This window comes from Lysinibacillus sp. OF-1, assembly GCF_028356935.1.
In the GTDB taxonomy this organism is placed as follows: Bacteria; Bacillota; Bacilli; order Bacillales_A; family Planococcaceae; genus Lysinibacillus; species Lysinibacillus fusiformis_D.
Genome location: NZ_CP102798.1, coordinates 1672270 through 1729940, shown reverse-complemented (window position 1 = coordinate 1729940; position 57671 = coordinate 1672270). Strand labels below are relative to the sequence as shown.

55 protein-coding genes, 1 pseudogene and 1 riboswitch (2 of these 57 only partly in view) are annotated in these 57671 nt (G+C 38.2%); of the genes and pseudogenes, 21 read left to right on the top strand and 35 right to left on the bottom strand.

Annotation, left to right across the window (positions count from 1 at the left end; translation table 11 throughout):
- From NV349_RS08180 to NV349_RS08155, 6 genes are all read right to left on the bottom strand, one after another.
- Positions 1–513: the 5' portion of an S-methyl thiohydantoin desulfurase domain-containing protein gene (locus tag NV349_RS08180; RefSeq protein ID WP_058844692.1), read on the bottom strand. 531 nt of this gene lie to the left of the window's left edge; only the first 513 of its 1044 coding nucleotides appear in the window; the start codon lies at positions 511–513; its stop codon lies off the left edge, out of view.
- Positions 514–529: 16 nt separating this feature from the next.
- Entirely contained in the window at positions 530–2104 is a 1575-nt protein-coding gene (locus NV349_RS08175; RefSeq protein WP_036123027.1) for an OPT/YSL family transporter, read from the bottom strand.
- Between the two features lie 22 nt (positions 2105–2126).
- Positions 2127–2879, bottom strand: coding sequence for an IclR family transcriptional regulator (locus NV349_RS08170; protein WP_036123024.1), 753 nt, complete (start codon positions 2877–2879; stop codon positions 2127–2129).
- 11 nt (positions 2880–2890) lie between these two features.
- A complete protein-coding gene (locus NV349_RS08165; protein ID WP_271912916.1) occupies positions 2891–4567 on the bottom strand; it encodes a hydantoinase B/oxoprolinase family protein in 1677 nt (558 codons plus the stop codon).
- A 3-nt stretch (positions 4568–4570) separates the two neighbouring features.
- Positions 4571–6607: a hydantoinase/oxoprolinase family protein gene (locus tag NV349_RS08160; protein WP_089932528.1), complete on the bottom strand. Its 2037-nt coding sequence runs from the start codon at positions 6605–6607 to the stop codon at positions 4571–4573.
- Between the two features lie 490 nt (positions 6608–7097).
- Positions 7098–8777, bottom strand: a complete 1680-nt coding sequence (locus NV349_RS08155; protein WP_089932530.1) for a formate--tetrahydrofolate ligase — start codon at positions 8775–8777, stop codon at positions 7098–7100.
- A 212-nt stretch (positions 8778–8989) separates the two neighbouring features.
- On the opposite strand from NV349_RS08155, the gene NV349_RS08150 reads away from it, so the two are divergent.
- The gene (locus NV349_RS08150) at positions 8990–9190 is read left to right on the top strand and encodes a cold-shock protein (protein ID WP_004269397.1); all 201 of its coding nucleotides are present in this window, start codon (positions 8990–8992) and stop codon (positions 9188–9190) included.
- Positions 9191–9294: 104 nt separating this feature from the next.
- Here NV349_RS08150 and NV349_RS08145 read toward each other — a convergent pair whose 3' ends face one another.
- Complete coding sequence (locus tag NV349_RS08145; RefSeq protein ID WP_101966835.1) at positions 9295–10080, bottom strand: VOC family protein; 786 nt, start codon at positions 10078–10080, stop codon at positions 9295–9297.
- A 158-nt stretch (positions 10081–10238) separates the two neighbouring features.
- Between NV349_RS08145 and NV349_RS08140 the strand changes: the two genes are divergently transcribed.
- Positions 10239–10724, top strand: coding sequence for a flavin reductase family protein (locus NV349_RS08140; RefSeq protein WP_036123007.1), 486 nt, complete (start codon positions 10239–10241; stop codon positions 10722–10724).
- Positions 10725–10806: 82 nt separating this feature from the next.
- Here the strand turns inward: NV349_RS08140 and NV349_RS08135 are convergent, their stop codons facing one another.
- The 3 genes from NV349_RS08135 to NV349_RS08125 form a co-directional block, all read right to left on the bottom strand.
- Positions 10807–10962, bottom strand: coding sequence for a YezD family protein (locus NV349_RS08135; protein ID WP_080717081.1), 156 nt, complete (start codon positions 10960–10962; stop codon positions 10807–10809).
- A gap of 69 nt (positions 10963–11031) precedes the next feature.
- A riboswitch (SAM riboswitch) is annotated at positions 11032–11128 on the bottom strand.
- A gap of 210 nt (positions 11129–11338) precedes the next feature.
- On the bottom strand, positions 11339–12013 hold the full coding sequence (locus NV349_RS08130) for a phosphopantothenoylcysteine decarboxylase domain-containing protein (RefSeq protein ID WP_271912911.1): 675 nt from the start codon (positions 12011–12013) through the stop codon (positions 11339–11341).
- Positions 12014–12087: 74 nt separating this feature from the next.
- Complete coding sequence (locus NV349_RS08125) at positions 12088–12966, bottom strand: LysR family transcriptional regulator (RefSeq protein WP_036123002.1); 879 nt, start codon at positions 12964–12966, stop codon at positions 12088–12090.
- 134 nt (positions 12967–13100) lie between these two features.
- Between NV349_RS08125 and NV349_RS08120 the strand changes: the two genes are divergently transcribed.
- Both NV349_RS08120 and NV349_RS08115 read left to right on the top strand, forming a co-directional pair.
- A complete protein-coding gene (locus tag NV349_RS08120) occupies positions 13101–14000 on the top strand; it encodes a DMT family transporter (protein WP_036122999.1) in 900 nt (299 codons plus the stop codon).
- A gap of 162 nt (positions 14001–14162) precedes the next feature.
- Positions 14163–14531, top strand: a complete 369-nt coding sequence (locus NV349_RS08115) for a hypothetical protein (RefSeq protein WP_058844686.1) — start codon at positions 14163–14165, stop codon at positions 14529–14531.
- A gap of 100 nt (positions 14532–14631) precedes the next feature.
- Here the strand turns inward: NV349_RS08115 and NV349_RS08110 are convergent, their stop codons facing one another.
- Positions 14632–15069, bottom strand: a complete 438-nt coding sequence (locus NV349_RS08110) for a general stress protein (protein ID WP_101966836.1) — start codon at positions 15067–15069, stop codon at positions 14632–14634.
- 191 nt (positions 15070–15260) lie between these two features.
- Positions 15261–15701 (bottom strand): Dps family protein, encoded by a 441-nt coding sequence (locus NV349_RS08105; RefSeq protein WP_036122990.1) that lies wholly within the window; start codon positions 15699–15701, stop codon positions 15261–15263.
- A 216-nt stretch (positions 15702–15917) separates the two neighbouring features.
- Between NV349_RS08105 and pepF the strand changes: the two genes are divergently transcribed.
- Complete coding sequence (gene pepF / locus NV349_RS08100; protein ID WP_271912910.1) at positions 15918–17732, top strand: oligoendopeptidase F; 1815 nt, start codon at positions 15918–15920, stop codon at positions 17730–17732.
- 227 nt (positions 17733–17959) lie between these two features.
- Positions 17960–18943: an SEC-C domain-containing protein gene (locus NV349_RS08095; protein ID WP_058844684.1), complete on the top strand. Its 984-nt coding sequence runs from the start codon at positions 17960–17962 to the stop codon at positions 18941–18943.
- A 74-nt stretch (positions 18944–19017) separates the two neighbouring features.
- Here the strand turns inward: NV349_RS08095 and NV349_RS08090 are convergent, their stop codons facing one another.
- A complete protein-coding gene (locus NV349_RS08090) occupies positions 19018–19209 on the bottom strand; it encodes a zinc-finger domain-containing protein (RefSeq protein ID WP_036127782.1) in 192 nt (63 codons plus the stop codon).
- Positions 19210–19369: 160 nt separating this feature from the next.
- Here NV349_RS08090 and NV349_RS08085 point away from each other — a divergent pair, with 160 nt between their 5' ends.
- From NV349_RS08085 to NV349_RS08070, 4 genes are all read left to right on the top strand, one after another.
- Complete coding sequence (locus NV349_RS08085; protein ID WP_271912905.1) at positions 19370–19762, top strand: ribonuclease HI family protein; 393 nt, start codon at positions 19370–19372, stop codon at positions 19760–19762.
- A 242-nt stretch (positions 19763–20004) separates the two neighbouring features.
- Positions 20005–20802, top strand: coding sequence for an amino acid ABC transporter substrate-binding protein (locus tag NV349_RS08080; RefSeq protein ID WP_271912904.1), 798 nt, complete (start codon positions 20005–20007; stop codon positions 20800–20802).
- 67 nt (positions 20803–20869) lie between these two features.
- A complete protein-coding gene (locus NV349_RS08075) occupies positions 20870–21526 on the top strand; it encodes an amino acid ABC transporter permease (RefSeq protein ID WP_036127793.1) in 657 nt (218 codons plus the stop codon).
- 11 nt (positions 21527–21537) lie between these two features.
- Positions 21538–22281: an amino acid ABC transporter ATP-binding protein gene (locus tag NV349_RS08070; RefSeq protein WP_036127795.1), complete on the top strand. Its 744-nt coding sequence runs from the start codon at positions 21538–21540 to the stop codon at positions 22279–22281.
- A gap of 184 nt (positions 22282–22465) precedes the next feature.
- Here NV349_RS08070 and NV349_RS08065 read toward each other — a convergent pair whose 3' ends face one another.
- From NV349_RS08065 to NV349_RS08035, 7 genes and pseudogenes are all read right to left on the bottom strand, one after another.
- Positions 22466–23722 carry an S-layer homology domain-containing protein gene (locus NV349_RS08065; RefSeq protein WP_271912903.1) on the bottom strand — a complete coding sequence of 419 codons (1257 nt, stop codon included), beginning with the start codon at positions 23720–23722 and terminating at the stop codon, positions 22466–22468.
- 771 nt (positions 23723–24493) lie between these two features.
- Positions 24494–25258, bottom strand: a complete 765-nt coding sequence (locus NV349_RS08060; RefSeq protein WP_271912902.1) for an SDR family oxidoreductase — start codon at positions 25256–25258, stop codon at positions 24494–24496.
- A 99-nt stretch (positions 25259–25357) separates the two neighbouring features.
- Positions 25358–25662 (bottom strand): annotated as a pseudogene (locus NV349_RS08055) (IS5/IS1182 family transposase); the annotation flags it as partial.
- Positions 25663–25834: 172 nt separating this feature from the next.
- A complete protein-coding gene (locus NV349_RS08050) occupies positions 25835–27895 on the bottom strand; it encodes a sensor histidine kinase (protein WP_089932544.1) in 2061 nt (686 codons plus the stop codon).
- Positions 27873–28568 (bottom strand): response regulator transcription factor, encoded by a 696-nt coding sequence (locus NV349_RS08045; protein ID WP_036118196.1) that lies wholly within the window; start codon positions 28566–28568, stop codon positions 27873–27875. The genes NV349_RS08050 and NV349_RS08045 overlap by 23 nt, the downstream gene beginning before the upstream one ends.
- A gap of 530 nt (positions 28569–29098) precedes the next feature.
- On the bottom strand, positions 29099–30289 hold the full coding sequence (locus NV349_RS08040; RefSeq protein ID WP_374110932.1) for an MFS transporter: 1191 nt from the start codon (positions 30287–30289) through the stop codon (positions 29099–29101).
- 5 nt (positions 30290–30294) lie between these two features.
- Entirely contained in the window at positions 30295–30693 is a 399-nt protein-coding gene (locus tag NV349_RS08035) for a MarR family winged helix-turn-helix transcriptional regulator (RefSeq protein WP_036118202.1), read from the bottom strand.
- A gap of 168 nt (positions 30694–30861) precedes the next feature.
- Here NV349_RS08035 and NV349_RS08030 point away from each other — a divergent pair, with 168 nt between their 5' ends.
- The gene (locus NV349_RS08030) at positions 30862–31416 is read left to right on the top strand and encodes a DJ-1/PfpI family protein (RefSeq protein ID WP_036118205.1); all 555 of its coding nucleotides are present in this window, start codon (positions 30862–30864) and stop codon (positions 31414–31416) included.
- 34 nt (positions 31417–31450) lie between these two features.
- Here NV349_RS08030 and NV349_RS08025 read toward each other — a convergent pair whose 3' ends face one another.
- From NV349_RS08025 to NV349_RS08015, 3 genes are all read right to left on the bottom strand, one after another.
- On the bottom strand, positions 31451–31777 hold the full coding sequence (locus tag NV349_RS08025; RefSeq protein WP_036118210.1) for a DUF3889 domain-containing protein: 327 nt from the start codon (positions 31775–31777) through the stop codon (positions 31451–31453).
- Between the two features lie 83 nt (positions 31778–31860).
- Positions 31861–31992, bottom strand: coding sequence for a hypothetical protein (locus tag NV349_RS08020; RefSeq protein ID WP_255358822.1), 132 nt, complete (start codon positions 31990–31992; stop codon positions 31861–31863).
- A 14-nt stretch (positions 31993–32006) separates the two neighbouring features.
- Positions 32007–32231 (bottom strand): hypothetical protein, encoded by a 225-nt coding sequence (locus NV349_RS08015; RefSeq protein WP_004269369.1) that lies wholly within the window; start codon positions 32229–32231, stop codon positions 32007–32009.
- Positions 32232–32844: 613 nt separating this feature from the next.
- Here NV349_RS08015 and NV349_RS08010 point away from each other — a divergent pair.
- Entirely contained in the window at positions 32845–33486 is a 642-nt protein-coding gene (locus NV349_RS08010; RefSeq protein ID WP_058844673.1) for a DUF3885 domain-containing protein, read from the top strand.
- A gap of 68 nt (positions 33487–33554) precedes the next feature.
- Here the strand turns inward: NV349_RS08010 and coaW are convergent, their stop codons facing one another.
- Together coaW and NV349_RS08000 are read right to left on the bottom strand one after the other, a co-directional pair.
- The gene (gene coaW, locus NV349_RS08005) at positions 33555–34391 is read right to left on the bottom strand and encodes a type II pantothenate kinase (protein ID WP_036118221.1); all 837 of its coding nucleotides are present in this window, start codon (positions 34389–34391) and stop codon (positions 33555–33557) included.
- A gap of 415 nt (positions 34392–34806) precedes the next feature.
- A complete protein-coding gene (locus tag NV349_RS08000) occupies positions 34807–35541 on the bottom strand; it encodes an SDR family NAD(P)-dependent oxidoreductase (RefSeq protein WP_271912894.1) in 735 nt (244 codons plus the stop codon).
- Between the two features lie 229 nt (positions 35542–35770).
- Here NV349_RS08000 and NV349_RS07995 point away from each other — a divergent pair, with 229 nt between their 5' ends.
- Positions 35771–36592, top strand: a complete 822-nt coding sequence (locus tag NV349_RS07995; protein ID WP_089932545.1) for a squalene/phytoene synthase family protein — start codon at positions 35771–35773, stop codon at positions 36590–36592.
- A 42-nt stretch (positions 36593–36634) separates the two neighbouring features.
- On the opposite strand, the gene NV349_RS07990 is transcribed toward NV349_RS07995, so the two are convergent.
- Positions 36635–37123 carry a metal-dependent hydrolase gene (locus NV349_RS07990; RefSeq protein WP_101966840.1) on the bottom strand — a complete coding sequence of 163 codons (489 nt, stop codon included), beginning with the start codon at positions 37121–37123 and terminating at the stop codon, positions 36635–36637.
- A gap of 294 nt (positions 37124–37417) precedes the next feature.
- Between NV349_RS07990 and NV349_RS07985 the strand changes: the two genes are divergently transcribed.
- Positions 37418–38518, top strand: a complete 1101-nt coding sequence (locus NV349_RS07985; RefSeq protein ID WP_271912891.1) for a ferredoxin reductase family protein — start codon at positions 37418–37420, stop codon at positions 38516–38518.
- A 37-nt stretch (positions 38519–38555) separates the two neighbouring features.
- Here NV349_RS07985 and NV349_RS07980 read toward each other — a convergent pair whose 3' ends face one another.
- Positions 38556–40586: a methyl-accepting chemotaxis protein gene (locus tag NV349_RS07980; protein ID WP_271912889.1), complete on the bottom strand. Its 2031-nt coding sequence runs from the start codon at positions 40584–40586 to the stop codon at positions 38556–38558.
- A gap of 215 nt (positions 40587–40801) precedes the next feature.
- Between NV349_RS07980 and NV349_RS07975 the strand changes: the two genes are divergently transcribed.
- Positions 40802–41428, top strand: a complete 627-nt coding sequence (locus NV349_RS07975) for a nitroreductase family protein (protein WP_036118238.1) — start codon at positions 40802–40804, stop codon at positions 41426–41428.
- A gap of 342 nt (positions 41429–41770) precedes the next feature.
- Positions 41771–42268: a hypothetical protein gene (locus tag NV349_RS07970; RefSeq protein WP_230593752.1), complete on the top strand. Its 498-nt coding sequence runs from the start codon at positions 41771–41773 to the stop codon at positions 42266–42268.
- Between the two features lie 27 nt (positions 42269–42295).
- Here NV349_RS07970 and NV349_RS07965 read toward each other — a convergent pair whose 3' ends face one another.
- A complete protein-coding gene (locus NV349_RS07965; protein ID WP_089932554.1) occupies positions 42296–43351 on the bottom strand; it encodes a DUF1835 domain-containing protein in 1056 nt (351 codons plus the stop codon).
- A gap of 137 nt (positions 43352–43488) precedes the next feature.
- Between NV349_RS07965 and NV349_RS07960 the strand changes: the two genes are divergently transcribed.
- Positions 43489–44658, top strand: a complete 1170-nt coding sequence (locus NV349_RS07960; RefSeq protein ID WP_271912885.1) for a pyridoxal-phosphate-dependent aminotransferase family protein — start codon at positions 43489–43491, stop codon at positions 44656–44658.
- Between the two features lie 286 nt (positions 44659–44944).
- Here NV349_RS07960 and NV349_RS07955 read toward each other — a convergent pair whose 3' ends face one another.
- Both NV349_RS07955 and NV349_RS07950 read right to left on the bottom strand, forming a co-directional pair.
- The gene (locus tag NV349_RS07955; protein ID WP_271912884.1) at positions 44945–46273 is read right to left on the bottom strand and encodes a D-serine ammonia-lyase; all 1329 of its coding nucleotides are present in this window, start codon (positions 46271–46273) and stop codon (positions 44945–44947) included.
- Complete coding sequence (locus tag NV349_RS07950) at positions 46263–46736, bottom strand: YaiI/YqxD family protein (RefSeq protein WP_036118254.1); 474 nt, start codon at positions 46734–46736, stop codon at positions 46263–46265. The genes NV349_RS07955 and NV349_RS07950 overlap by 11 nt, the downstream gene beginning before the upstream one ends.
- Before the next feature lie 175 nt (positions 46737–46911).
- Between NV349_RS07950 and gdhA the strand changes: the two genes are divergently transcribed.
- The 3 genes from gdhA (at position 46912) to NV349_RS07935 (ending at position 49966) form a co-directional block, all read left to right on the top strand.
- Positions 46912–48285: an NADP-specific glutamate dehydrogenase gene (gdhA, locus tag NV349_RS07945; protein WP_271912882.1), complete on the top strand. Its 1374-nt coding sequence runs from the start codon at positions 46912–46914 to the stop codon at positions 48283–48285.
- A 215-nt stretch (positions 48286–48500) separates the two neighbouring features.
- Positions 48501–49187, top strand: a complete 687-nt coding sequence (locus NV349_RS07940) for a phosphoribosylaminoimidazolesuccinocarboxamide synthase (RefSeq protein WP_271912881.1) — start codon at positions 48501–48503, stop codon at positions 49185–49187.
- A 125-nt stretch (positions 49188–49312) separates the two neighbouring features.
- The gene (locus NV349_RS07935; protein WP_036118261.1) at positions 49313–49966 is read left to right on the top strand and encodes a Yip1 family protein; all 654 of its coding nucleotides are present in this window, start codon (positions 49313–49315) and stop codon (positions 49964–49966) included.
- A gap of 39 nt (positions 49967–50005) precedes the next feature.
- Here the strand turns inward: NV349_RS07935 and NV349_RS07930 are convergent, their stop codons facing one another.
- The 3 genes from NV349_RS07930 to NV349_RS07920 form a co-directional block, all read right to left on the bottom strand.
- The gene (locus NV349_RS07930) at positions 50006–51754 is read right to left on the bottom strand and encodes a methyl-accepting chemotaxis protein (protein ID WP_036118264.1); all 1749 of its coding nucleotides are present in this window, start codon (positions 51752–51754) and stop codon (positions 50006–50008) included.
- A 242-nt stretch (positions 51755–51996) separates the two neighbouring features.
- On the bottom strand, positions 51997–53199 hold the full coding sequence (locus tag NV349_RS07925; protein WP_036118266.1) for an NAD(P)-dependent malic enzyme: 1203 nt from the start codon (positions 53197–53199) through the stop codon (positions 51997–51999).
- A gap of 410 nt (positions 53200–53609) precedes the next feature.
- On the bottom strand, positions 53610–54443 hold the full coding sequence (locus tag NV349_RS07920) for an MBL fold metallo-hydrolase (protein ID WP_271912878.1): 834 nt from the start codon (positions 54441–54443) through the stop codon (positions 53610–53612).
- A 390-nt stretch (positions 54444–54833) separates the two neighbouring features.
- Here NV349_RS07920 and NV349_RS07915 point away from each other — a divergent pair, with 390 nt between their 5' ends.
- Positions 54834–55445 carry a TetR/AcrR family transcriptional regulator gene (locus tag NV349_RS07915; protein WP_058844658.1) on the top strand — a complete coding sequence of 204 codons (612 nt, stop codon included), beginning with the start codon at positions 54834–54836 and terminating at the stop codon, positions 55443–55445.
- Between the two features lie 18 nt (positions 55446–55463).
- On the opposite strand, the gene menE is transcribed toward NV349_RS07915, so the two are convergent.
- Together menE and NV349_RS07905 are read right to left on the bottom strand one after the other, a co-directional pair.
- Positions 55464–56966 carry an o-succinylbenzoate--CoA ligase gene (menE, locus tag NV349_RS07910; RefSeq protein WP_271912877.1) on the bottom strand — a complete coding sequence of 501 codons (1503 nt, stop codon included), beginning with the start codon at positions 56964–56966 and terminating at the stop codon, positions 55464–55466.
- Positions 56967–56999: 33 nt separating this feature from the next.
- Positions 57000–57671: the 3' portion of an acyl-CoA dehydrogenase family protein gene (locus NV349_RS07905; protein WP_271912876.1), read on the bottom strand. It continues 903 nt past the right edge of the window; only the last 672 of its 1575 coding nucleotides appear in the window; the start codon falls outside the window, past its right edge — the gene reads right to left on this strand; it ends in the stop codon at positions 57000–57002.

Here is a 57671-nt window from a genome sequence, read left to right as displayed (position 1 = left end):
GTGTAAAGTTCCTTCCACAAAACCTTGAACTGCAAAATGAGCTTTTCCTCCTGCGTAAAATTGTACGGATTGATAATTTGGTTGTTCATGTAGATTTAAAGAACCCATAATACCTGTCGGATGTGCTCGTCCATTACAAGGAGCGTCAACGACTGGGACATTTAATAGGACCGACTGTAACCAGCCATTAATCGTCGTATTGGCACCATTTTCATTCGTAATGATGCCCTTCAGACGTTGATCGCAATAGTGATTCATACTATGGTAGCTCCAACAAAGCTGCTCGCTAGAAATGTATTGATCGGCTGCTGATGGTGCGCCGACCATTGCTACACATGCCACTAAGTCCTCATGATTTAATTCAGAGATATCCATTAATTGAGGTGTCCCAGCAGCAAAGATTTCCTCCACTAGCTTGAGCCCTTCCTCTAGGAGACCACCTCCGCCACCACCAAGGATTGCTCCTCCATAAACTGCAGCAATCCCATCCTCATATGATAATACTTTTACCATTCAACCTTACTCCTTTCTATTTCCCTATTTTTAGAATAGAGGAGAAGAAGCTATACAACGCATCTCCAGCAATGACACCCGCTGCAAAGACCGTCATTTCAGATTCTCTCTTACCTTTCGTCATATACGTGAAAATAACACGAAGCAAGATACCCACTAATACAGCCCAACCAGCAATCGGGTTAATCAGTAATAAACCAGTAGCAAACAGGATACCCATTTGTCGTTTTGAACCACCTATTAATTGAATCAATGCACCAGGAATCGCCCAAATCATTAATTGTTTCGCTACATCGCCTGTAACACCTGATTGAATTGTCGCTGCATAGACATGATTCACTGGTGCTACTAAACCTTGTGCAAAATAAGATTTATAGGAAAGTAGAACAACTACTGCTGAAATCGAGAAGGCTAACATACCCGCAATCATTTGCTGCTTGCGTCCTTCTTTTTCTAAAGCTGGGTCACTACCATTTCCACGTAAAATGAAACCTGTTTTCAAATCATAGCCCATATCGGCAAATGCTACCCCCGTAGCGGCACTATAGCCTGCTAATAAAGCAAGTGCTGGTGCTGGGAAACCTATTAAAATACCAACAATTAGTGTAATAAATGCCACTGCAAATGCTGGGAACCAACCTGCATGCATCGCTGCAATACCAACGATTAGCTCATGGACAAATGCTGCAATTGTTGCGAAAATGATGAAGCCTATTAACATACCGAATGACATATGTGTAATTATTCCGCCTAAAAGGGCGATTAATAATGCAATGACTAAATAAGCAATAAAACCTACACCAAAACCTTGGCGAATTTCTTTAGCATCTTTTGAATAGCTTAACTCTTCTGACTTTTTAGCAGAGCGTTTATTCATTAATGTAAATGCTACTTGGAAAAGAGCCACAATTCCGGCACCAATCATAATACCATGTGGAATATAATAGGCATTTAAATCAACATTAAATAATTGAACAGAATAGCCTCTTAGTAAAAGACCAATTCCAAACATCGTCAGCGCCCAAATATTGCCGATGAACGCCACCCCAAAAGCTGACATTGGAATTTTAAGAACAGCTCCCACGATACCGATTAATACACCACCAACTAATACCTTTGCATTTTTACCGCCTTTATCGCCAGCTTTAATAGCTTCAGCAGTTGCAATCCCTGGTGGCCAAGTACCTGCTGCCGGGAAAATCTTTGTATCAAAAAATTTATATAATAATAAAGCATCAACAAACATCGCTAAAATAACACCGATAAACAATGGTAAAACTAAATTTTCATAACCTAAAACGTATGGAATACCGATTGGCAGCATTAAGCTACTTGCTGCACTAAATGTAGCCGATGAAATCGCCGTTTGAATAATATTTTGTCTGTGCACGGATTTGAATGCAATGAGCTTTCCTATTGGTATTCTTCCGAGAATCATCGCAAATATTGCCCCAACGATCGATGTATTAGCAGAAATCCCTAAAGTTGTAATCAGTTGAATCCCAATAATAGCCCCAACGACAGATGTTAAGACGATCATTAGTAACGTTACAGGCTCTAAAGCCCTAGGATGTAATACTTTATTATTCATAGTGACAGCTCCCCTATTGTTGTTATAGTTTTGAAATGTGTGATTGTATTTGCTGAGCTACTTTCACTAACTGTTCAAGCATATATTTCTCCCTTTGATCATTTAAATCATATACCAAACCAGAAATTGTAAGAGATGCGATGATTTCTTTTTTATAGTTAAATAATGGTACACTGATGCCAAATGCATGTTCATTATACTCCCCAACCGTTCCACACCAGTTGTTGCGACGGATTTGCTGCAGCTCTCCCTTTAATGATTCAAGGTAGGACTTATGTTCTTCTTTCGATTGTTCCTCTTGAAAGAAGGCTATTAATTCGAGCTGTCTGTTCTCCTCTAAATAGGCAAACATCACCTTACAGGAGGCACCGATGTAAAGGGGTGTCTTCGTTCCTAAAGACACCGCATACTTTACATTTTTATTGCTTTCGGCTATTTTTGTTGTGACACCATATTCATTGTCCATATAAGTAAGAAATACTGATTCATTCATTTCACTAGCAAGATTTTGCATTAATTCATAAATGGTCGAGTGTGGGTCTTTTGAATTCGATAGCACATCATAAAAAAGGTACATTTTGTAACCTAATTTATATTTTTTAGTGTATTCATCCTGTATTAAATAACCCGCTTCTGTAAATGTATTAATGGTTCTTTGCACAACACTTGTCGGCAACTTCATCATGCGTGAAATTTCACGAACACCTAATGCGTTTTCTGTCGTAGCAAAGCATTCTAGTATATCCAATGAGTTTTTTAATGTCTTGACAGTCATTTGTTTCTCCCTTAAGCGTTTTGATAAGCGTATTGCTTTCTCGCCACTTCTTCAGAAATATATTCATTTAATAAATCACGTTCAATGGCTTCCGTGCTTCTTTCTAATGGATTGCCGTAACCACCGCCAGTTGCTGTAACAAGCTCAATACGGTCTCCTTTTTGCAATTCATAATTGGCAAGTACACCTACTGGTCCAACCTTCGTTCCATCCTTTTTATGAACGATTAAATAATTGTGAGAGCCTTCCCCACCACCATTTAAACCGAATGGCGCAAATTGATGTCTGCCTAGGTTCACAGAAACCTTTTGACCATCATGATTGACTGTATAGACACGACGTACACCTAAGCCACCCCTAAATTGACCGACACCAGCACCATCGCAGTTTAAACTATATTCGTCAATTTGAATACCGTATTTTGTTTCTGCAATTTCCACAGGAAGGTTATAGGTTTCACCATCTCCCATGCAGTATTGCCCACTTTGACCATCCTCATCATTTGCTGCTCCCCAACCACCAACAGATGGTTCAACAATTAGGAACGACTCATCATTTTCAGGGTTTTTACCTGTTAAGATAAATGTACAAACGGACTGTAAATGCCCTGCCGATAATCTTTCTGGCAAATGCGGTGCAAGAGCTTTCCAAATTAAATCCGCAGCCCCAATACGCGCCTCAAAGTTCATGGATACAGGATGTGGACGTTTAGCGGAAACAATCGAATTTTCATCTGTGATAATCGTTAAGCGTTTAAAGACACCCTCGTTAATTACATCAATATCGCCAAGTAAAGCTAAGAACATAACGCGCACACTTGCCATTAAACCAAATTGTGAACAGTTCACTGGCACATTGACCGCAGGATGCGAGCCTCTAAAATCACAAATAAATTCTTCATCACTAATCGTTACTTTCACTTTAATTGGATAGGGTCCGCCCTTTAATGGATCCCCTTCAATAAAGTCTTCCGCATAAAATTCACCTTTTGGTAAATGTTGAAGCTCAAGCTCTACAATTTTCTCCCCCTTGTCCAATAATCTTTGAATGGACAATTTCACCGATTCAGCACCAAACTTCTGACAAAGCTCTGCAATGCGTTTTTCACCTGTTTTTAAGGCTGCCACTTGTGCAAACATATCGCCAATTGAAAGCTCTGGTAAACGAACGTTCGTTGCTATAATTTCATAGACCGCCTCGTTCAACTCCCCTTTATGATAAAGTTTGACACCTGGTAGCTGTAAACCTTCCTGATAGATTTCATTAGAATTACTTGTAAACGAACCTGGGTCCATCCCTCCTACCTCTGTCCAGTGTGCTTTATTGGCAGAGTAAGCAATAATTTCACCTTTATAAAAAATCGGTAATACTAAGCCCACATCCGATAAATGCGATCCACCCCCAACATATGGGTCGTTAATAATAATGACATCGCCTTCATGCAACTTTCCATTATCGAATTTTTCAATAACACGTTGCACCATTGGACTTAGCATCCCAATAAAGCTTGTGACACCATTCCCTTGGCTAATTAAATTACCTTTGGCATCCGTTAAACCACAAGCGTAGTCTAATACTTCATAAATAACTGGGCTCATGGATGAACGTGCTAGAGCCACAAACATTTCGTCCCCTATGGCTAGCAATGAATCTTGAATAATTTCTACTGCAAAAACGTCTTTTTTCATGTTTTATTTCCCCTCCATCTCTACAATCAAATTGCCATATTTATCAATTTCAATGGATTGCTTGTCATTGATTACGACCGTAGATGTTGGATTTTCCACAATAGCAGGACCTGCAATGACATAACCTGGTACGAGCTTTTGTTGATCGTAGACATTGACCTCTACCCAACCTGTTCCCTTCACATATAAATTACGCTGTGCTTTGATACATGTGGAAGCGTCGACCTGTGAGAAGTCTAGTTCCTTAAACTGAACTGCCTCATCTTTTCCGTAGATTGTAAGATGTAAATTGACTAACTCAATGGGCGTAGCTGGTAAATCAAATGAAAACTCTTGTTTATGTTTAACATGGAAAGCCTCCGCTAATTCGCGTAGCCCCTCTTCTGTAATCGTGCTAGTCGATGCGTTCAATTTCACTGCATGCTCTTGTCCTTTGTATCGTAAATCATAATTAATCTCAAAATAATAATGATCCTTTGATAAAGGGGCATCCGCATAGGCATTGGCAATCGCCTGATCAATATTTTCTTGAATTGCCGCAAGATGGTTGGCATCAAAGCCCATTAAACTTGTTTGAATATAATCTTGTCGGTATTCTGTCATCATCATACCTAATGCTGAAAAGACGGAAGAACCATATGGAATAATCACTTTTTTCATACCTAATTCTTCTGCTAGGTTAATCGCATGTAGTGGGCCACCACCACCGAATGCTACCATTGTGAAGTCTTCTGGATCATAGCCTTTACGAATCGAAATCAACTTCAGTGCATTTAACATATTAGAGTTCGCAATATCTAAAATACCTTGAGCCGCTTCTTCTGCCGTTACATTAAACGGTTTCGCAATGGCTTCCACTAGAGCCTCCTCTACTTTGTCAATGGATACTGGATTATCAAAGTTTTCTAATGATAATCTTCCTAAATACACATTTGCATCGGTAATTGTCGGCTGTGTATTGCCTAAGCCATATGCCACTGGCCCTGGGTTTGCACCAGCAGAATCTGGACCAACCTTTAACGAGCCAAATGGATCTACACGTGCGATGGAGCCACCGCCATTACCGATTTCAACAATATCCACTACAGGCGTTTTAATTGGATAACCCGCAAATTTTTCATTTCTTTCGATATAGTAATCTGTTGTCACATTTACTTTGCCATCTGTAATAAGGGAGCATTTTGCCGTCGTCCCACCAACATCGAACGCAATAATATTCGATTCATTGAGTAGCTGCCCTAATTTGGCTGCCCCAAACATCCCCGCAACAGGACCAGATTCCACTAAATTGATCGGTAGCTCCATTGCTTTATCAAAGCTTGTCGTCCCACCATTTGATTGCATAATTTTTAAATGGTCTGTAATACCGATCGTACTTAATTTTTCTTTTAAGCTTTTTAAATAGGCATGGGCAATCGGCTTTACATAAGAATTCAACACCGTTGTATTCGTTCTTTCATACTCACGATATTCTTTAATGGTTTCACTTGAAAGTGTGATATACACCTCAGGCCAAATTTTTAAAATTTCCTCTTTTAGCTGTTGTTCATGAATAGGGTTTTTATAGCCGTGAATGAATGAAATGGCAATCGCCTCAACACCCAATTTTTTAAATTTACGAACGATTTCATCGACTTCTTCGGTGTTAAGCGCTTTCATAATATTTCCTTTAAAATCGATGCGTTCATCCATTTCCTGTCGTAAGTAACGTTCTACAAATGGTTGTGGCTTTTTATATTTAAAGTTATATAAGTCCGGTCGATTCCCACGTGCAATTTCTATGACGTCACGGAAGCCTTTAGTTGTAATTAACCCAACTACGCCCCCTTTTCTTTCCGTTAATGTATTGATAATAACCGTTGAACCATGAATAAATGATTCAATCAGAGATTCTTCTGTAACATGTCGTCCTAATACATTTAATATGCCATCCTCAAAGTGACCAGGTGTTGTATGTCCCTTATCAAAATGAAGATTTCCTTTTTCATCTGTGAAAACTAAGTCGGTAAAAGTACCGCCAATATCTGTTGCGATTTTCAAGACTGCATCCCTCCATGTTCCTATTATCGGAACAGTGTTCCGAATTAGAATTAAGTAAATTATATTTAAAAGAAAAAGAAAATTCAATGTATTTTTTAAATAAAAATTCATTTGACAATTAATCTGCGTTGTAAAAATCCGCTCTATCTTTCCAAAATCAGAGAACTATTAATAAAAAATACCAAAAACATTTATATAAGGAAAGTTCTCATGATTTTTTTGCAACATAAAAAAGATCCTAATTTTCACTAGAATCTTAAAATTTTTTAAAAAAATTAACTTTTATGAACTTTCACTCATGTAGTAGATGAAGAAATCAACTAAAATTTCACATTTATGCCATCCTTGAATTGTAAATAGACGATGAGTCGTGCGGAAAATAAATAGTAGCTCTCTTCCAAATTATGCAGAGAGCATCTAGGAACCAAGTTTTCCCCTTTATCCATTAAAAAAAGCTGCCCATTTAAGTTGGGCAGCTTTAAAGAAGATATTAGAATAATCCTACCGCATGGCCTTCATTATCAACATTCATGCGAAGGGCAGCTGGAGTTTTAGGTAGTCCTGGCATGGTCATAATATCGCCTGTCAGACAAACTAGGAAGCCTGCACCAAGCTTTGGAATAACTTCACGAATTGTGATCGTAAAGCCTTCTGGTCGGCCGAGTAAACTTGGTTGGTCGGATAAAGAATACTGTGTTTTCGCCATACAAACTGGCAGAGAGTCCCAGCCGAATTTTTCGATTTGAGCAATTTGTTTTTTGGCTTGATCTGTAAATTGTACATCTTTTCCGCCATATACCTTTTGCACAATCGTACGCACTTTTTCTTCAATGGACTCCGTTACATCATATAAAGGAGAGAAGTTGTTTTCTTCTTCAAGCACAGCTAATACTTGTTCAGCTAGTGCTAATCCGCCTTTCCCGCCCTCTTCCCAGACATTTGTACGGGCAATACGAACTTGATTTTCCTGACACCAGTTCAGAACAGCCTCTAGCTCCGCCTCTGAGTCTGTAATAAAACGATTTAACGCAATAATCGGTTCAACACCAAATGTACGTACCGTATCAACATGCTTAGCTAAGTTTTCAATTCCTTGTAGCAGGGCATTCACATTTTCGTCAACAAGTGCCGTTTTCGGTACACCACCATGCATTTTTAAGGCACGAATCGTTGCTACGATAACGACTGCACTTGGTTTAAAGCCCGCTTTACGTGCTTTAATATTCATAAATTTTTCAGCACCTAAATCGGAGCCAAAGCCCGCTTCTGTTACGACAATGTCCGCTAGCTTGCGAGCAGTTTGTGTCGCCATAATGGAATTACAGCCGTGGGCAATATTAGCAAATGGACCACCATGTATAATAGCTGGAGTGCCTTCTAATGTTTGAACTAAGTTTGGCTTGAAGGCATCTTTCAATAATAATGTTAAGGCACCTTCTACTTGTAAATCACGTACAAAGACAGGCTCACGCTCAAATGTATAGCCAACCACAATGCTAGCTATGCGTTCACGTAAATCCTCAATACTTGTCGCTAAACAGAACACCGCCATAATTTCGGAGGCCACTGTAATATCAAAGCCGTCCTCGCGCGGCATGCCCTGAACAGGGCCACCTAATCCCACAACCACTTTACGAAGGGCACGATCATTTAAGTCCATCACACGCTTCCAAATAATGCGTCGTGGATCAATGTTTAATGCATTTCCTTGATGGATATGATTATCAATGAATGCGGATAAAGCATTGTTGGCTGTTGTAATCGCATGAAGGTCACCAGTGAAATGTAAATTAATATCCTCCATTGGTACAACCTGTGCGTAGCCGCCGCCAGTTGCCCCGCCTTTTACGCCCATAACTGGACCCAATGACGGTTCACGTAAAGCGACCATTACTTTCTTATTTAATTGATGAAGAGCATCTGCTAGTCCTACAGTAACCGTCGACTTCCCTTCACCTGCTGGTGTCGGACTAATAGCTGAAACTAGCACAACCTTTGCGTCCTCACCCTGAGCTGTAATTTTTAAAGGATCAATTTTTGCTTTGTAGCGTCCATACTGCTCAAGAGCATCCTCTGGAATACCCGCAGCATTGGCAATTTCCGTAATCGGTTTGATTACTGCTTGACTAGCGATTTCTAAATCTGATAATGGTTGATTTTTCGTTGTCATTTGGCATCCTACTTTCTATGTTGTTCATTTCCATTATAGTCTTAATTGTGAAAAAAAAGAAAGCCAGATACACAAGCATTTCGACAATCAATTGACATCTTTGTTCAATTCATGTATGTTCTAAGAGAAAATGCAATTTTTCACATTTTCTCAATGATAGCACAACTTAGTTAACTTTATTTTACATTCAAGCGCATTGGAGGCGAATGCTTATGCAACAGGGGATCGTAAAGTGGTTCAATAATGAAAAGGGTTATGGCTTTATTGAATGTGATGATGGAGAAGATGTATTTGTACATTTTACGGGCATCCAGGAGGAAGGCTTCCGTACACTTGAAGAAGGTCAGAAGGTGTCATTTGATGTTGTGGAAGGCAATCGAGGACCCCAGGCATCAAATGTTGTAAAATTATAAGCTCCAAAATTGAAAGTGGATGAGGTAGATGAATAGTGCTCAATCCGCTTTTTGACATGTTTGCACATAAAAATCCACTTCAACAATTGAAGTGGATTTTTAATTTATCTATTAATCCAATAAAAAGCACCTGGACAAACTAATGTTTCCTTTGTTCGGTGTGGATCTTTCAATGTTACACCGATGGGTCCTTCTTTTAAATGCCCTAACGTCATGGCAGATGCTGCCGTCTCCTCATAAAAATCCAAGCGCATATTTGGTAGCTGTAGTGACACAAATTGCTCATGCTGCTCGGAATCGGGTAGCTGTAATACCTTTTGCCAAAGCTGAACCGTCTCCTCCACATCCTTGACAAAAAACTGAATAGATTCCATTGTGATGGCTTGGTTTTCATCGATTGCACCACTAGCTTTTAATTGTGCCAAACGTTCCTCATCTTCATCTGCCCATTCAATTAAGAATGGAAAATCCAATGAAAGGTTGGGCATGCCAAAATGCAATAGCTTCCATTCTAGTGTCGTGCCATCTGGTCTTGTTCGGCTACAAGCATCGGGACCATATACTTCAAAGCCCAATGCACGCAATCGTTGACCCTCGTCTTCAATATTTTTGGTGCGCAAGGCAATTCGTGAAAATCCTTGGCGCTCACGATCACGTTTAAACGTATAATGTAGGGAATAAGGGTACAGAGCCGCTTGCTCAAATAAATCACGATCATAAATAGCGATTTGTTCAATATAGCTTAAGCCAAAATAGCTTAGCGTATTATAAGTCCCCCACATCGTGTGTTGACCACCGTTCACTGTACGGACATTTCGTTTATTGAAGAAAACCTTTATATTTTCTGGTGATTCTACTTGATGTACCAGATGATCAAAATATAAAGTCATGGCAATTCCCCTTTCTTTCCCCCATTAGCTTTACCTGGATGTTTAATTGATTTAAAATTTACTTAAGAAAAGGAGTTACTATATGGTATGAAAAAAAGTGCAATTTACCTACTAACTCCGTTAACTAATTTATGACTAACTATAAAGAGGTGATTTGAATGACAGATCAAGTAGCTGCTTTTAAATTGGCATTAGGTAACTATCCTACAGGTGTAACGGTTGTGACAGCATGTCATGAAACGAATCCAATTGGCTTAACAGTCAATTCTTTTGCATCTGTTTCCATTGACCCACTACTTATTTTATGGTCACTTGATAAAAAATCTCAGCTCCATTCTTACTTTATGGGTGCGGAAAAATTCGCTGTCAATATTTTAGCGAGTAATCAAGAGCATTTATGTACATTATTTGCAAGTAAAGTCCCGGATCGCTTTGCTCAAGCTAAATGGTCTACTTCTACTTTTGGGCTACCGATTTTACATGATACAGCAGCTATTTTACAATGTAAATCATTTCAGCAAATAGATGCAGGCGATCATACTATTTTTATTGGGCAAGTGCTAGACATTACAAATTCTCAAAAAGAACCCCTTCTCTATCATCGTCGTCATATCGGTCCAATTCCAAAAAGCTTTTATAGCTAATTTCCATAAAAAAGAGCCACTTGTAAGCAATGGAAACCATGCTTATTAGTGGCCTTTTCACATCGTTCAACTGAAATGAGCATTATTTCTTCTGTGGAAATCTCTGCTTTTCAAGCCTATTAATTTGCACAATCACACCATCTTGAATCGTAATATTCACTTCACCAAATTCAAGATTTTGAATTGCCTTAGCAATTGCCTCTAATTTTTTATCATCTACCTTTGCCGATTGAGCCATACGATACACCCCCTCTTTATTCTCCTAGTTGTACAAAAGAGGCCAACGCATCAAACCGATTGATAGCCCCTCCTATCTCTCAGACACCATCTGTTGGATTTGGCACCTATCTTCTCGGTTGCCGAGGCTTCATGGGGCCAAGTCCCTCCACCTCTCTTGATAAGAGTACTGCGTTTCTTGAAAATAATTCTATAATTCTGTTATCCGAATGTCAATATAAAATATTAGAAAACCTAGCTGAATACTTTGTAATAGCATCCTCTCTGTTACAATTCACTCATAATCCTATCGTATTGTATGCTATGTCAGTCTATCTAACCACAATGGCAAAGAAAAAAACTGTGTAGAAGTATGACCTTCTCCACAGTTCATCACGTTATTCCCTATGCAAACATTCCATTAAAGTTTGTGCTGTCTGTTGCTTGCCCATCACCTTAATTGATTGTCCCTCAGCAGGCACGATCCAATGAGGCTCATCCCCGCCATATAAAGACTGCGAGCTATTTGCAACCATAAATTGAGCATGCGCGGCTTCCATACGCAGTCTTGCACGAGCGAGTAAAAAATCCTCATCATTTGTAGCTTCTAGCTTAAAGCCCACTAGCGTTACATTCGGTTGCCAGCCCTTGATTTGCCCTAATACTTTTGGTGCCTTTTTAAAATGGATAATAGGTGGTTCGTCAGAAGGCATTTTCCCCGCTTCCTCCATTAAATTACCGGATTGATCATAAACCTTGTCAATAACCCAATCGGAGCCAGCAGCAGCCATAATAACAATATCGACTTGTTGTAGCTGAACCGCATGACGTACCTTTTCTCCTAAATCCTCAATACCTTCAAATTTTACCAATGTCATTTTGTCGTGATTTGCTGGAAGCTGTGCAAAGTAGCCATGCATATATATTACATTCGCACCCTTAGCCAATGCGGCCTCTGCTAAATAACAGCCCATTGTCCCTTTTGATAAATTCGTGTGCCCTCGTACACGATCCCATTTTTCAAGTGTTCCCCCACTTGTAATGAGTACGGTTTTGCCTTGTAATGTCCCCATACACTCACCTATTTTCTACAATATATACAAATACTATTTTAACGTAATGTAAGGATGTGCTTCAATAGCCACAATCATAGCGTACTATTTTGCTCTTTTAACCAAGCACTTAATATTTCCGCAAATTTCTTAGTAACAGGGGAAGCATGGTGCTTCATCGCAATTCCAATGGTACGGTAGCCTCCTTGCTTTAGCGGGATTGCTTTTAACGTTGATGGTAAATGTTGAATGACCAATTGAGGCAAAATACTAATGCCTAAATGATGGGAAATCATTGAAAGAATCCCTACCTCCTCAGAAAGCTCAAAGCGAATATGGGGCTTTACATGATATTGCTCCAACAGTACCTTTACATCATTTGTCCCTTTATAGGAAGTCATGATAAAAGGCATATCTTCTAGGTCAACAATATCAATTTCTGTCTTATGAAATAAAGGGCTTTTATCCGAAACAATACATAATAAAGGGTCTTGTTGTAATTCCATAAATTGATATTGCTCTGATTTTTGACCATTCAAGAATCCTACCTCGACTTCCCCACTTAGCAGCCATTGTTCAATTTCGTAATAATCTCCCTCTCGTAACTCTACTTGTATCCCTGGAAATTGATGATCCATAATACGAACAATTTCTGGCATCCAATTCGAGGAAATACTTGAAATAACGCCAATTCGAACTTTCCCGCGTGTTACACCCAGTATATGGGCCGCTTCCTGCTGCAATAATTCCTGGGCATCCAGAACCTGACGCATCGCCCTTAGCATGGTCTGCCCCTCACTCGTCAGTGTTACACCTGCACGACTTCGATGAATGAGAGCAAAGCCAAATTCTTTTTCTAAACTAGACACGGCATGGCTCACAGCAGACTGCGTTAGTCCTAGTGCATCCGCTGCTTTTGTAAAGCTTGCTACCTCTGCCACCTTTGTTAAAATCTCATATTTAACTAAGCTCATCCGTCATCCCTCTATATACATGAATTTTTTTAATCCTATTCATTATAAACATTCGTTTTACTAATCACAATACAAGATATATAGTAAATTTTAGTATAAAAACTGTTTTAGTACACAGATGGTAGGTGAACATAATGAGTATCCAAGGAAAAGCAAATGTATTGATGGTTATTGTCACAATGTTTTGGGGACTATCTTATACCTTTATGGTCATGGGGCTTGAAACATTGGCAGTTTATAATGTGGTGGCATTGCGTTGTATCATTGCATTTTTCGTAGCAGGACTTATTTTTTATAAACGGATGATCAAAGTAAATGGTAAAACATTAAAATATGCGGCTATTCAAGGATTTTTATTATTCATTGTGTTCGCGTTAAGTTTATTTGGTTTACAGTCTACTTCTGCCTCAAATGCAGGCTTTATTTTAAGCCTAACCGTAGTATTAGTGCCGATTTTCAGCAGTTTCATTGAAAAAAAATTACCATCGAGAGCCGTTAGCTTTGCGGTCATTTGCACGATGATTGGTATTACAGTCTTAACAGCACATGGCTCATTCACCTTCCATAAAGGGGATTTATTAGTAGCCATTGCAGCACTATGCTATTCCATTTATTTACTACTAAATAGCTCATTTACACGAAATGTTGAATCCATTTCATACGGAATTTATCAGCTCGGCTTTGCTGGTATCTATGCCCTTGTCTTAACATTTATATTTGAAACACCGACATTGCCAAATTCAATGTCATCCTGGCTGGCTATTTTAGGGCTCGGTATCATTTGTAGTGCATTTTGCTTTGTTGGCCAAACTGTTGCACAACAGTATACTTCTGCTACACATACAGGACTTATTTTTTCATTAGAACCAATTTTTGCAGCCATGTTTGCCATGATGTTTATTGGTGAAAGTTTAACAGTGAAATTAGTGATTGGCGGTAGCTTTATCCTTATCGGTAATTTAGTGGCTCAATTAGAGCACTTCCATGCGTTACGTTTTATTAAAAAAGAAGCACAGGAAAAAGTCATACAATAAAATAGTGTGTCATGTCACTTCATTTACGAATGAAAAAGGAAGCTGAGAGTTATATCTCAAGCTTCCTTTTCTACTATGTATTGAATTTATAGCATCACTACATGTAAAATAGTTTACTATACAGTCTATTTTTTACAGAAACTAATTGGAGGAGAGTCATCTATGCAAATTCAACCCCGAAATACATCATACTATTTACCAGCTAAGGTCAATCAACCTATTAAAACAGAAAACCTATTGGATTTACTTAAATATGTGGATGGCAGTGAAGAGGAAGACGCCAAAAAGAACAAATCGAAAATTGAAGTCAGACACGAAAATGGCTATGTGCGTCAATATCTTGTTAAACCAAATGGACAAAGAGTACTCCTGATGGAAACTAAACAAAGCCATGACAATAAAGAAGCTAGCCATTTACATACTATGCCTCATAACCTGTTTAAGCAGCCATTTGAAAAGCCTACAAGTGACCCGATACTTTCGATTTTAAATGCGAAGGATAACATTGCTAAATATAGATATGGGATTTAAAGGACAACAATATTAAATAAAATAATAGACAAAGTCGAATAAAACGACTTTGTCTATATTTTAACCAGCAAGCCAGAGCCATATCTCACTGGTTTGATCATTATAAAAACCTTCTATATTGCTCTGCCTCTATCATACGCTCTTGCTGTTTTAAACGTGCCTCTTGCTCGGCAACTGTCTCAGAATGTGCTTGTAGCGGATCTACATCATCCTCACGTTCCGCATATAAGACGATACTACCTTGCTCCACAAGATGTGCATAATAAGCGATTTGTCCCTCTGATAGATTAAATCGTTTTAAGCCCTCTGTCACAGCCGAGTCACCTGTAAACCAAGACTTAAATTGGTCCACCCAATTACCAGCCTCATGTGTTTGGACATCAGCATCCCATTTTACATCCTCAAACTGTTCGGAATCTTTCGCAATAATATGAATATCATCTTGTTGATAACCTTCTAACCGCATACTTTCTAAAATGTGAAGCATTTCATCCCTCGTATGGGCCACCTCAATTTGTGGGTTTTGTTCATTCATCATGTTCAATTCCTCCTAATTTATATGGCTTACTAGATAATTACCCTTGCTGTACACAAGCAAACGCTTTTTACCAAACTGTCATAATTGTTATGAACCCTTAATACATGTTATGGCTTTGACATCAAGCATTAATTGCAGAAAAAAAGCATGCCAGAGTACTTAATATCTCCAACATGCTGTAACTGTCGTTTTTACTTGTCAAGAAAGGCTTTTAACATCCATGTATGCTTTTCAAGAGATTGGTACATGGCGTTAAGTAGATCCTCTGTACGATCGTCCCCTTCTTCTGCTGCTAGCTCCATTGTGGCATTTAATGCTTTCATGAGCTTTTGGAAATCCGAAATTATCGTAGCGACCATTTCCTCTGTCGTCTCATTTCCTGCCGCCTCCTCTACATAGGAAAGCTCTAGATGTTCTTTTAATGTTGCGACTGGCTTGCCATCCTTTGAAAGAATACGCTCCGCAATTTCATCTAAATTCAAGGTTGTTTCATTATACAACTCTTCAAATTTTGCATGCAGTGTAAAGAATGAGTGTCCTGTCACATACCAATGATAATTGTGCAGCTTTGTATAAAGTACAGACCATGTAGCCACTAGCTTATTTAATTGTTTGTTTAAGTTTTGTGTCATAATCACTTTCTCCTCCAATATGTCTTGTTCTAGCCTTTAATATGTGTAACAAATGATGTCGGCTATACATCTATTGTTCCCGCCCGACAATATTTCAAACATGTCTTCGACAAACGATCTACATTAAGAATATTGCAACTATTCTATGAAATTATTTCACTTTCCGAAATAGTTTCGTTATAATGAAATCACTTACATGTAAAGGGGTGTCTATGAATGGAAGTTTTACCATTACGAAAAGATGTAGCAGTAGAAGAAACTTGGGATTTAACAGATTTATTGAGCCATGATGCTGATTTTGAACCTACTTTAGCACAATTGGTGGAAGACGCACTTAGCTTCGAGCAGCAATACCAAGGAACGATTACAGATGCACAAAAAGTTATTGACGTGCTATCTGCCTTTGAAGAGCTACAAAAAAGGTTTGTTCCGATTGGCACGTATGCCAGCTTAAACCTTGAAACAGATCGTACAAATGATGGAGCGCAAATGCGGGCTGCAAAATTTGCTACAGCTATTGGAAAGGTAAGCAGCGCTCTCTCCTTCGTGCGCAGTGAGTTACTAGCGTTGGATGAAGCTATTTTACAAGAAGCGGCAGCATCAAGCCCTCTTTACAAACGTTATCTAGAGGAACTGTTAAAGCAAAAGCCTCACCAGCTACATCCTGAAGTCGAAAAAGCATTGGCCGCATTTAGTGCTACATTCGATGCACCATATGAAATATACAATACGACGAAATTAGTAGACATGAACTTTGGTCAATTTGAAGCCAATGGTGAAAAGCATCCACTTAGCTTCGTCCTTTACGAAAATGACTGGGAGTTTGAAGCGAATACAGAAATACGCCGCGCTGCCTTTAAAGCCTTTTCAAGCAAGCTACGCGATTACCAGCATACAACAGCACAAGTGTATAACACGCATATTCAGCAGGAAAAAACAATGGCAGACCTACGAGGCTTTAACTCGGTCATTGATTATTTACTCTTTGATCAGGACGTCGATCGTTCGCTCTATAATCGTCAAATTGATTTAATTACGACAGAGCTTGCCCCACATATGCGTCGTTATGCAGCTTTAATTCAAAAAGCGAACGATATCGATAAAATGACATTTGCAGATTTAAAAATAGCGCTTGATTCTGATTATGATCCAAAATTATCGATGGCTGAGGCGAAAGAATATGTTGAAAAAGCATTAGCTGTTATGGGGGAAGACTATAATCATTTAATGGATAGAGCCTTCAATGAACGTTGGATTGACTATGCACCAAACAAAGGAAAATCTACAGGGGCATTTTGCTCAAGTCCGTATGGTAGCCATCCTTATATTTTAATGTCATGGAACGAACGCATGAATGAAGTCTTTACTCTTATTCATGAGCTTGGTCATGCAGGGCATTTTGCGAATACGCATGAACATCAATCTTATCTTAATAGCCGACCTTCTCTATACTTTATTGAAGCACCATCAACAATGAATGAAATGCTGTTAGCGAATTATTTACTAACACATAACGATGATTTACGGTTTAAACGTTGGGTGATTTCAAATATTGTGTCGAAAACGTATTATCATAACTTTGTCACTCATTTACTAGAAGCAGCCTATCAACGTAAAGTGTATGAATTAATTGATGCTGGTGAAGCTGTTAATGCAACAATTTTAAATCAATTAAAACGCTCTGTGCTAGAAGATTTCTGGGGTGATACAGTCGACATTTCTGAAGGTGCAGAACTTACATGGATGCGTCAACCTCACTATTATATGGGTCTTTACCCATACACATATAGTGCTGGGTTAACTATCTCTACACAAGTGTCTCAACGTATTTTAAAAGAGGGTGACACAGCTGTTGAAGAATGGTTAGCTGTCTTACAGGCTGGTGGCACAAAATCACCAGTAGAGTTAGCACAAATGGCTGGTGTCGATATTACAACAGACCAACCGCTTCGTGATACGATTGCCTATATCGGTCATTTGATTGATGAGCTTGAACGCATAACTTTGGAAATTGAAGCGGTTCAGCAATAATCTAGCAAGAAAACGGTCCTGCATGCTAAAGGTGCAGATCGTTTTCTTTTTTTAGTTCTAAGTGGAAAAATACGTACATATAATAGAATCAGGGCGTCCCTCTACATTTTTTAGATATTTCAAAATAGACAATCATTTTTCTTCATACAAAAGTACCGTTATTATTAAGAGTACGCAAATTATTTAGCAATATACGATTAACAATTATTAAAGGAAGTGTTCTAATTATGGTAAAACGTAATGATCCATGCCCATGCGGTAGCGGCAAAAAATATAAAAAATGTTGTGAAGGCAAACAGCAAGTAACAGTGGAAACAGTACAAATCGAAGAATTAGAGCGTGTGCTACAAACTTTTTACTTAGAATATCCCGAACGTAAAGATGTTCGTGCATATATTGAGCATGTCGGCACATGGCAGCCTAAATTAGAGAGTGTGCTACAGCGTGAGCTCATTGAAGCAATCGCTTTAGACGACTTTTTCTTCCATCAAGAACCATCTATTTGGAAAAGTTATTTAAAGAAAACGAAGAAAAAGGCAGTAAGACCATCTACTGTCAAGGTACTTGAAGACTGGTCTCAGCCGGCTTTATTTATTGGTACGGTGTCTGTTGTTGAGGAAAAATATTTCAAGGCTAATCATTTACTTACGAATGAAGAGCTTTCTATTCGTCGTGAAAATAATAAACCGATTCCTGAAGGTATGCATGTATTTGCCTTTATCTTACCAGATGGAACGAAGAAATCGACACATTATTTAGCTGTGTCTACCCTAATTTTCTTCCCTGAGGATCATGCAAAAGTATTTGAAGAATTTAAGAAAAACTATGAGGCATCCGAGAAGAAGGTAAGCTCATTCTTAAAAGAAGAGCATCTAACATTCTGGGAACTATTAGTATCGAATGGCTATAAAGGTGAGGAGTTTTCAAACTTCGAAAGCAATGTCCTGACACAAGTAAAAGATTTCTTAGAGCAAAATGAGCGTGAATCAGCTCCGATGCTTGAACTTTTAGAGGACTATTTAATCGAAGGACAACCGACTGCTCGCAAAGAAGCGGCTATTGCAGCTGGTGCGATTCGTTATGGTCAGGAAAAAGAGCTATTCGAGTCCCTATCCATGACCGTAAAGGAAATTGCTGCAACTTTTGATATTTCTGCTTCGTCTCTGACAAAATATTATCAAGACCTAAGCAGTTATGCTGAAACAAAATAAAAGTAATAATGAAAGAAGCTACATTGACCAGCGGATTGCTAATCAATGTAGCTTTTTCTCATGAGGTTCGTATTTTATTTACTATACACTTTCAAAAGCTCTTCTCCCAAAAACTGTAACTTTTCTCCAACTGAACACGCCTCAATACAGAAACGGTGAGCTCCTGGTTTACCACGTTCTTTACGTAATTGCTTAATCACCAAGCAATCCGCACAATACGTATCATGCAGTTCGTCAATATCCCTCATAACCGTCACTTTATCCATGTTGAGCCCCCGCTCCTTTCACGTCCAAAATTCACTTCTTATTATTATGAAGCGTTCAATTTGAACAAGCAACTATTTTGTTTGTTCCATTTTTTACAGACTATGATTCTGATCCTTGTTGTACAATTATAGAGAAGTCACATTGCAAAGTAGGGATGGTATGTTAGAAGTTTATATAGACGCTGCCAGTGCAGGAAATCCTGGTCCAAGTGGGATCGGGCTATTTATTAAAGGTGAAGGCCATCATATCCAAATTAGTGAGTATATTGGCGAAACAAATAATCATATCGCTGAATTCACTGCACTAGTTCGCGGTCTTGAAGAAGCACAAAAGCTAGGCTCAACACTAGTATCCGTACGCTCGGATTCTAAAATCGTTGTCGCTTCTATGGAAAAAGAATATGTTAAAAACGAGGCATTTAAACCTTATCTTGAAAAAGCTTTAGCACTAGCCACTAGCTTTGATTTATTCTTTATTAAATGGGTGCCCGACTCACAAAATAAAGCTGCCGATGCTTTGGCTCGAAAAGCAATTCAAAGTAAAAATACTTAATCCTATTTCATGGGACTGTCCATCATGTACAGTCTCGTTTTCTTTTCCCCTTTTCTTCCGTTGTTTACTATTCCCCCTATTCAAACTTTTTATGAAAATAAGCTTCATTCAAAAAATGCTAGGAAATGCAGCTAACTTTCTGATTAATCCAAAACGATATTGACATTGTTAGATCACGATGATATCCTTTAACACATTAGTAGTTTAGCAAACGAAAGCGATAGATTATAGGGGGAAACAAAATGAAACGAGTATTGACTTTATTCATGATGCTGACAGCTGTGATCGTTTTAGCAGCGTGTGGTACATCGAAAGAAAATGCAGCAAAGAAAGATGAAAAAGCTGCTGATGTAGAAAAAATGATTATTGGCATTGACGATAAATTTGCGCCAATGGGCTTCCGTGATGACAAGAACAACATCGTTGGGTTCGATATCGATTTAGCCCGTGCGGCAGCTGAGCATATGGGCGTCGAAGCAGAATTTCAACCAATCGATTGGAAAACAAAAGAGGCAGAATTACTAAGTGGGCGAATTGATTTAATTTGGAACGGTTATACCATTACAGATGAGCGTAAAGAAAAAGTACTATTTACAAAGCCTTATCTTGAAAACGCTCAAGTTGTCATGACAAAAGCAGATTCAAAGATTTTGAAACTAAGTGATTTAGCTGGACAAGAAGTAGGTATTCAATCTCTTTCTTCTGCGGCAGATGCACTAAACGGGCATCCAATTCATAAAGAAGTGAAAAAAATTACAGAGTTTGCGGATAATGTTTTAGCTTTATCCGACTTAAAAACAGGTCGTGTTGATGCCGTTGTTATCGATGCGGTTGTTGCAGAATATTATATGACACAGGAGCCTGATACATTTAAATTATTAGAGGAATCACTTGCACCAGAACAGTATGGAATTGGCGTGAAACCAGGCAATGAAGCCCTACTGGAAAAATTACAAGCCGCATTAGACAAAATGAACGAAGATGGTACAGCTGCTGAAATTTCTACCAAATGGTTCGGTGAAGACAAAGTATTAAAGTAATGACAGGACACATCATTTGTAAGAGTTTCCTTTGTGAAACTCTTACTCTTTTTGGAGGGACATCTTTATGGCGGATTACTGGCAAACTATGATATGGCCGATGCTAGAAGGTGCGAAAACGACAGTGTTACTGTTTTTCATCGCTATTCTGGTTTCGATTCCATTAGGCTTTTTACTAACACTCGCAGTAAAAAGTCGCATTCAACCAATCTCTTGGCTTGCACATACGTATATTTATATCATGCGTGGTACACCACTATTACTACAATTATTATTAATTTGCTTTGGTTTACCTATGCTGCCAGTAATCGGTGAATACTTAGTACTTGATCGTTTTGTGGCCGCTTGCCTTGGCTTTATTTTAAATTATGCTGCCTACTTTGCAGAAATATTCCGTGGCGGTCTTCTTGCCATTGATAAAGGACAATATGAGGCAGCTCAGGTACTTGGCTTATCCAAGTGGCAAACGACGACGCGTGTAATTTTGCCACAAATGTTCCGCGTCGCATTACCCGCATTATCAAATGAATCCGTTACACTTATTAAGGATACAGCCCTACTCTATGCAGTAGCTGTGCCTGAATTACTCCATTTTGCGCAAACAGCCGTAAATCGTGACTTCACGATTACGCCGTTCTTTATCGCGGGTGCTATTTATTTAGTTATGACGCTTGTCTTGACGATGTTCTTTAAATGGCTTGAAAAACGTTTTACATTTGAATAGAGGTGACACATATGGCATTGATGCAAGTAACAAACTTAAAGAAATCTTTTGATCAGGTGGAAGTGCTGAAACAAATTACATTTACAGTGGAGAAAAACGATGTCATTGCTGTCATCGGCCCATCTGGATCTGGGAAAAGTACCATGCTTCGCAGCTTAATACATTTAGAAGAAATTGAAGGTGGCAGTATAGTGATTGATGGCGATTTTCTTGTTCAAAACGGTCAATATGCTAAGCCACAGCACATCAAAGCGATAACAGCTAAAATGGGGATGGTCTTTCAACACTTCAATCTGTTTCCCCACTTAACAGTCCAGCAAAACCTCGAAATGGCGCCGAGCTTATTAAAAACAGAATCAGCGGAGGCTATTACGAGCCGCTGTCAGGATTTACTGCAGAAAATTGGACTTGCCGACAAAGCAAAGGCCTATCCTGCCAATCTATCTGGGGGTCAAAAGCAGCGTGTAGCCATTGCCCGTGCCTTGATGATGAATCCTCAAATTTTATTATTTGACGAACCAACCTCTGCCCTAGACCCTGAACTGACAGGAGAAGTCTTAAAGGTCATGAAAAGCTTAGCTGAAGACCACATGACGATGATTGTCGTCACACATGAAATGGGCTTTGCGCGTGAGGTAGCGAACAAAGTCGTCTTTATGGATGATGGTCAGATCATTGAATCTAATCATCCAGACAACTTTTTTACAAACCCACAAAACGACCGCACCAAGGCATTTTTACAGAAGAATCTTTAGTAGAGCGTGTTTCTGTCGCTCTACTTTTTATTTTTCTTACTTATGTATGCTTCGAAATAAATTGTTTATAAACTCCTTAAGTTTTTTAAAATCCCTATATTTCCCTACTGCCATGCAAAGGCCAATAGAAAGATACGATCACAATCGTACCTTTTTTTAATAGTTTCAATTGAATTATCAACTCCTATTTCGGTACTTCATAAATGAACATGCTTCCATCATCTGCTCGACCCTCTAATGAATGTCCTGGTTTATTTAATAATCCATTTTGTGCCCAATATTGATTTTTTTCACCTTTTTTAAAAACGTTATCCATAACATTTTTAGGTGTTACAATATTGAATTTTTCACTTTTACTTTTATCTACTCGCATTGAAGATACGTAGCTTTTATCAGCACCATTCGCAATTCCATTTAGACTGACATCACGGCTTGGAACCAATGTATACTCGTAAAATACTCGATAGAAATTTTTATTTAATGAATATGGTTCTGAAATTTCATTAAAGAACATATCTTTATAGATTCCTTTTGCTTTAGAACCTGTAGTATCTACTACAATTGCTCGTTCAATTGTCGTAACTCCAGTATTATTCAAATGAGTGTGTTTTTTTCCAAGAACTGCTTCAAACCCACTAGAGTTTTGGGATTTTTTGAAATTTGAGATTGATAAAATATTTGTCCCTGTGCTAGCAACTTCACGAAGTTCTTTTAACCCTGTAAAATCGGAAGGCGCTTTTTTCATTGCATCCATGAAGCGGATAAGGATAGTTGCTACCTCTGCACGTGTTGTTTTGCCATTTGGCTTGAATGTGAAATCTTCATAGCCTGATAGCAAGCCAGTACCAAGTGCTACCCCGATATACGGAAGATCCTTCTTATTAACCCCTCCACCATAAAATTCTGGAATCGGAATAATTGTAAGGCTTGAATTTGCCATTTCTTCAATCGCTTTACCATAATCAGCGTTCGCATGTGCTAAACCATTTGCTAACCAACGAGACATTTCACCGCGAGTCATTGCTTTGTTTGGTTCAAATTTGTTATTTGAGAAATCACTAGCTTTAATGAATCCAACTGCTAGTCCTTCTTGAATAGCGTCATTTGCCCAATGTGAAGCTCCAACATCTGAAAATTTAGATGGTGTACGGTCGTTTCCGTCGTATACGCGTGATAGGAATGTTGCAAACTCTGCTCGTGTTACCTGTGCAGATGGTTTGTATGTACCGTCACTGTAGCCTGCCACAAGCCCTTTTTCTGCTACTTGCTTAATAGACTCATATGCCCAATGCGATTTAGGGACATCTTTAAATGTCGTTTTCGTTGCCGCTTCTGCAACAGTATATGTAGCAGGTATAGCGTACACCGGAGTCGCCACAGCTAGAGCTAAAGTCGCAAGTAATAATTTGTTTGAGTTCTTTCTAAAAGTACCACGTTTCATATTTATTCCCTCCAAATGAATTAGATTTTTGTATACTCTAATTTTACCATTTTTAGAGGATCTATCAAATTCCCGAAGGTCATTAGTTAGTCCCCCCCATTCCTGAAAAAGATTTTAATAAAATGAAAGAACCCGCTTCAAAACACCATCAAGTAGCCATAACAAAAAAGTTACGACAAATAGATTTTTGAAGTGGGTTCTTCCCATTATTTAAATTACTACTATGCTTTCATAATTTTTAAAATTAAACAATCTTGATTAGAAAAAATATAATAAGTTCGGTGGTATTAAAGATAAGTAACGTAATCAGAGAGGATATTGAAAGCTTTGAAATTAAGCTATTGAAAAAGAATTGTTATATTGACAATGTTCTTAGATTTCAATGAGGGCTCCTCTTTCATTTAACTAATAAGCATTTTTGAATATACTTCTTAAATAGCTGAACTCTTTTACTCGTTGTTTCTATCCAGAGTTATTAAATTTACAATATTTAAAAAAACGTTTATCCATGTATATTAATAAATACGAATCGCTTCAAAGGCGATTTGCCAAGTGATGAAAGTAAACCCTCTCACATGCTGGCGAGGCAGGGGCGGTTTACTTTTTTGTGCAAAAGTAAATAACAATGCAAGTACAGAAACAATACGTGTTGAGAAATTTATCGCAAAAAGGAATGAGACCTGCCCAATACAGAGTTCATTCCTCAATAACTGTTTAAAATATGTGTCTAACTTTTTGGGGTCACTTCATTTGAAGTTCCTTATAAATTTGTTATAGATGAGATCCTCCACTTGCATCAAGCAGCTGACCTGTTACCCAACGGCTGTCTGAGGAAGCAAGAAAGGCGGCAATATCTGCCACATCCTCGGGTTCACCCCATCTGTTGAAAATGGAAAGACCAGCAGCATATTTTTGTCCATCAAGATTTTCCAATGTCTCAGCATTCATCTCTGTGTTAATAATTCCAGGCTGGATGGCATTTACCGTAATATTACGGCTCCCTAGTTGTTTGGCTAGAAGTCGCGTAAATGTGTCGATAGCACCTTTGGATATACTGTACGTGAAGACACTTGGCGAGGCTGCACGAGTCACAAAAGATGAAATATTAATAATACGTCCTCCATCTTTTAAACGTGGCAAAGCTTGCTGAGTAACAAAAAGTGGTGCTTTAACATTAATCTTCATTACCTCATCAAATGATTCTTCCGTCGTCTCTTCTAAACTAATAATTTGACCAATTCCAGCATTGTTGACAAGAATATCGAATCCGCCACCGCCCATATATTCCCGAATAGTATCATCCAAAGTAGTAAATAAATCTTGAATACCATCTAAGGTACTAAGGTCAGCACCAATCACGCAAGCATTTCCTCCACTTTGTTCGATCTGGTGAACAACTGCTTCTGCCTCATTACGTCTTTTCCCGTAATGGACGACGACAAAGGCTCCCTCTTGTGCCAGACGCAGTGCAATACTGCGGCCAATTCCTCGACTTGATCCTGTAACTAAAGCGATTTTCCCTGTTAACTTACTCATGCTTCCATCTCCTTGTTCAAACATAGTTATATTACATAGAGAATTATATCAAGGAACATCATTTGAAATGTTGCTCTCTTATTCGGTTTCAAGGAGGTGTTTCGTACGTTCATCCTTCACGTAATAGCCACTTTCAGGATCTGTCGTGCTTTCCTTTATTTCTTTCCATTCTTCCTTTTCAAACTTCTCTGGGGGAAAGGGCTTTTTTCCGTGTTCTTCACGATCCATATTTAACTCTAATTGAAGCTTCTCTTCATAAGCCCGTGTTTCTTTTCGCACAACCTTTTTATCATACTTCCGTTTATTCGCACTCGCTTTCACATGCGTAGAATCCATAAATAGATGGTCTGCAGGAGGAGTCCCTGATGCATAATCTCTTTTAATATACGATAGAAAATGGACTGAGCGGATGTTTTCTGTACGAAAGCGAAGCGACAGTAACGAAGCGAGGGAAGCAGCTCGACCCCGCCCGTAGTGGAAATCAACGGCTTTACTTTATTTCATTGTAAAAGAAAAAAGACTGTAAGCAAACTCAAAATTCGTTGAGTTTGTCTACAGTCATAAAGGAATAGGACATTATTCATTTGGAAATTTCGGTAGATAAATCATGACCTTAAATAAATCGCCATCTACTTGAACTAAGAACTTGCCGTTCTGGATGTGAATAAGGCTTTCAGCAATCGATAACCCTAATCCGCTACCTTGACTTGATCTCGATTCATCTCCTCGTTTAAAACGTTCCATTAGCTCATCGACTGAGATATTTAATTCGTATGCTGAAATATTTTTAAATGTCACAAGTATTTCATTCCCTAAATCTTCAACACTAATATATACCCTTGATGTAGGCTGTGCGTATTTAAAAATATTCGAGAATAAGTTTTCGATGGAACGCCATAGAAGTTTACCATCAGCCTTCACATACACCTTTTCTGTTGGATGGGCTAACTTAAAATCTAATGACGAGGCTTCAATTTTTTCATCCATTTCTCCGATTCCTTGTGTTAGTAATGATACGATATCAATCCGCTCTAACTGGACAGGTATACTACCACTTGATGCTTTAGCCGCTTCAAATAAATCATCCGTTAAGTGCTGGAGTCTTTTCGACTTTTGATCTAACACGTCTACATATTCAGCAATCATTTCAGGATCGTTTTCTAATTTTAATAAATCGACATACGTAATAATTGATGTTAAAGGCGTTCTGATATCATGCGAAACATTCGTAATAAGCTCTGTTTTTAAACGCTCACTCTTGATTTCACTATCCACTGCCTTTTTTAACCCATCTGTAATACGATTAATATTTTCTGCAAGTTGACTAAACTCCCCTTTTCCATCGACTTCAATTCGATGATGAAGATCCCCATTCTTAATTTGCTCTACGCCCTCTTTAATGCGATTAAATGACTTCACCTTTCGCATCGCCAACCAGGCAGCTACACCTATCGTAATGGGAAATATAAAAAATGTTGCCGCTACAACTAATGGATAGCCAATGACTAGTAGCACAATTTTCACGCCTGTACTACCACTGTCAAAAACATGTTTCACCCAAATAAATAGCTTTTTGAAAACTTGATAGAGCAGTGTATGCTGAAATAACGATCTATTTTTAATATGCTTTACGAGCGATAAAATCAATAGTAAGGCAATGATAAAAATAGGCACGGTGAAGAACATGTACATATCATGGAACACTTCAACAATCATGGTGATCCACATCGCTGTTAAGCAACCAACTAGCACAATATTGAAATCATTATAGAGTTTATCTATGACATGGAAATGAATTTCTTTATCTTTAAATGACCTTCTTCCAATAACTATGATTAAATAAACAAAAGATAAAATAAACCCTGCTAAAAATACCATGAATTCATTCAGAAAACTTTGGGCATTCTCTTTATCTTTTTCCCATTCCGCCATTTTTTGTTGTAAGAAAGAATCTTTAAACGCCACATACATAACATCTGTCTGTGGGTTCAACGTGTCAACTTCGTGTGTAATGTAACCCAAGTATTGACTTTCTTTCATTTCATTTGGATAAAGCTTTTGTTGGTAATCCTCAAATAGCATATATGCATCAAAGGATTTAAATTGCTCTTTCTTCTTGAGATCACTATTGGAAAATTCATGTTCACCGTCACTCGCATAAAACACAATTCCTTCATAAGCTTCTAACGTACTACGTAACTGATAAAAATTTCTTACCTGTTCATTTATGCTTTCATCTTTTGTTCTAGCAATGTCATTTGCATATTTTTCTTGATAGATATGCTTATTTTCCTCTTCACTCAAATTCGAATTATATCTGTAAGAATTACGAAAATCATAATATAATTCCTCTTCGATTCTTCTATTATCCTCTTCTGTTAGTGTTTTACCACTTAAAATATATTCTTCACTTTTATATTTCCCGATTAATTGCGCTAAAGGAGCCATAATGCTGTAACTTTCATCAGCGAATGCTCGGCTTTCAAAATAATTATCTTGATTTAAACTACTAAGGTGAATTCCATTAAATTCCATGTTGATCATTACCCTCGCTATACCAATTAAACAAGCGATGGCAATTAGAAACACAACTATTTTCGTTATAAGTGCATGACTAATACTTCTCAACTTTCTCAACCTTATACCCAACTCCCCATACAACTTTTAAATACTTTGGCTCTTTTGGATTAATTTCAATTTTTTCTCGAATCTTTCGAATATGAACCGAAACCGTATTTTCAGGATTAATAGCCCTGACATTCCATACCTTTTCATAAATCTCTTCAATCGTGAACACCCTACCAGCATTGGCTGTCAGAAGCTTTAAGATTTTATATTGCACTGGTGTTAAATGAACCTCTTGTTTATCAACAGTAATGACTTTTTGTTCATCATCAATCACAAGCCCGCCCGTTTGAAATACAGAACTGCTCATCTCGAGGCTCCCAAATGTCGTATACCTTCTTAGCTGTGATTTCACTCTAGCCACAAGTTCTAATGGATTAAACGGCTTAGCCATATAATCATCTGCTCCAATATTTAATCCGAGTATTTTGTCATAATCCTCCGATTTAGCAGAAAGCATTATTAACGGAATCATATTATCTTGCCTAATCTTCATCGTCGCCGTAATCCCATCCATTTTTGGCATCATAATATCCATAATAATAAGATGAATAACGTGATCCCGAATAAGATCGATTGCCTCTATACCATTGTAAGCTTTGAATACATGATAGCCCTCATTTTCTAAATAAATGCTAATCGCCCTAACAATTTCTTTATCATCATCACAAATCAAAATGTTCAACTACATTCACTCCTCCACCACTTTAGGTTCATGTCATCACCCCTATAGGATTCGTATAAGGATATAATACTAATTAAATCTTAACAAACTCCGACATCAATTCTTAAGATTTTCTTAGTGTTTTTCTCTATGCATTCTTTATGCTAAATACAAAAGCTTGAAATGAAAAATTTAGTTAAGCTACAGGCTTTAATGTTGGACTAGGATAAAGAAATAAGAATATAAAAATGGAGAGCATGCTTGGGTGGCTCTCCTTTAATCGTCTATTATATAATTTTTATCATGAATCCAATACCAGTACTGCGTTTTAAGAAATCGATTAGAATTTCCGACAATTGTCAACATTATTAAAGATAAGTAAACAAAAAGTAGTTTTCGTTAGATTTAAAAAGGACAAAAGTAATACTCATTTTGAAAAAGAGCTCATTAAAACTTTTTATAAATCGTATCTTTCTTATAAATGAACAAAATTTATTTTGATGAGTCTGGGACAATTATAAAAACAGTTGGGCACAACCCCAACTGTTTGACTATATATGCACTACTTTTTTCGGTTTCATCTTTGCAAGGCGTAATAGATAAATAATAAAGACAACCCCCAGTAAGCCTGCCCCCGATAAATAGACAGAAGCATAGCCTGCCTGTACAGCTACCATTCCTAAAATATACGAACCTAGTGCGATACCCAGGTCAAACATCGTAAAATAGGTTGCTGTTGCATAGCCGCTTCGTTGAATGGCAGTGGATTGAACTGCTAATGCTTGTAAGCTAGTCGTTACAGCTCCATAGCCAAAGCCTATAAAAATAGCAGCACTTAAAAATAACATTGGTCCTTCAACAAATGCTAGCATGACTAGACCGATGGCAAAGGAAATAATGCCAGGAATAATGACAAATTGCGGTCCCTTCGTATCGTAAAGTTTTCCTGTATATGGACGTGTAATGAGCATTGCCGCTGCAAATACTGCATAAAAGAGACTAGCTACAGCCATTAAATCCTTTTGCTGTGCATAGACCGATAAAAAGGATAGCACACTGGCATACGAAAAAGCGACGAGGCTGGCAATTGCTGCAACAGGAAGCGCCTTACGCTCAAATAAATCATTCAATTTAAAAGTTAGTTTTCCTTCATGCACTGGCTTCGGTAAATCATCTGTATTGACCGTTAATGCTAAAATTCCTCCTGCTAGAATACATATACTCATGACTATGAATAAGACATTAAAGGTACTATATTGAATTAATAATAAGCCGATAAATGGTCCAATGACGACAGCTAGATTCGTAGACATCGTAAAGTAGCCTAGCCCCGCCCCTTTTCGTTTAGCAGGAACGATATCAGCCGCTAAAGATCCTGCAGCTGTTGTGATAATACTAAAGAAAATCCCTTGAATAAAGCGAAGACCAAGTAAAAGTCCAAACGGATGAATAAATAAATATAAAACGGTACAGATAAAATAGCCCACTATAGATAGGACTAACAGTTTTTTCTTGCCAAAAACATCTAATAACTTACCTGAAAACGGGCGTACAATAATAGCTGACAATAAAAAGCCTGACAATAATAGGCCCGCTTCCTTATCTGTCTGATGTAGTTCACCAATCGCATAGAGTGGTAAAGTCGTTACAAGTCCATAAAAAACAAAAAATACAGAGATATTCGTTAAAAAGAGGCTAATGAAACGCTTCGTCCATATTTGTGTATTTTCTTCTTGCTGCATGTCCATCAACCTTTCATTTTTTCCAATAACTTCAGAAATTGCTGCTGCTCCTCAACAGTTAAAGAGCCCACCATTTCTTCCTCAAATGCTAATATGGTTACGGTGATCGCTGGTAAGCGCTCCTCCCCTAGAGCGGAAAGAGTCACAATTTTTTCTCGCTTATCCTCTCCATCTAATCGTTGGACCCAGCCCAATGTTTCTAGTCGTGTAATAGCTCTTGTAATACTGGGCGCTTCCACATTTAAATATTTCCAAATTTGTGTTAAGGTCATTGGCCCGTTTTTATGTAAGCAATATAAAATGGCCCATTGGGAGCTATATAAATGATGTTGCTTTAATACTTCATTTAAGCAGTTCGTTAAATACCGACTTTTTTGGAATAAAGCATGAAATATTGGATTCATATTGTTTACCTCCTGCGAATTTATTTACCTAGTTAAATAAATACTATACGCTTCATTTTTTTCTTTGTAAAGCAAGGAATTTGGAAAGGTAACCCTACTGTAAGCAGGAAATTTTTTGCAAGTGTCGAATAAAACTTAGTAGATTTACAATGTAAAGGAGATGGAAGCATGGGGAAAAAGGTTTTAATACTCGCAGGAGATGCAGTAGAGGCTTTAGAGATTTTTTATCCTTATTATCGTTGTCTTGAAGCAGGGTATGATGTCACAATTGCAGCACCATCCGCTAAGAAATTACAAACCGTATTACACGACTTTGTAGAGGGTGTCGATACATATATCGAGCGTCCTGCTTATGGATTAGAGGCCCACGCTGCTTTTGCTGCTATTGATCCAACACAATTCGATGGGCTCATTATTCCTGGTGGACGTGCACCTGAATACATTCGTTTGAATGAGCATGTCCCAGCACTAGTAAGCCACTTCTTTGAAACGAATAAACCAATTGCAGCCGTTTGTCATGCAGCGCAAATTTTCGCGACCATTCCTGAAGTGCTAAAAGGGCGTGAGCTAACAGCCTATATTGCCTGCAAGCCTGAGGTGCAGGTGGCAGGAGCAACTTACATTGATGCCAACCTTCACACAGATGGTAATTTAATAAGTGGGCATGCATGGCCTGATTTACCAGGCTTAATGCGTGCATTTATTCAAAAGCTAGAGGGTTAAAGAACAAGGATGCCTAAAATAGGGCATCCTTATTTTATGAAGTACTTTCTTGAAATTCAATTTTTTCTACTTCCTGCGTTGTCGTTTGGTAGCTGATTCTGACATGAACACCAAATTCCTTGTCAGGCTGCTTGAGCCAAAGCTTAAATTTCTCAATGGTTGATGCCCCCTGTACTTCCTTGCCCTCATGCAAATAATCCACAATTTTAGCCGTAGGATATTTCGCCTTTACCTCTTTGATAGCCAGCTGTCCCCATTTTGCATAAGCTGGTGTTTCTTGTTGTGCATTGGCAACCACTGGTATTTGTATAAACATAGCTAGAGAAACAAAAAGAAGCCCAAGTAAATAAAATTTTCTCACTTGAATCACTCCCTTTTTGACTGTATAAAGCAGCACAAACAGTAAAAAATAAGAGCTCCAAAAGACTTTGGAGCAGCTTGTGTTTATTGCTTTGGCTGTTGGGGATTATTATGAATGACCTGATTAAATTCTGCTGAATATTCCTCACGATCATTCTTTTTGTGTGTATCTTCCTTCTTTTTCTTTTTAAAGCTTGTCTTATTCTTTTTTGCCATGATTTGTACCTCCACTATTTTGTTTTATTCGACTGTTGGTTTTTATCATGATTCGTTTTATTGTTTTTATTTTTAGCCTTTGCATCAAATTCTGCCGCGAACTCTTCATTCAAGTTATCATTTGGGTTGTTATTATTGCTATTACTTCGATCGAGGTCTTTGCTTTTGTAAGTGCCAAAAGGATTATGTGTTCTCATATTCATGGTTTTACTGTTGTTTCGATTATTACGCTTTCCCACGTAGCTTCACCTCCTACTACCTAATTTGTTCAGTTCGAGATGTTTTCATGTAGGTAAGTTTCTTCGCTATTTGTAAAAAAAATGAACATGATCAATTTGATGTTAAATATATATCGAATAATCGGAATATTATGTATAATACAGGAGAACAAAAGGAGAAGTAAGGTTTAAAACTACAACAGGAATGAGTTATGACGAATGGTATATAATACCAATTAATTCTTCGACACCAATTGATTATCTTAAAAATCCCAATGGTGAGATTTCTCATGGTTATGTATTTACAAGCGTTTGGATTAAATGATGGTGTTATGAATGGATTATGTAAAAATCGTTAGTAGAATGGAAGCTGTTAATAGTAGCTTACGGAGGCGTTATCAATACTTTCCTAGCTTAATTTTTAAATGGTGGAATAGGTTCAGGTAAAACAAAATTGATAAATGCTTATATTAGTAATATTGAATTTGTAGATGCTAACTGGCAAATTGATCATCTACCCCAATGCAGTAACGAAAGCGAAATATAATTTCTAAATTAATAGGTTGAGTCATTTTCTTCTTTATTCTGGCAGTTTGTTAATGGGAAAATTAAAAAAATAAGTTGAGGTGCAAATATGCTTTTAAATGACTATATGAATGAAAATTTTCCTTCCTTACTTCTTAGACCACCTTTGTTTTATAACTGGGAAATTGGCATACGGTTCGAACTAGGGGTAGAGCGAGCTAGAGAATACGATTATGAAGATCGTCTTTATATACAGGAGGTTTATAAAAGGGCTGTCACGCTGTTTGAAGCACTACATTTACAAGACGAGGAAATTTTTATGGTAGTAGATATCAATGATCTTGGAGGTAGAAAAACCTATCAGCACAAAGCGAGAATTTTTTCTCCATATATCTATGATAAATCAGTCTTATATAAATTGAAGCATACAGAAATGTCTTCTATTTTCCCCGAAGATGATGAGGACGGAAAATATAAAACACATAGGTTTACACTTGCATGTAAAACATCTGATTTGAAGTACATTCCATTGTTAAAAGCAGTATGTAATCAAGATTTAGGAATCCAACCAAGTATTTTTCATAGGATATATTTTTTAAATATCAAAAAGAAAACCATTTTTCACGTTTACGATGATAGAGGCTGTGATTTACTTGCTACCTCACCTGAATCTATACGAGACATTTATTATACATACAATGACTGGATATTAGATTATGATAAAGACAAAATAGATAAAGTGTTTAAATAACTTCTTATTGTAGTTGAATAACAAAGGACATAACTAGTTGTCATACAATATGTTATGTCCTTAAATCGTTAGACAATTGTATATTCTGTAATATTAAGTAATGCTCCGACAGCACCAGAAAAGCCATGGTCATTAATAAAGACAGGTGTATGCTTTTTCGTGCGTGTATAATTTGCAATCACTCGGGTAAGATGATCATTATTGCTTAATGTGGAGCCAATATAAACGATATGCTGTGCATTTTTTTCCTCCGCATATTGAATGCTGAGTGTTGTAATGACTTCGCCTACTAGTCCTTGAACGGTCGCAATAATATCCTCAGCAGGATGCTTTATCGACTTTGTAATGCCTACTTTCCCAAAATTACTAGCCGTTAAATGACCGTCAATCGGTGTATCCATGCCTTGATAAATATCCTTGACCAATAAATCGATTCCTTCACGATTGCCATTGGCAGCCATTTCACGGATTTCATTGTAATCTGTAATGCCCGTTGTAAGCGCTGACAAACCAATTAGTGTCCCACCACCAACGCCTGTCCCACCAACGCGAATATGTGTATTACCTTCCATATAATGAATGGACGTACCTGTCCCAATATTGGTAATCATACTGCGCTCAAAAAAGTAGCCTTCTTTATTAAGCAAAAATCGGACACCCTTTAATGTAGCTTCAAATTCCACTATATAATGAATCGATTTCATTGTTTTAATGACATCAAGTAATTGCTCTGTACGTCCCCCCGTAACACCAATATCCTCAATATCTGGATGATCAATAATCCATTTTGTGACAGATTGCAAATCATTCGACGGAAAGGTTGTTAACACAAGTTCATTGTCTTGATCTAAATAAGCAACCTTTGTCAATGTGCCGCCTGCATCAATACCTATAGCCTTTGGCATACAATTCTCCTTTGTTTTTATTACGTAATTTTCTCATACTATGATGACGGTTTACGCTATGATTCAGGCAATTCATCAAATTCATGCCCTCTTTGGTATCCAGGATTTTGCAAGGAGTTATGTATGCCAAAATCCTGACTCCTGATTTTGTTCGTACAAAAGCTAAACGCTCAGTACAGTCCCCCAAATCGTGTAATGACATTTTGCCCTTTCTAAACTTTAACGCTGTTGAAATGATTGTGCAATAACTTCGTACACTTTCTTGAAAAAATCACGAAAAATATCAAAATTTATCTAATCAATAGCTGTTTTTTGACGAATTTCTAAAGCTTTATCATCATTCTACTAAAAAAACAAAAAAAGTGAAAATGCACTGCTTGAACAGGCATTTCCACTTTTCAATTACTATATTTAACTAGCGTGCTGAATAGCCACCATCAATGACAAGCTCGGCACCCGTAATGTAAGAAGCCTCGTCTGATGCTAAAAATAAAATAGCATTTGCTACTTCCTCTGGTTGACCAAGACGCCCCATTGGTGTAGCTCTTACTAACATATCCATTGCCTCTTTTGCTTCTGATAATTTGGCTGTCATTGGTGTTTCGATGACACCAGGGAATACCGTGTTCACACGGACATTGAAAGCACCAAGCTCTGAAGCTGCTGCACGAGCAATCGCACGTAAAGAACCTTTAGAGGCTGTATAGGCATTAAAGCCTGCCCCAATAATCGCTGTGTAAGACGATGTATTAACAATGGAGCCTTTGCCTGCTTCTTTCATATAGTGCGCAGCATGTTTAATACCAAGAAATGGTCCAAATGCATTGATATTATGCATAATTGACCAGTCTGCCTGTGTAATTTGATCGGGTCCTTTTTCGGATGAAATACCAGCATTGTTAATTAAAATATCAATGCGACCATATTTCTCGACAATGGCTTTCGTCACTTCTGCCCAGTTTTCGTCAGAGGAAACATCTAATTTCATTCCCTCTACATTTTCTAGCTCAGAAATTTTTGCTAAGTTTTCTTCATTAATATCAGCTGCAATTACTGTAGCACCTTCTTGTGCAAACAGTTTAGCCATTGCTGCACCCATACCAGAAGCGCCGCCTGTAATCATAGCAATTTTATTATTTAAACGTCCCATTTCATTAAACTTCCTCTCATTTGAAATTGATGTAGCTATACTAGTATAAATCCACTCTTATTGACCACCATAAAAGTATAGATTTAAATAGTTTACTATTAAACTATATCATTTATAGTAATCGTTTTCAAAGAATATCTCTCTAAATATGAACAATCTGTTTTATCTTTCCCTTTTTTTACGATACGATATACTATAGATATGGAACCATTTGAACGGAGGAATACAAGTGAACGAACAAAAAAGACTTTACAAAGAAGCGATGCAGGTTTTAAAAGATACAAGCCGCACGTTTTATATACCTATTACTTTTTTAAAAAATGATTTAAAGATATCGGTGGCTGCTGCCTATTTAGCCATGCGTGCCATTGATGAAATTGAAGATCATGAACAGCTTTCGAATGATGTGAAATTTAATTTATTGTCCGCAACAAGTGAATTATTAAAGGACACATTTAATAAAGAAGCTTATCAAGCATTATTAGCACCTTATGCCGATCAACTGCCAGAAGTATCCCTTCGATTAGCAGATTGGCTAACATTTTGCCCTGAGGAATCGCGAAAAATTGTTCAGGCTTCCACAAGCGAAATGGCTTTTGGTATGGCCAAATGGGCAAAGGCCAATTGGCAAGTGCATACACGCGAGGATTTAGATGATTATACATACTACGTGGCAGGGCTTGTAGGGACGATGCTGTCTGAGCTTTGGGCGTGGGGTGCCAACGTTCAAACTGATCGTGAGCTAGCAATAGGCTATGGTCGTGGACTCCAGGCTGTTAACATCTTACGTAATCAGCATGAGGATTTAGATGAACGTGGTGTCAACTTCGTGCCTGATGGCTGGACACGCGAAGATTTGTTTGTCTATGCTGAAGAAAATTTAGCCAAAGCAGACCTCTATATGAAAGATATTAATAAACGTACCATTCTGCTATTTTGCCGCCTACCACTTGCCTTAGCCCACAAAACGTTGAAGGCGATGCAAGAAGGTCGAGAAAAAATGACGCGCGCCGAAGTAGAGCAGACTGTGGAAGAGGTACAAGCTGACTAACATCAAAAGCCCCAGTAAACCAATACTGGGGCTCTTCTTAATTTATATCGAATCTATAAATTTGACAATCAATTCATAGCTCAAATAGATGGACAGCATCGAAAGCAACATAAGTACGATCCCTTCCACCTTGCTACCCGTTTTCGTTGTAAGTGGAAAACGAATGGATACAGTCGCTGGGAAAAATAGTTTAACGCCCTTTTTTGTACACATATCAAGCAGGATATGACTAGCCATCCCTATAATAATCCCAATGGAAATTGCTTTGTAAGGAACTAAAGTATGTAACGCCACCATAACGAACAATAGGAAAAGCAAACTATGTGTAAAGGAACGATGTCCAAACACTGTATTAACCAGCTTCGCTAGGATGGGAAATGTTCGACCGATTTTACTACCTCTATGACATATATCTGGAAGTAATGCACCGATAACACCTGCCCCTACTAAGACAAGTGGGTTATCATTTGAAAACTGTGCAAAGGCGAGACTTGCTGTGATGCCCCCAACAATATGGGTGTTCCCTTGCATAAATTACTTCCACTCCTTCTCTCTCTATTTTTTCCTTCTTACTGTACCATAATTCCGCCCGAAAGGGAACGTACATTCCGAACATACGCTCGAAAATATTTTTCAACTCATTATTTGTATAGCGATATAGAATATGGATAAAAATAGGGATGGAGGTTATATATGAGAGCTTATAAAGGACTACTTTTTATCTTTTGCATAATGGGCACTAGTGCTTTCCTTTGGTATGCCGCTACACCTATGGAGCCCATCCACCCATTGAACATACTAAGCCATCTCATTGGAGGCTTAGCCATGACTAGTTTATTTCTTGTGTTCTTATTAGCTACCAGAATGAAACTGTTAGAGCGTTGGTTTTCTAGTCTTGAGCATGTTTATTTTTATCATAAATTACTCGCAATCCTTTCACTTGGATTCATCCTCTTGCATGGTCAGTTGCAAAAAATGATTCCTAATGAGGCAGTCATACAAGAAACCTCACTAAAAGACTTCGCTAATGACCTTGGTGAGCTTGCCCAATATGGCTTTATTGCCCTGATTGTCCTAGCGTTCATTGCAAAGTTTTTAAAGTATGAGCATTGGCGCTGGCTACATCGTTTACTACTTGTACCTTATACTTTCGGTATTTATCATGCTTATTTTTCTAGCCAATATGATTTATTACAGCCTTCTCCTTTAGGCATTTTCACAGCACTGACAACAACGATTGGTTTTATGTCTGCTCTGTATATGTTGACAATGTATCAAGATATGTTCTTTCCATATACAGGTCATGTTTCAGCCATTCAAAAGCTGAACGCCCATGTGATTGAAGTTGAACTGACACTCACAAAAAAACTCGACTATCGACCAGGACAATTTCTCTTTTTAAAAATTTTTCAAGAGGGTATCGAAAAAGCGCCACACCCCTTCTCTATTACTGGTGGTAATGGCGAACAAATCACGGTAACAATCAAAGCCATTGGAGATTATACGAAACAGCTCTACAACGATCTTCAATTCAATACACCAGTTGCCATAGCTGGGCCATATGGTCATTTTGACTTTGATCGAGTGGCCAATCAGCAAATTTGGATTGCTGGTGGCATGGGCATTACACCTTTTCTTGCCTATTTACAAACAAAGCCTGATAAGAAAATTGACTTGTATTATTCCTTCCATGGTCAAGACAATGCCATCTACAAAGATTTTCTACAGAGCTATGCTCGAATGAACGATCATTTCACTGTCACCTTTATTAATACAGCTCATGAAGAAAAGCTATCCTTCCATCAGCTGTCACTATCTGCTGAAACAAGTGTTTATATTTGTGGACCCCCAAAAATGATTAAACAATTCAAATCGGCTCTGCCTACAAAAAGCGTGGAGTGGGAAGCTTTTTCATTTAGATCCTAAAAAGGCGTACATCTTCCTATCGATGTACGCCCTACTATTAGACAGTAAATTCAGCTGTTTCTTCCTGCAAATTTTGAGCAAGCTGTGCTAACTGCTCAGAGGCTACAGCCATTTCATTCATGGTGGAGGCTTGTTCCTCAGTGATGGCCGAAACATTTAATGTATGATCATTTGTTGCCATCGCCTGTTGGTTAATCATCTGCACTTGTGCTGTCACTTCCTGCAAGTTTTTAAAAGCATCTGCTGTTGTATTACTCGTTTCTCGTATCGTCATCTGGAGCCCTTCAATGGCACTAGCAATCGTATCAAAGGTAGTACCTGCTTGCTGGACAGAACCAATACCTTGGTGAGCAATTTTTCGACTTTGCTCCATCATGTCCACCGCCTCATTCATTTGGTCCTGAATCGTCAGCACGACCTTCGCAATGTCTAAAGAGGCTCTACTTGTCTGTTCAGCAAGTGCTTTAACCTCACCAGCTACAACGGCAAAACCTTTTCCTGCCTCGCCTGCTCGTGCCGCCTCTATAGCCGCATTGAGAGATAATAAATTGGTTTGGTCAGTAATAGCAGAAATAAGCTGACTCATTTGCTCAATTTGAGCGGATTGCACCTTCAGGCTACTCACCAGATTAGCACTGCTGTCTACCTGTGCATGAAGCTGGACAATGTCATCCACAAAAGCCCGTATTTTTTGCGAGCCCCCTGTAGCTAGATGAGAGGTTGTTACCGACTGTTGCACTGCCTCTTGTAAATCGTCCATGGCAGTCTTCATGTCATCACCTAATTGTGTTGTGACACCTGTTAATTGACCACTCACCTGCTGCTGTGAACTCGTATTTTCAGCCACATTTTGCATAGAAACAGCTACTTCCGTCACGGTTTTATTGACCTCTTGTACACTGGCTGTTAATTCTTCGGCAGTGGAGGCAACTGTCTCCGTTTCAGCAACAATGCGCTGTATCATAGACCCTAACCCTTCCACAGACTCATTATAGTACTGTGCCATTTCACCAAATTCATCCTTTGTATGAATGGCCATTTGTTTCGTTAAATCACCCGTAGCAAGGTAGCCTAAATATGTATTCATCGTTTTCACTTCCGTACGTATATAGCGAGCAAGGAAATAAATAATGATGGTGATCAGGGCAATAAGCACCACACTAATCACGATTTGCTGCTGAAGCATCGCCTGTACCTCACTGTAAAGCTCATCTGTAGGAACAAGTAAAACCAATTTCCACGGCATGTTCTGAATTTGCTGATATTGTAGCGTAAAGTCATTCCCATCAATCGTTGTCTGTATTAGCTTTTTCTGCTCAGCTAGCTGCTCAACAGGAATATTTAAAAATTGCTGAATCGTCTCTTTATTTACTTTATCTACATCAGGATGCGTTAAAAAATTCCCACTATCATCTATTAAAAAGGCATAGCCACTCTGTCGAATTTGCACATCAGAGACAATGGATTGGATAGAATCTAACACATAATCCCCTGTAATAACCCCCACTGGCTTAGAATCTTTCACAATTTGTGTGCCAAATGAAATAAACATTTCTCCTAAAGCCTCATCAAAATAAGGTGTTGTATGGACAATGCTATTCGAGTGGATGCTGTTGCGGTACCATTCCTGCTCATGAAAATGATAGGCTGGATCTTCATACGTATCCGTAGAGACAATTTTTTCTCCTTCTTTATAGGCATACGGGCCAAAAATTTCCCCCTTTGCCACATCCTCCTCTAGCCATAACCTCATACCATAAGTTTCCTTATTGTATGGCAATAGCTGCTGTACATAGCGAATAAATTGCTCTCTCGTCATCATACTGTCAGCTGATTCTATCGTTGTCTTTGCACTATAAATCAACTGAATATGCGCATGTAATTTGCTCTCAACAGAGCCCGTTACATCATCTGCCAGTAAAGACATTTCATTTTCAATAGAGCTTTCAAGTTCATGTGATACACTCAAATAATTAAGGAAGGACATACCACCTAGAAAAACAATAACAATAGGAATAAGTATCCCTATTTTTGCCATAATCTTTAAATTTCCCAATAGTTTTTTCATCTGTCTGTCACTCCATACCTGTTATTTTTGCTCTATTTACCTTCTAGTATAAATGGATTACCTCTATAAAAATATATTTTTTTGTAACTTTTTAAATGATAGGCAGATAATAAATCCTGTTTTCAAGACTCTTTAATTCGAGCAATTTACTTGGAAAATGAATGCGTTTATCGTATAGTAAAAAACGCATCATATAATGAAGGAGACAAAAAATTATGACAGTGACAAAAAGTTCTTTAAATAAAATTATGCATGAACGTAAATCTGTTCGTAAATACGACGAAAACTATAAAATTCCACAAGAGCAATTAGAACAATTACTTGTAGAAGCGACTTCTGCTCCATCATCTAGCAACCTACAACCTTGGCGCTTTTTAGTAATTCAAGACGAGGCAATCAAAAAAGAATTACGTGCCATCGCAAACAATCAAGAACAAATCGAAACATCCTCAGCGATTATTGCCGTTTTAGGCGATACAAAAATGTACGAAAATGCCGAGGCTGTTTATACGAAAAACTTTGATCTTGGTTATATTGATGAAGCAACCAAAGATTTAATGATCAATAACTCGATAAACTTATATTCTCAGCTTCCACAAGAAGTGTTAAAGAATATCGTTACATTTGATGCTGGTCTAATTTCTATGCAAATTATGCTTTTAGCAAAAGACATGGGCTATGATACAGTCCCAATGGGCGGATTTAATAAAGAAGCCTTCGCTCAACACTTTGCATTAGAAGACCATATCGTACCCGTCATTTTAATTGCGATTGGTAAAGCAGCAGCTCCTGCATATAATTCTTCTCGTATTGAGCTAGAGCATATCGCTAAATTCATTTAATCCAAGTAAAAATGCCACCCTATATTTTAGTAGGATGGCTTTTTTTAGAATTCAATGGCATGTTCTGACCTTCTATCATCATAGGATAGTAATGTTTTGTATAAAGCAAATGAAAAACACTAAAAATGGTTCTCCAAAACTAGCACAATAATTTTCACAAGGATATTTTTTGCTTTTTTTGTATTTATTACTCAAAAAATCATCATCAAAGACTTAAAAATAAATTATATTCTAGTACATTCGTGCGATTTCTACTAAATATTACATTAAATTCGTTGTAGCTTAAACAGGCTAGGCTTGTTATGATTAGTTGGTATTTTCAAATGAAGGGAGGTTTCACTGATGTATAATTACGATAGTTCTTATTACTCTAATGATTGGGATGCAGCTATGGGTGGTCTGTTTATAATACTTATTTTAGCAGCTCTTGTTCTTGGTTTAATCGCCTACATTATTAGTGCACTCATTTATTTTATGACGTCTAAAACAAATGGTTTTGGAGATGTAGCCTATATCGCTTGGATTCCTATTATTAATGTATACAGTCTTTTCCTACTGACTGCTGGTGGGGATAATCGGGAAACGGTACGTGCCACAGCGTTAAAAAATACGCTTATTTATGCGGGCATGTTCATCGTTTCGTTTATTCCATTTCTCGGCATACTCGCTTCTCTAGGTATGGTAGGCTTTTCAATTTATTTCATGTATCGTCTATTCTATCGCTGGTGTGGCGAAACAGGTAAGGCTGTACTATACACAATTTTAACGGTTATTACGGGCGGATTATTCTTTGCCATTTACGGTTTAATGCGTATGAACAAACCATTCGTTGCCGCTTAATACAACTTGTTAAACCTCTTTATGCCTTCAGGCTAAAGAGGTTTTTTGACGTAATCTCACCTGATAATGTCGCATGGATTTAGGAATCCCCTTTAATTCAAACTCCCCACTATAGACTAAAGTTCGAATTCTATACTCTAAAAAGAAGATATTTGGTGGTTCTTCCATTCTTACAAGTAGCTCTGAAAGGAATACGCCTGTTTGTATAAAATCGATACTTCCTTGTTCCTGATGAAGTTGTCCTAGCATCGAAATAATGACGGAATCATAGTGATTCTCTGACACTCCTTGTATTCGCTGATGCCGCCATAAACGGCATACATCCTTTGTTTGGGCCAAATCTTGCCATTGCTGTTGAAACATCAGGTGTTCTTTAGTAGTCAATGGCTTGTTGTCATATAGCGCTATGTCCCATTGACGATTAATCACATTCTGTTCACCCGTGTTAATGAGCATGATGTCATTGCTTTTATCGCGCAATAAACAAAGGAAAAAACGAAGGCCACATTGTTCTTCTGCATTATGTCCATACCAAATATAGATGGGTAGATGACTTGGCATATCCTGTATTTCTCTTATCGCATTCTTAAAATGATTGTCATTGACAAAATCGTCCAACCCATCATTTATATTTTCCCTTAACCATTCATGACGAAATGCCTGTCCTCTTTCTTCATCGAGTTTCCAGAGAGGGCCGATCGACAAATCCTCTGGAAACCCGATAACATATTTCGGTGGAGCAAGGGCCCCTCGTAAAGAGCCAGCTACAGCTTCAGAGCAAACAATATGTACCGCTTGTGCAGTAGTTGTGATCATGACCTGCTGAATATAGTCATTAATCATTTCTACAAAAAAATAAAGCTGTTCCTGCTCCATCCAAAAGGTCCAACCCTCCTGTGGCTGACGTTGTTCATGGTGAAAAGCTGTAAATGATTCAGATGGCTGTAGTGCATAGCTCGACCATTCACCCTTTTCCATCACATCTGCAAGCGAGATATATTCAAATGTTTGAATTTTATATACCAATACCTGATTTGGTTTGTACAAAAAATAAATATATGGATAGTGCATGATTGTTTCCATCTGTACAGTCCCCTTTTTATTGTATCTTAATATTAATATCTTCCAATATTTTTCAAAATAGCAGCTAGCTATCATCCTAAATATGATATTATTATAGTTAGAAAATTTAGAATTCAAAACGAAAGGGATTGATGAATGTGTATGAAAATATTTTAAGACACCCAGGGCCAACGCCGATACCAAAAAGGGTTCAGTTGGCGATGAATCGGGATATTTTTAGTCATCGGAGTCAAGAATTTGTAACGTTATACCGAGAAACAATCGAATTAGTAAAACCTGTTTTTGGTACGACACAGGACATCTTACTTTTGCCATCAGGTGGAACAGCTGCCTTGGAGGCTGCGGCAGTCAATACCGTCACTGCGGGTGATGAAGTTGTGGTCATTACCGTTGGAGCATTTGGTGACTATTTCGTGTCCATTTGTGAGCAATATGGCTTCCATGTACATAAGCTTGAAAAAGAATGGGGACAAGCTTGCACAGCCGAGGAACTACGAGCATTTTTACAGCCATTGCACAACGTTAAAGCCGTTTTTGTTACGTACAATGAAACATCTACAGGCATTATAAACCCCGTTGCTGACTTAGCGCAGGTAATCCGCGACGAAACAGATGCCCTTGTTATTGTAGATGGCGTAAGCTGTATTGGTGGTGCCCCTGCTGAAATGGATGCTTGGGGCATCGACATTTTGGTGACAGGCTCTCAAAAAGCTATGATGCTACCTCCAGGACTTTCCCTTATCAGCGTCAGCGAAAGAGCTTGGAAAGTCATTGAGGACAATCAAACACCCGCTTACTATTTAAACTTATTAAGCTATCGAAGCTGGGCCGAAAAGGGCATGACGCCAAATACCCCAGCCATCACACTGATCTATGGATTGCACGAAGTATGTCAACTGATTGAGCAGGAAGGCGGCTTTGCGCGAACTGTAGATCGTCATGAACTTATGAAAAATATGGTACGTAGCGCTATGAAAGCCTTACACATTGAGCTATTAACAGAGGACCAATACGCGTCACCAACCATTACAGCAATCAAGGCCCCTCAAGGAATCGATCTTGGCGAATTTTTAGCCCATCTGAAACAGCACTATCATCTAGATTTTGCTGGCGGGCTTGGTCATCTACAAGGGAAAATTTTCAGATTCGGTCATATGGGCTACTGCTTCCCAAGTGACATTTTACAAGCCGTTTCCCTAATGGAAGCTGCCCTCCAAGACTTCTCCTACGATTTTGAGCCAGGGGCAGGCGTCCTTGCTGCACACGAAGTATTTCTAGCAGCACAACGCAAAGCATTGCAACGTTAAAACAACCAACAGGTGGAGAAAAATTTCTCCACCTGTTTTTTTGGTTAATTTTGAAATTGCAGTGAGCGGTGTTCTAATTATACTTGGTGAGGGCTTTTCCTTTTTTGAGTGAGGTAACATCTTGGCGAGCATTGTGACCTTCTTTTTGAACGGTTCAGTATACTTCTTGTGCACTTGACTCTCCTCTTGAGCGGGTCCAGTACATTTTACAGGCATTCCCACTTCCTCCATCAAAATGGAGCGAATCTACTACCATCATCCCCCCAATCAAAACAAAGCACTGCCTTTAATCCAACTCCCTGCTCTTCGCCAAATAAGCGGCACGCATTGTGGCAGGGACCATACTGCCACCTGTTGCCCACACAAGATGTGTGGCTTGCGATAGGTGGCTAACGAGGTTGTGCTTTTCGAAATAGGACGAACCTTTTTGGAGTAAGCGGATAGCGCCAAACATTCCGGCATTTGCCGATGGTTCTAAAAACAATGCTTCGCTGTCCATAGCTAACCCTAATGATGTAAATAATTCTTGATCTGACACTGTATAGCAGCCACTTATATAGGTTTCCATCACTTTGCCAACAAACTTGGATGCACGACCAACAGCTAGACCATCTGCTTCTGTTTTATTGTCAAGGCCAATATCCTCCACACTAATGGCATCATGTAAACCAGTCATTAGACCAATCGTCATACAAGGAGAGGCGACTGGCTCAGCAAAGAAAATATGCACATGCTCGCCGAATATTTCCCGTAATCCATAGGCCACCCCCCCTGGTCCTCCACCGACACCACATGGTAAATAGACGAACAATGGCTGCTCTTCATGGACTGTAATATTCTTCTTTTCTAACTGGTCTTTTAATCGTTTTGCGGCTACTGCATAGCCTGCAAATAAATCCTTTGAATTTTCATCATCAATAAAATGACACATCGGATCTTGCTCAGCTTCTTGTCGACCCTGTTCTACGGCTACACTGTAATCAGCCTCATATTCAATTACAGTAGCTCCCTTCTCTCGGAGCAAGGCTTTTTTCCATTCCTTAGCATCACTCGACATATGTACAACGACATTAAAGCCGAGCTTCTTGCCCATAATGCCGATACTTAAACCTAAATTACCTGTGGAGCCTACTGCAATCGTGTATTGCTGGAAAAACGACTGGAATGCCTCTGTTGCTAAAAGTGCATAATCATCCTCTACTTTGAGCCTTCCACTTGCCACCGCTAGCCTTTCTGCATGTTTTAATACTTCATAAATCCCACCTCGTGCTTTGATTGAGCCTGAGATGGGTAGCGCATGATCGCATTTTAATAGCAGGTGACCTGGTATAGACACACCGTATTTTTGTTCAAGTGCCTTTTTCATCGCTGGAATCTCCTGAATCGTGGATTCAATTAGGCCATCACTTTCTACGAGCTCAGGAAATGCCACTTTTAAATAAGAAGAAAATCGTTGTAGTGTGTTTTCCGCATCCTCGACTTCGGCCATAGTAAAGAGTCTTGTTTCTGGATTTTCCATCCAATTTGTATTTTCCCACAATACAGTTCCCTTATTTGCTATTTCCTTTAGCTGTGGATATTGCTGAAATAGTTCGCGTTTACGTTCATTTTTCACCTGTAGATTCCTCCATTTTATGAGCTAAAATTGCTCGTTCACAAATTTGTCGAAATTTCATTTCAAACGAATTATTGTTTTCTTGTGTCCTTTTTTTAGGTCCCTTTGTTCTTCCTCCTGCCCGTCTAATTTTTTGACCAACATGACGCATATCGAGCAAACGTTCGATATTTTCATCAGACATTTCTCGTCCATTTTGATCAATTGGATAGCCTCCTCTTGCTAAAACCATTGCAGCTAATCCGTAATCCTGTGTTATAACAATATCGTGTTTTGAAAGCGCGTTCACTAGCGTAAAATCAACTGAATCTGGACCTTTGGGTACAATAATTGTTATTACATTATCACGTTCCACCCGATGGGATGTATCGCAAAACAAGATAGTTTCAATCTCAAATTCAGATGATATAGATAGCGCCAAATCCACGACTGGACAAGCATCTGCGTCAATTAGAACCTTCACAATAAAGCATCATTCCTTTCTCATAATTAGATAAATCACTTCAAATAAAATTATTTTAATATATTATTTTCGTAACCTCTCTTGCTCAATTTTTCACAAACTTAAAAAGTATTTTATTGAATAGTTTGAAAAATAGATATACGATACACCTATCAACTAAATGGGGGTTTTAACTATGACAATGACAACTGTTAGCAACGAGCAATTAGCAAAAGAATACGTAGATGGCGTATTTGAGCAACTTAAACAACAGAACAGTCATCAAGCGGAATTTTTACAAGCAGCTGAAGAAATTTTCATCTCATTAGTACCTGTATTCACACAGCATCCTGAATATATCAAGGCCAATATTTTATCTCGTATCGTGGAGCCAGATCGCATTATTTCTTTCCGTGTAGCATGGCAAGATGATCACAACCAAGTACAGGTAAATCGTGGTTATCGCGTTCAATACAGCAATGTAATGGGACCTTACAAAGGCGGTCTTCGTTTCCACCCTTCCGTGAATGAATCCATCATTAAGTTCCTAGGCTTTGAGCAAATCTTTAAAAATGCTTTAACAGGGCAACCAATCGGTGGTGGTAAAGGCGGTTCAAACTTCGATCCGAAAGGCAAATCAGACTCAGAAATTATGCGTTTCTGCCAAGCATTCATGACTGAATTATACCGTCATATTGGTCCAGATGTCGATGTTCCTGCTGGTGATATTGGCGTTGGTGCTCGTGAAGTAGGTTATTTATGGGGCCAATATAAACGTTTAACAAAAGCAAATGAATCTGGTGTATTAACAGGTAAAACGCCTGGCTATGGTGGCTCTTTAGCACGTAAAGAAGCAACAGGTTACGGCACGGTTTATTTTGTTAATGAAATGCTAAAAGATGCGAACGATTCATTCCAAGGAAAAACAGTAGTTGTTTCTGGTTCTGGTAACGTTTCTACTTATGCGATTGAAAAAGCACAACAATATGGTGCAAAAGTGGTTGCTTGTTCGGATTCTTCAGGCTATATCTTTGACCCAGAGGGCTTAGATCTAGAAGCTATTAAAGAAATCAAAGAAGTTAAAGGTGACCGTATTTCAACTTACATTAATTACCGACCAAATGCTACTTTTACAGAAGGTTGTACAGGTATTTGGACAATTCCTTGTGACATTGCCCTACCATGTGCTACGCAAAATGAAATTAACGGAGAGTCAGCTCGTACATTAATTTCAAATGGTGTTAAAGCAATTGGTGAAGGTGCAAATATGCCATCAGACCTTGAAGCCATCAATGAATTCCTAAATGCAGGGGTTTTATTTGGTCCTGCAAAAGCGGCGAATGCTGGTGGAGTTGCTGTATCTGCTCTTGAAATGGCACAAGATTCAAGTCGCGTATTTTGGTCATTTGAAGAAGTAGATGCGAAACTTCACCAAATTATGAAAAATATTTATACAGATAGTAAAGCAGCAGCTGAAAAATATGGCTTCCCAGGGAACTTAGTAGTTGGTGCAAACATCGCTGGCTTTATCAAAGTAGCAGATGGCATGCTTACTGAAGGTGTCTATTAATAACATTCTTTTTTAACAGTTTCCTAACATTTGAATTGGGAATATTCTTAATTTCACGCAAGATGGTAACGAACATTCGTTATCATCTTATTTTTTATTAGAAATTTCGTTATAAAACATATAAATAAACGTTTTAAACGAACGTTTTTGTTATTAAATATTTGAAATATTCGTGTTATAATTTTGGAGTACTATGAAATATTGGAGGTTTTTTTGTGGAATTATTGTATACAGGTAAAACAAAAAATGTGTTCAAATTAGAAGACGGCCATTATTTATTAAAATTTAAAGATGATGTTACAGGAGAAAATGGTGTGTTTGACCCAGGTGCTAATACTGTTGGTTTAACGATTGACGGTGCGGGCTTAGCTGCTTTGCGCTTAACTTCTTATTTCTATTCGAAATTAAATCAACAAGGTGTACCTACGCACTATGTTGACGCAAACTTTGAGGATGCCACTATGACCGTGAAACCAGCAACTGTTTTTGGGAAAGGTTTAGAAGTCATTTGCCGCTTCAAGGCAGTCGGTTCATTCTTACGCCGTTATGGTGCTTATGTAAAGGAAGGACAGGAGCTGGACTCTTTTGTGGAAGTAACGATTAAAGATGATGATCGTTTAGACCCCCCTATTTCTGAAGATGCTTTAGCGATGTTAAACCTGTTAACTCACGAAGAATACGCCATTTTAAAACAAAATACAATTGAAATTTCAAAATTTGTGGCGGCAGAGCTTGCTAAAAAAGGCTTAACACTGTATGACATTAAATTAGAATTCGGTCGTGACGCTAAAACAAATGATATTTTATTAATTGATGAAATTTCTGGCGGTAATATGCGTGCTTACAAAGGCGAAGAATATATTGAACCGTTAGAGCTTGAAAAAATGATGTTAGCTGAATAATAGAAGCAATTATGAAAAAGAGTCGGCTGCGGCTCTTTTTTTATTTTTGACGAAACTTTTCCTTCCACCACTCGTATATTAACTATTGTAATAAGCAATTATTCTATAATTTTGGAGGTAGTTTAATGGAAAACTATACGGAGACACCGAAAGAAGAGAGGCCTAAACTAAATCCGTTTTTAGCAGTTTGGATGCATCCAAAACAAGCAGCTCGTTATATGATTAATGAAAAATCGATTGGCTTTGCCATTTTGGTTTTGTCTATTGGTTATATCGGCTCTCTTATGTCAGGGCTGATTGATTCGGAATTATTCCCTAATCTCTCACCATGGATTTTAGCCTTATTATGTGTTATTTTTGCGCCAATCGCTGGGATTATTGGTACGGCTTTTTCCGCCCTCATTTCATGGCTATTTGGTAAATTATTCAAAGGCACTGGTACTTATTCGGACTTATTTAAAGGATTGAGCCTTACAGCCATTCCATTTATTGTACTAATCCCACTTTATTTAATTTGGTTAATAACTTCCCCAGATTCTTTATTAGACCCAAACTTTATCGGTTCATTGCCGTGGATTTTTTGGCCAACTATTTTAGTAACCATCGTTGTTAGTATCTGGTCTTTTGTTATTTCAGTAGGTGTTGTTGCCGAAGCACATCAAATCTCTAACTGGATGGCCTTCTTCACTATTTTTATTCCAGGAATCATTCTTTTCGTTGTATTGTTTGTTCTTTTCTTTATCATTCTCATTGGCATTATCGGTGTTGGTATGATTTAAAAAAATCTCCCCTCTCTGAAGAGAGCGGGAGATTTTTGGCTATAGTTTGAATTGGGCAATCAACGCTTTCAATTGTAAGGCTAACTCTGATAATTGGGCAGATTTCCCTGCCATATCATCCATAGAGCTACTTGTCTCTTCCGTTGTAGCCGTTGTCTGCTCAACACCTGCAGCAGATTCCTCTGCTACCGCAGCAATCTCCTGAATCGAGTTGTTCATTTTACGACCGTCTTCTGTAACCTTCGATAAATTCGTTGAAATTAGTTTAACACTTTCTACTACATCATTGATGGAATAACTAATTGTATTAAACGTTTCGCTAGTAGCTTTTATTTGATTCGTTCCTTCTTTAACCTCTTGATAACCATCCTCTAAAGAGGTTGTGACAACATCAAAATCCTGCTGAATGTTCGTGACAATTGATGTAATGTCGTTAACTGAAAACGCTACTTGTTCTGCCAGCTTGCGTACTTCATCTGCCACCACTGCAAATCCTTTGCCCTGCTCACCAGCTCTAGCCGCTTCAATGGCAGCATTCAAAGCTAGCAGGTTCGTTTGATCTGCTATATCTTTAATAACAACGACCAGCTTTGAAATTTCCTGAGCTTGGGCATCTAAATTTTTCACTTTCTCTACCGCATTTTGCACAATGCTATCAATCTTCACCATTTGAGAATTGGAGGATGTCATTAGCTGACTTCCTTCATTTGTTAATGCTAATACTTCCACAGAGGATTGATGAATATGAGCACCATGCTGATTCGTTTCCTGTAAATCCGCCGTGAAGCGTTCCATCAAGGATGTTAATTCATTCGAATGATGAGCTTGTCCTTCTGCACCTGATGCTAATTCATGCATCGTAATCGCCACTTGCTCCGCTCCCATATTCACTTCATTTGCTGATTGTGTCAGTTCTTTACTAGAAGTATTAATCAAATCAGAAGCTTGCGCGATATTATGAATCATATCCTTCAATTTCTGTTGCATTTGATTCATTGCATTTGCCAGCTTGCCTATTTCATCCTTTGATCGAATAGATATGCTGTCTTGAGATAAATCACCCTGCGCAAACTGTTCCATAGCTTGAGCCACTCGGTTAATCGGTTTTGCCATACTACTTGCATATTGCCAAATCACAAATATGCCCACAATAACCGCAATAGCAATCACAATGATTGTTAATTTTAAAATACTTTCTGCTGGTTTATTGAAATCCATTAAATAAGTACTCGCACCAATAACCCATCCCCAATAAGGGTCTGTTTCTGTATAAACACCCTTTTCTTCCAATTGATCTGTATTTGGTAATGCCCATTCATAGCTTACAAAGCCACCACCATCATTCCCAACGGCAATGATTTCTTGCATATATTTAAAGCCACTATCATCCTGCTCATCCCAGACATTAGAGCCCTCTATATTAGGGTGTGCGATGGAGTTCCCTTTTTGGTCTACGACGAATATATAGCCGTTATCGCCTAGCTTAATCTCTTTATTAATCGGTCGTTTTCCTTCGCTATCCTTCTCACCTAAAATCGCAATCTTTACTTTTTCTTGCGCTTCCTCTAAGGATAGATTGCCTGCCTCTACCTGTTGATTGAATTGCTCAATCATGGCAATGGTCATTTCTACACTGTTTCGTAAATTCTCTTTTCCTACAGTCTCTAAATTTGCTTTACTTTGTTGATAACTTGAAAAGCCAAGAATAATAAGGGGAATCAATAAAAGCAGCAAAGAGAAAGCAATCAGCTTCGCCTTAATGGATCGAAATTGAAATAATGACTTCATACGGCCAACACCTCTTTCATTTTATATGTACTTTAGACCTAATTTTCACAATAAAATTGAAAAATTAAGCAGTTATTCCTCTAAAACAGAAAATGTAAATTATTACATTATTCATATTCATTTTATTACATAAAAAATCAAACAACAACATTTTTCGAGCATATTCGCCATTAAATCACAAAAAAATAGATAAAGAAAAGTTTATCACTTTTCTTTATCTATCTTTAGAAAGCGGTTATTCACTAGACAGATAGAGCTGTACTTTGTTGGAATAGTTCCGATACGCCCGATTCAACAGCAGCGCCACTTACAGCTCGTGAAACGATTGCCACAACACGCTCATCTAAAGATTTCGGTACAATATATTCCTCTGTTAATTCGGCGTCACTTACAAGAGAAGCAATGGCTTCAACTGCCGCTAATTTCATCGTCTCATTAATATCCGTTGCTCGCACATCTAAGGCCCCACGGAAAATACCAGGGAATGCTAGAACATTATTAATTTGATTTGGATAATCTGAACGACCCGTGCCCATAATACGCACACCCCAAGCTTTAGCATTTTCATAGGTAATTTCAGGATTTGGATTGGCTAGGGCAAAGACGACTGGATTTTCATTCATGGATGCAATGTGTGCCTCTGTTAATAAATTTGCGACAGAAACCCCAATAAAGACATCCGCACCTGTTAGCGCATCTTCCAGTGTGCCATGCAGTTTTTCTGGATTAGTTAAATGAGCTACTGCTTCTTTAATCGGATTCATCCCTTCTGTACGTCCCTCATAAATAATGCCTTTTGTATCGCACATATAAATATTTTTGTAGCCCATTTGTACAAGAATTCGTAAAATCGCAATCCCCGCAGCACCAGCACCATTTATCACAACCTTCATCGTTGCAACATCCTTCTTCACAATACGGTTGGCATTAATCATGGCTGCTCCTACAACAATCGCTGTTCCATGCTGATCGTCATGAAATACTGGAATATCACATTCCTGACGTAGGCGATCTTCAATTTCAAAGCATCTAGGCGCTGAAATATCCTCTAAGTTCACAGCACCAAATGTCGGGGCAAGCGCCTTCACAATACTGACGATTTCATCCGTATTTTTCGTATCTAAACAGATTGGAAAAGCATCAACATTGGCAAAACGCTTTAGTAAAATCGCCTTCCCTTCCATTACTGGTAATGCCGCTTTAGGTCCAATATCCCCTAAGCCTAAAACTGCCGTGCCATCCGAAACAACAGCTACCATATTGCCTTTCATCGTATAGTCATAGACAAGTGATGGGTTTTTCTCAATCTCCACACATGGAGCTGCTACTCCAGGTGAATAAGCCAAACTAAGATCATAAGAATCCTGTACTGGCACCTTCGAAATAACCTCTAATTTTCCGCTATAGTGTGCATGCATTTCTAATGCTTTTTTCATTACGTCCATTCCATCCCATCCTTTTCCCTTTGTTTTTCATTATATTTCAGAATCATAATACTTTGTGAAAACATAGTCAATAAATTTTCTGTCAATTTATTTTATCCTTCAAAAATACAGTATTTAATGACTTTAAATATATTTTTCTGTCAAATTAAACATTTCACAATCAATTATTTTGAGATAATTAATGTTCTATATTACGTCGCATAAAATGTACAACTGTAGCCTTTTCACCTGTTCATCTTTTCACATAGTATTTTTCTTATGTAAATGAGAATTTTTTCACAAACTTATGTAAGCGCATCCATTGTCTTAATTGAGTTTGTCACAATTTATTCACATTTTTTCACAAAGTTTTTTATTATGTATCTCAAAGTATTTATGTAAGTCACAGCTAACCAACAAAAAAAGAGCCCTTATGTTAAGGACTCCTGCGTAAAGTGATGGATAAAAGCCGTGATAATATGCTTGGAAGACCATTGTTCCCCAGATACTTTCGTAATCGGATAATCACGAGGAAAAATTGTTTTGGTCATTTCTTCAATCGTATAACCTTGCATAAACAATTGCTTTACTTTTCCCTCCATGTCTTCTAAATAAGCAATTTTTTCCTGTATTTTTGTTCGCCCATCTGCTATAAAGCCCGCATGACAGCAATAGACGACATCGAAATCGTAGTTGACTATTTTCCTCAAAGACGCCAAGGTATGTACGATGTTTTCTTCATCAAGCACAACCTTCGTCTTTGGCTGGATAAACAAATCTCCTGTAAACATAGCACCTGTTTCCCGATTGTAAAACGACAAATGATCTGTTGTATGCCCAGGTGTTTCAATGACATCCCATGTAGCTGATTTCGTTTGAATAGTATCGCCAATTGCTTGGGCAACAAACGCCGATCGTTCCCCCCACAGTGCCTGACGATAAAGCGGATAATCTCCATCCACTGCACAAATGCTGACTGAATCTCGGTGTATATAGATAGGTACATTTTTATGATGGTGTTGAATCCATGCAGCATTGCCTACATGATCCTCATGAGAATGCGTTAAGGCCAATTGCTCTATTGGTATTTCATTAAAAAAGGATTGGAATTCCTGCGACAGCGAATAGGAGCCTGTATCAATCAGTAACCCATCCACAAAAAAACTGTACACACTCATGCCAATCCCCTGAACTGCTACTTTACCATGTGCACATCGTACATCACGATGCTGTTCAATCTCTATACTTTTCTCACGTGTAAACATCCTCTTCCCCCTTTGCCCCTTGTACAAAAAAGTGTAGCATATAATGAATGGCGAGTCATTTTTGCGAATAGGTAACAACAACGGAATTTTTCTTTACATGTTTTCCGAAATGCTAACACATAAAGAAATAAACATATATTGACAGTCAGCAAAAGCAATGTATGACTACCTGCCAGTCATTTGTAAAAATTTCTAACTAACAATGATGAAAAGTTTTAACACTCTTACAGCTGCGTGTTTACTGGATTTGCTTACCTCCCTGTTAACACAAAAAATCCATTTATCTTAAAAAATACAATTTTATTACACTGAGTATCACGTAATTTGATTGTCAATATCTGATGTTTTTTATAGAATCTTATTTATATAAAGTGTAAAGGAGCAATACTTATGGAGACAAAAGAGGTTCAGCATGTATCCAAGCGACAACAGAAGAAAACGATCAATAGAGAAAATATTATTAATGCCGCTATCGAATTATTTAGTTCAAAGTCATTTGCCGAGGTGAGCATGCGGGCTATCGCTAAACATGCAAACGTTTCTCCAGGTCTAATCTATCAATATTTTGATGATCAACAACATTTATTTATGACGGCATTTAAAATTGAAAGCTCCAGCCTTTTAAACGTATTGCACCAAACCGTCGAGGGACAAGATCATCAACTCGAATTACTGGCAACAAAATATATAGAATACATGTATATGCACGATAATTTATATCATATGATGACCTATTTCATGCTAGAAAACGAACAACATGGCAATGTCTCACAAGAGCTACATGACATAATCGATGAGTTATTTTCACTTTTCAGAGAAGCTTTAAGACAACATCTCCCTGATGACCATCTTAAACATACTGTTCAACTTTTTTTCGCATCGTTAAATGGCCTATTAATTACCTATAAAAATTTACCTGGTCGTTCATCAGACTCCAATTTGCAACATATTAAGCAACTAACAAATCTTTTGGTCCATACAATAAAAAGGCAGGAAAAATAATACCTGCCTTTTATTTTTTTATGGTTGTTTGACTACCTGCTTTAACTGATGCTTGAGTAATTTTCCAACAGCATTGCGAGGAAGCTGTTCAACAAACTCTACTTCTTTCACTGCTTTATAAGAAGCTAAATTTTCTTTACAAAACGCCATTATGTCCGCTTCTGTTATCGATATGTTTGGTTTTACCACTATATAAGCTTTTGGAATCTCGCCCCACTTTTCATCCGGCATGCCAATCACCGCTACATCAGCAACAGCTGGATGGTTGGCAAGAGCTAATTCTAATTCTGCAGAATAAATATTTTCTCCGCCACTAATAATCATATCTTTTATTCGATCAACAACATATAAGTAGCCATCACGATCTATATAACCAACATCTCCAGTATGGTACCAACCATTCTTTAATACTTGCTTTGTCGCTTCCCTATTTTCGAAATAGCCAACAAACACTTGTGAGCCACGTAAGCGGATTTCTCCTACCTCACCTGCAGGTAACACTTCGCCTGATTTCACATCAACTACGGCTATTTCACCATGCATCATCGATTTGCCCATAGAATCATACTTATCTTTATTCATCTGCTCCTTCCACATTGTCACTGCCCCTGTGTATTCCGTAATACCATATACCTGCTGAATCGGAATACCTAGTTGACGAAATCCTAAAATAAGTGGCACAGGCACAGATGAAGCACCACAGGTAATGTTACGAATAGAAGATGAGTCAGCGTTAGCAGCCTCATACGTTTTTAATAAGTATGCTAACATTGTTGGTACTGTCATCATGGTCGTAATCTTTTCTTGTTCGACAATTTTCCAAGCCGCCATAGGCTCAAACGCTTCCATGAGTACCATTGTACAACCACACAGAATATTTGTGATGAGCGGAGCGATGCCACCTATGTGAAAAAATGGTGCAACCATTAAAAAACGATCATCCTCCCACCAGTCGATGGTTTGCGATAACCCCATCCCAGCAGCCAATAAATTATTATGGGAAATCATCGCTCCCTTTGGCTTACCTGTTGTACCCGATGTATACATAATAAGCGCTACGTCATCATTACTTGCATCATAAACAGGTTCTTGACTGTTCTCTTCAAAAATAGCTTGCAAGGAAGGGACAGTTGCATGTGATAGAATGTCAGTATTGACACCTTGTACTTGTAATGCTTGCATCATTGACGCAAAATCAACATCATAAACAATGAGTTTTACTTTACTATTCTCCACAATATATTGAAGCTCCGGCACTTGTAGACGCCAATTTAAAACAACGGTGATGACACCCATTTTCGCTGCCCCCATTAACACTGCAATGAAATCCTCATTGTTTTTGGATAAAATCGCTAGACGATCCCCTTTAGCAAAACCTTGCTTCTTTAAAAAATGAGCAAAGCCATTGGCCCTCACATTCATTTGTTGAAAGGTCCACCGCTTGTCTTTGTGAATAAAAGCCTCCTTCTCCCCCATTAAAACTGCACGATCCTGTAATAACTTACCAATATTAATGTTCATAATTGTCACCCCTAAACAATTTTTGTCCACATATTAATCTAGTGCAATTGGTAAATCCTTTATATCCTTTATCGTTTGCTCCTGGAATAAGGTAAAAATCTCTTCCCAGATTTGTTCCCATTTCCTTGCTGCTTGTCGATTTTCAAAGTTTGGTAACGCGGTTAAATTCACTTGCATTAATTGTTCGATTTGCTCTGCAAACCGCTTTACTTCCTTCGCCGAGCTATCTACAAGAATACTAGCAATTAAATCATAAATAGAAATTTGCGGTCTCATCTTCACAAGATCTCTATATATCTGAGATAATAAAACATTTCTTGGCCCCTCCCATAATTCATTCACTAGACTATCTCTAAACAATCTTGGAATGACTGAAAAATCTTCAATCGCCCCATGTCCACCAAAAATAGAAATAGCCAACCTTAGCTTATCTACAGCTTCTTTAGAAGCATAAATTTTTTGCAATAAAATTAATTCACGCACAACGAACGCTTCAAGAGTATTAGGTTCTTGTTGTGTTTGAAGAAACGCTTGGTAAATATGAAAGGCTGAGCCTACAATACGTTTAGCGGCATATTCTAAATCCTCAAGCTGTGCTGCAGCCATTGGAAATTCATCAATGCGCCGATCAAATACTGATCTAAAGCTTGCGTATAGCTTAGCTTCTTGTGCTGCTCTCATTAAAAAAGCACCACTAGCAAATCC

What these genes read in the sequence shown, in the direction of transcription:
- NV349_RS08070 (WP_036127795.1), top strand. Translation starts at nt 21,538, where the DNA reads ATGGCATTGATGCAAGTAACAAACTTAAAGAAATCTTTTGATCAGGTG.
- gdhA (WP_271912882.1), top strand. Translation starts at nt 46,912, where the DNA reads ATGACAATGACAACTGTTAGCAACGAGCAATTAGCAAAAGAATACGTA.
- NV349_RS07980 (WP_271912889.1), bottom strand. Translation starts at nt 40,586, where the DNA reads ATGAAAAAACTATTGGGAAATTTAAAGATTATGGCAAAAATAGGGATA.
- NV349_RS07935 (WP_036118261.1), top strand. Translation starts at nt 49,313, where the DNA reads ATGGAAAACTATACGGAGACACCGAAAGAAGAGAGGCCTAAACTAAAT.
- NV349_RS08010 (WP_058844673.1), top strand. Translation starts at nt 32,845, where the DNA reads ATGCTTTTAAATGACTATATGAATGAAAATTTTCCTTCCTTACTTCTT.
- NV349_RS07930 (WP_036118264.1), bottom strand. Translation starts at nt 51,754, where the DNA reads ATGAAGTCATTATTTCAATTTCGATCCATTAAGGCGAAGCTGATTGCT.
- NV349_RS07915 (WP_058844658.1), top strand. Translation starts at nt 54,834, where the DNA reads ATGGAGACAAAAGAGGTTCAGCATGTATCCAAGCGACAACAGAAGAAA.
- NV349_RS08155 (WP_089932530.1), bottom strand. Translation starts at nt 8,777, where the DNA reads ATGACAACGAAAAATCAACCATTATCAGATTTAGAAATCGCTAGTCAA.
- NV349_RS08135 (WP_080717081.1), bottom strand. Translation starts at nt 10,962, where the DNA reads ATGGCTCAATCGGCAAAGGTAGATGATAAAAAATTAGAGGCAATTGCT.
- NV349_RS08020 (WP_255358822.1), bottom strand. Translation starts at nt 31,992, where the DNA reads ATGGCAAAAAAGAATAAGACAAGCTTTAAAAAGAAAAAGAAGGAAGAT.
- NV349_RS08090 (WP_036127782.1), bottom strand. Translation starts at nt 19,209, where the DNA reads ATGGATAAAGTGACGGTTATGAGGGATATTGACGAACTGCATGATACG.
- NV349_RS08035 (WP_036118202.1), bottom strand. Translation starts at nt 30,693, where the DNA reads ATGAATCCAATATTTCATGCTTTATTCCAAAAAAGTCGGTATTTAACG.
- NV349_RS08140 (WP_036123007.1), top strand. Translation starts at nt 10,239, where the DNA reads ATGACAGATCAAGTAGCTGCTTTTAAATTGGCATTAGGTAACTATCCT.
- menE (WP_271912877.1), bottom strand. Translation starts at nt 56,966, where the DNA reads ATGAACATTAATATTGGTAAGTTATTACAGGATCGTGCAGTTTTAATG.
- NV349_RS07925 (WP_036118266.1), bottom strand. Translation starts at nt 53,199, where the DNA reads ATGGACGTAATGAAAAAAGCATTAGAAATGCATGCACACTATAGCGGA.
- pepF (WP_271912910.1), top strand. Translation starts at nt 15,918, where the DNA reads ATGGAAGTTTTACCATTACGAAAAGATGTAGCAGTAGAAGAAACTTGG.
- NV349_RS08145 (WP_101966835.1), bottom strand. Translation starts at nt 10,080, where the DNA reads ATGACTTTATATTTTGATCATCTGGTACATCAAGTAGAATCACCAGAA.
- NV349_RS08105 (WP_036122990.1), bottom strand. Translation starts at nt 15,701, where the DNA reads ATGACACAAAACTTAAACAAACAATTAAATAAGCTAGTGGCTACATGG.
- NV349_RS08080 (WP_271912904.1), top strand. Translation starts at nt 20,005, where the DNA reads ATGAAACGAGTATTGACTTTATTCATGATGCTGACAGCTGTGATCGTT.
- NV349_RS08165 (WP_271912916.1), bottom strand. Translation starts at nt 4,567, where the DNA reads ATGAAAAAAGACGTTTTTGCAGTAGAAATTATTCAAGATTCATTGCTA.
- NV349_RS08170 (WP_036123024.1), bottom strand. Translation starts at nt 2,879, where the DNA reads ATGACTGTCAAGACATTAAAAAACTCATTGGATATACTAGAATGCTTT.
- NV349_RS08150 (WP_004269397.1), top strand. Translation starts at nt 8,990, where the DNA reads ATGCAACAGGGGATCGTAAAGTGGTTCAATAATGAAAAGGGTTATGGC.
- coaW (WP_036118221.1), bottom strand. Translation starts at nt 34,391, where the DNA reads ATGCCAAAGGCTATAGGTATTGATGCAGGCGGCACATTGACAAAGGTT.
- NV349_RS08065 (WP_271912903.1), bottom strand. Translation starts at nt 23,722, where the DNA reads ATGAAACGTGGTACTTTTAGAAAGAACTCAAACAAATTATTACTTGCG.
- NV349_RS08085 (WP_271912905.1), top strand. Translation starts at nt 19,370, where the DNA reads ATGTTAGAAGTTTATATAGACGCTGCCAGTGCAGGAAATCCTGGTCCA.
- NV349_RS08040 (WP_374110932.1), bottom strand. Translation starts at nt 30,289, where the DNA reads ATGCAGCAAGAAGAAAATACACAAATATGGACGAAGCGTTTCATTAGC.
- NV349_RS07920 (WP_271912878.1), bottom strand. Translation starts at nt 54,443, where the DNA reads ATGTTTACACGTGAGAAAAGTATAGAGATTGAACAGCATCGTGATGTA.
- NV349_RS08095 (WP_058844684.1), top strand. Translation starts at nt 17,960, where the DNA reads ATGGTAAAACGTAATGATCCATGCCCATGCGGTAGCGGCAAAAAATAT.
- NV349_RS07990 (WP_101966840.1), bottom strand. Translation starts at nt 37,123, where the DNA reads ATGCAAGGGAACACCCATATTGTTGGGGGCATCACAGCAAGTCTCGCC.
- NV349_RS08075 (WP_036127793.1), top strand. Translation starts at nt 20,870, where the DNA reads ATGGCGGATTACTGGCAAACTATGATATGGCCGATGCTAGAAGGTGCG.
- NV349_RS08130 (WP_271912911.1), bottom strand. Translation starts at nt 12,013, where the DNA reads ATGGGGACATTACAAGGCAAAACCGTACTCATTACAAGTGGGGGAACA.
- NV349_RS07975 (WP_036118238.1), top strand. Translation starts at nt 40,802, where the DNA reads ATGACAGTGACAAAAAGTTCTTTAAATAAAATTATGCATGAACGTAAA.
- NV349_RS08030 (WP_036118205.1), top strand. Translation starts at nt 30,862, where the DNA reads ATGGGGAAAAAGGTTTTAATACTCGCAGGAGATGCAGTAGAGGCTTTA.
- NV349_RS07970 (WP_230593752.1), top strand. Translation starts at nt 41,771, where the DNA reads ATGTATAATTACGATAGTTCTTATTACTCTAATGATTGGGATGCAGCT.
- NV349_RS08060 (WP_271912902.1), bottom strand. Translation starts at nt 25,258, where the DNA reads ATGAGTAAGTTAACAGGGAAAATCGCTTTAGTTACAGGATCAAGTCGA.
- NV349_RS07965 (WP_089932554.1), bottom strand. Translation starts at nt 43,351, where the DNA reads ATGGAAACAATCATGCACTATCCATATATTTATTTTTTGTACAAACCA.
- NV349_RS08000 (WP_271912894.1), bottom strand. Translation starts at nt 35,541, where the DNA reads ATGGGACGTTTAAATAATAAAATTGCTATGATTACAGGCGGCGCTTCT.
- NV349_RS08125 (WP_036123002.1), bottom strand. Translation starts at nt 12,966, where the DNA reads ATGAGCTTAGTTAAATATGAGATTTTAACAAAGGTGGCAGAGGTAGCA.
- NV349_RS07985 (WP_271912891.1), top strand. Translation starts at nt 37,418, where the DNA reads ATGACTAGTTTATTTCTTGTGTTCTTATTAGCTACCAGAATGAAACTG.
- NV349_RS08120 (WP_036122999.1), top strand. Translation starts at nt 13,101, where the DNA reads ATGAGTATCCAAGGAAAAGCAAATGTATTGATGGTTATTGTCACAATG.
- NV349_RS08110 (WP_101966836.1), bottom strand. Translation starts at nt 15,069, where the DNA reads ATGATGAATGAACAAAACCCACAAATTGAGGTGGCCCATACGAGGGAT.
- NV349_RS08175 (WP_036123027.1), bottom strand. Translation starts at nt 2,104, where the DNA reads ATGAATAATAAAGTATTACATCCTAGGGCTTTAGAGCCTGTAACGTTA.
- NV349_RS08115 (WP_058844686.1), top strand. Translation starts at nt 14,163, where the DNA reads ATGCAAATTCAACCCCGAAATACATCATACTATTTACCAGCTAAGGTC.